51 protein-coding genes and 1 pseudogene (2 of these 52 cut by a window edge) are annotated in these 57,671 nt (G+C 41.0%); 28 read left to right on the top strand and 24 right to left on the bottom strand.

The window, feature by feature from the left end; all coding sequences use genetic code 11:
- Positions 1-1,071 carry the 3' portion of a dicarboxylate/amino acid:cation symporter gene (locus CWC14_RS08360; protein WP_013464802.1) on the top strand. 261 nt of this gene lie to the left of the window's left edge, so 1,071 of the gene's 1,332 nt are visible here — the last part of the coding sequence; its start codon lies off the left edge, out of view; the stop codon is at positions 1,069-1,071.
- An 83-nt stretch (positions 1,072-1,154) separates the two neighbouring features.
- Here CWC14_RS08360 and sohB read toward each other — a convergent pair whose 3' ends face one another.
- Complete coding sequence (sohB, locus tag CWC14_RS08365) at positions 1,155-2,171, bottom strand: protease SohB (protein WP_138562322.1); 1,017 nt, start codon at positions 2,169-2,171, stop codon at positions 1,155-1,157.
- A gap of 100 nt (positions 2,172-2,271) precedes the next feature.
- Positions 2,272-4,707 carry a VolA/Pla-1 family phospholipase gene (locus tag CWC14_RS08370; RefSeq protein ID WP_076920986.1) on the bottom strand — a complete coding sequence of 812 codons (2,436 nt, stop codon included), beginning with the start codon at positions 4,705-4,707 and terminating at the stop codon, positions 2,272-2,274.
- A 207-nt stretch (positions 4,708-4,914) separates the two neighbouring features.
- Here CWC14_RS08370 and CWC14_RS08375 point away from each other — a divergent pair, with 207 nt between their 5' ends.
- On the top strand, positions 4,915-5,661 hold the full coding sequence (locus tag CWC14_RS08375) for a YciK family oxidoreductase (RefSeq protein WP_010389778.1): 747 nt from the start codon (positions 4,915-4,917) through the stop codon (positions 5,659-5,661).
- Positions 5,662-5,721: 60 nt separating this feature from the next.
- On the opposite strand, the gene rluB is transcribed toward CWC14_RS08375, so the two are convergent.
- The 4 genes from rluB to CWC14_RS08395 all read right to left on the bottom strand — a co-directional run bounded on the left by rluB (position 5,722) and on the right by CWC14_RS08395 (position 8,486).
- Positions 5,722-6,591: a 23S rRNA pseudouridine(2605) synthase RluB gene (gene rluB / locus CWC14_RS08380; RefSeq protein ID WP_076920984.1), complete on the bottom strand. Its 870-nt coding sequence runs from the start codon at positions 6,589-6,591 to the stop codon at positions 5,722-5,724.
- Positions 6,588-7,178 carry an SMC-Scp complex subunit ScpB gene (scpB, locus tag CWC14_RS08385; RefSeq protein WP_138562324.1) on the bottom strand — a complete coding sequence of 197 codons (591 nt, stop codon included), beginning with the start codon at positions 7,176-7,178 and terminating at the stop codon, positions 6,588-6,590. Before scpB ends, rluB begins: the two co-directional genes overlap by 4 nt.
- 151 nt (positions 7,179-7,329) lie before the next feature.
- Positions 7,330-7,851, bottom strand: a complete 522-nt coding sequence (locus CWC14_RS08390; protein ID WP_055011864.1) for a calcium-binding protein — start codon at positions 7,849-7,851, stop codon at positions 7,330-7,332.
- Positions 7,852-8,054: 203 nt separating this feature from the next.
- Positions 8,055-8,486 (bottom strand): hypothetical protein, encoded by a 432-nt coding sequence (locus CWC14_RS08395; RefSeq protein ID WP_010389773.1) that lies wholly within the window; start codon positions 8,484-8,486, stop codon positions 8,055-8,057.
- 240 nt (positions 8,487-8,726) lie between these two features.
- Between CWC14_RS08395 and xthA the strand changes: the two genes are divergently transcribed.
- The 3 genes from xthA to rlmA are packed head-to-tail and all read left to right on the top strand — an operon-like array spanning position 8,727 to position 10,986.
- Entirely contained in the window at positions 8,727-9,533 is an 807-nt protein-coding gene (gene xthA / locus CWC14_RS08400) for an exodeoxyribonuclease III (RefSeq protein ID WP_028835842.1), read from the top strand.
- 5 nt (positions 9,534-9,538) lie between these two features.
- Complete coding sequence (locus CWC14_RS08405; RefSeq protein ID WP_138562326.1) at positions 9,539-10,186, top strand: energy-coupling factor ABC transporter permease; 648 nt, start codon at positions 9,539-9,541, stop codon at positions 10,184-10,186.
- Complete coding sequence (gene rlmA / locus CWC14_RS08410; protein WP_138562328.1) at positions 10,183-10,986, top strand: 23S rRNA (guanine(745)-N(1))-methyltransferase; 804 nt, start codon at positions 10,183-10,185, stop codon at positions 10,984-10,986. Before CWC14_RS08405 ends, rlmA begins: the two co-directional genes overlap by 4 nt.
- On the opposite strand, the gene yfbV is transcribed toward rlmA, so the two are convergent.
- The gene (gene yfbV / locus CWC14_RS08415; protein ID WP_138562330.1) at positions 10,970-11,416 is read right to left on the bottom strand and encodes a terminus macrodomain insulation protein YfbV; all 447 of its coding nucleotides are present in this window, start codon (positions 11,414-11,416) and stop codon (positions 10,970-10,972) included. The genes rlmA and yfbV overlap by 17 nt on opposite strands.
- Before the next feature lie 253 nt (positions 11,417-11,669).
- Here yfbV and CWC14_RS08420 point away from each other — a divergent pair, with 253 nt between their 5' ends.
- The 7 genes from CWC14_RS08420 (at position 11,670) to CWC14_RS08450 (ending at position 18,322) form a co-directional block, all read left to right on the top strand.
- Positions 11,670-12,884: an acetate kinase gene (locus tag CWC14_RS08420; protein WP_138562332.1), complete on the top strand. Its 1,215-nt coding sequence runs from the start codon at positions 11,670-11,672 to the stop codon at positions 12,882-12,884.
- A gap of 1 nt (position 12,885) precedes the next feature.
- A complete protein-coding gene (gene pta / locus CWC14_RS08425) occupies positions 12,886-15,039 on the top strand; it encodes a phosphate acetyltransferase (protein ID WP_138562334.1) in 2,154 nt (717 codons plus the stop codon).
- A 221-nt stretch (positions 15,040-15,260) separates the two neighbouring features.
- Positions 15,261-15,647: an ACT domain-containing protein gene (locus CWC14_RS08430; RefSeq protein WP_029609972.1), complete on the top strand. Its 387-nt coding sequence runs from the start codon at positions 15,261-15,263 to the stop codon at positions 15,645-15,647.
- Positions 15,648-15,650: 3 nt separating this feature from the next.
- A complete protein-coding gene (locus tag CWC14_RS08435) occupies positions 15,651-16,148 on the top strand; it encodes a PTS glucose transporter subunit IIA (protein WP_138562336.1) in 498 nt (165 codons plus the stop codon).
- Between the two features lie 4 nt (positions 16,149-16,152).
- On the top strand, positions 16,153-16,497 hold the full coding sequence (locus CWC14_RS08440; RefSeq protein WP_076920970.1) for an ArsC family reductase: 345 nt from the start codon (positions 16,153-16,155) through the stop codon (positions 16,495-16,497).
- Complete coding sequence (dapE, locus tag CWC14_RS08445) at positions 16,497-17,627, top strand: succinyl-diaminopimelate desuccinylase (protein WP_138562338.1); 1,131 nt, start codon at positions 16,497-16,499, stop codon at positions 17,625-17,627. Before CWC14_RS08440 ends, dapE begins: the two co-directional genes overlap by 1 nt.
- Positions 17,627-18,322, top strand: coding sequence for a M15 family metallopeptidase (locus CWC14_RS08450; RefSeq protein WP_138562340.1), 696 nt, complete (start codon positions 17,627-17,629; stop codon positions 18,320-18,322). The genes dapE and CWC14_RS08450 overlap by 1 nt, the downstream gene beginning before the upstream one ends.
- On the opposite strand, the gene CWC14_RS08455 is transcribed toward CWC14_RS08450, so the two are convergent.
- On the bottom strand, positions 18,309-19,184 hold the full coding sequence (locus CWC14_RS08455) for a DMT family transporter (protein ID WP_076920967.1): 876 nt from the start codon (positions 19,182-19,184) through the stop codon (positions 18,309-18,311). The genes CWC14_RS08450 and CWC14_RS08455 overlap by 14 nt on opposite strands.
- A gap of 216 nt (positions 19,185-19,400) precedes the next feature.
- On the opposite strand from CWC14_RS08455, the gene CWC14_RS08460 reads away from it, so the two are divergent.
- From CWC14_RS08460 to CWC14_RS08475, 4 genes are read left to right on the top strand one after another with little or no spacing between them, the layout of a single operon-like run.
- Positions 19,401-20,765: a COG3014 family protein gene (locus CWC14_RS08460; protein WP_138562342.1), complete on the top strand. Its 1,365-nt coding sequence runs from the start codon at positions 19,401-19,403 to the stop codon at positions 20,763-20,765.
- A gap of 8 nt (positions 20,766-20,773) precedes the next feature.
- Positions 20,774-21,199: a YcfL family putative periplasmic lipoprotein gene (locus CWC14_RS08465; protein ID WP_016899910.1), complete on the top strand. Its 426-nt coding sequence runs from the start codon at positions 20,774-20,776 to the stop codon at positions 21,197-21,199.
- Between the two features lie 10 nt (positions 21,200-21,209).
- A complete protein-coding gene (lpoB, locus tag CWC14_RS08470) occupies positions 21,210-21,827 on the top strand; it encodes a penicillin-binding protein activator LpoB (protein ID WP_051894383.1) in 618 nt (205 codons plus the stop codon).
- A gap of 14 nt (positions 21,828-21,841) precedes the next feature.
- Positions 21,842-22,309 carry an outer membrane lipoprotein gene (locus CWC14_RS08475; protein ID WP_069439376.1) on the top strand — a complete coding sequence of 156 codons (468 nt, stop codon included), beginning with the start codon at positions 21,842-21,844 and terminating at the stop codon, positions 22,307-22,309.
- Positions 22,310-22,407: 98 nt separating this feature from the next.
- Here CWC14_RS08475 and CWC14_RS08480 read toward each other — a convergent pair whose 3' ends face one another.
- Both CWC14_RS08480 and CWC14_RS08485 read right to left on the bottom strand, forming a co-directional pair.
- Complete coding sequence (locus CWC14_RS08480) at positions 22,408-22,854, bottom strand: DUF4826 family protein (RefSeq protein WP_008110031.1); 447 nt, start codon at positions 22,852-22,854, stop codon at positions 22,408-22,410.
- A gap of 119 nt (positions 22,855-22,973) precedes the next feature.
- Positions 22,974-24,368, bottom strand: coding sequence for a M28 family metallopeptidase (locus CWC14_RS08485; protein WP_138562344.1), 1,395 nt, complete (start codon positions 24,366-24,368; stop codon positions 22,974-22,976).
- 280 nt (positions 24,369-24,648) lie between these two features.
- On the opposite strand from CWC14_RS08485, the gene CWC14_RS08490 reads away from it, so the two are divergent.
- The 3 genes from CWC14_RS08490 (at position 24,649) to yddG (ending at position 28,147) form a co-directional block, all read left to right on the top strand.
- Positions 24,649-25,104 (top strand): phosphate-starvation-inducible PsiE family protein, encoded by a 456-nt coding sequence (locus CWC14_RS08490; protein WP_138562346.1) that lies wholly within the window; start codon positions 24,649-24,651, stop codon positions 25,102-25,104.
- 110 nt (positions 25,105-25,214) lie between these two features.
- Positions 25,215-27,062, top strand: coding sequence for an ABC transporter ATP-binding protein (locus tag CWC14_RS08495; protein WP_138562348.1), 1,848 nt, complete (start codon positions 25,215-25,217; stop codon positions 27,060-27,062).
- Between the two features lie 182 nt (positions 27,063-27,244).
- On the top strand, positions 27,245-28,147 hold the full coding sequence (yddG, locus tag CWC14_RS08500; RefSeq protein WP_138562350.1) for an aromatic amino acid DMT transporter YddG: 903 nt from the start codon (positions 27,245-27,247) through the stop codon (positions 28,145-28,147).
- Positions 28,148-28,199: 52 nt separating this feature from the next.
- On the opposite strand, the gene CWC14_RS08505 is transcribed toward yddG, so the two are convergent.
- Positions 28,200-28,619, bottom strand: a complete 420-nt coding sequence (locus tag CWC14_RS08505) for an MAPEG family protein (protein WP_138562352.1) — start codon at positions 28,617-28,619, stop codon at positions 28,200-28,202.
- 304 nt (positions 28,620-28,923) lie between these two features.
- On the opposite strand from CWC14_RS08505, the pseudogene CWC14_RS08510 reads away from it, so the two are divergent.
- Positions 28,924-30,032 (top strand): annotated as a pseudogene (locus CWC14_RS08510) (DUF3103 family protein).
- A gap of 300 nt (positions 30,033-30,332) precedes the next feature.
- Here the strand turns inward: CWC14_RS08510 and CWC14_RS08515 are convergent.
- The 4 genes from CWC14_RS08515 to CWC14_RS08530 form a co-directional block, all read right to left on the bottom strand.
- The gene (locus CWC14_RS08515) at positions 30,333-31,454 is read right to left on the bottom strand and encodes an ABC transporter permease (RefSeq protein ID WP_138562354.1); all 1,122 of its coding nucleotides are present in this window, start codon (positions 31,452-31,454) and stop codon (positions 30,333-30,335) included.
- 2 nt (positions 31,455-31,456) lie between these two features.
- On the bottom strand, positions 31,457-34,246 hold the full coding sequence (gene rbbA / locus CWC14_RS08520; protein WP_138562356.1) for a ribosome-associated ATPase/putative transporter RbbA: 2,790 nt from the start codon (positions 34,244-34,246) through the stop codon (positions 31,457-31,459).
- Positions 34,246-35,250, bottom strand: a complete 1,005-nt coding sequence (locus CWC14_RS08525) for an HlyD family secretion protein (RefSeq protein WP_076920950.1) — start codon at positions 35,248-35,250, stop codon at positions 34,246-34,248. Before CWC14_RS08525 ends, rbbA begins: the two co-directional genes overlap by 1 nt.
- A 355-nt stretch (positions 35,251-35,605) precedes the next feature.
- Entirely contained in the window at positions 35,606-36,619 is a 1,014-nt protein-coding gene (locus CWC14_RS08530) for an endonuclease/exonuclease/phosphatase family protein (RefSeq protein WP_138562358.1), read from the bottom strand.
- 234 nt (positions 36,620-36,853) lie between these two features.
- On the opposite strand from CWC14_RS08530, the gene CWC14_RS08535 reads away from it, so the two are divergent.
- Both CWC14_RS08535 and CWC14_RS08540 read left to right on the top strand, forming a co-directional pair.
- Positions 36,854-38,116 (top strand): valine--pyruvate transaminase, encoded by a 1,263-nt coding sequence (locus CWC14_RS08535; protein ID WP_138562360.1) that lies wholly within the window; start codon positions 36,854-36,856, stop codon positions 38,114-38,116.
- Between the two features lie 404 nt (positions 38,117-38,520).
- Complete coding sequence (locus CWC14_RS08540; RefSeq protein ID WP_013464769.1) at positions 38,521-39,720, top strand: Nramp family divalent metal transporter; 1,200 nt, start codon at positions 38,521-38,523, stop codon at positions 39,718-39,720.
- 74 nt (positions 39,721-39,794) lie between these two features.
- Here the strand turns inward: CWC14_RS08540 and CWC14_RS08545 are convergent, their stop codons facing one another.
- Positions 39,795-40,256, bottom strand: coding sequence for a hypothetical protein (locus tag CWC14_RS08545; RefSeq protein ID WP_138562362.1), 462 nt, complete (start codon positions 40,254-40,256; stop codon positions 39,795-39,797).
- Between CWC14_RS08545 and CWC14_RS08550 the strand changes: the two genes are divergently transcribed.
- A complete protein-coding gene (locus CWC14_RS08550) occupies positions 40,241-41,422 on the top strand; it encodes a PQQ-dependent sugar dehydrogenase (RefSeq protein ID WP_138562364.1) in 1,182 nt (393 codons plus the stop codon). The genes CWC14_RS08545 and CWC14_RS08550 overlap by 16 nt on opposite strands.
- Positions 41,423-41,612: 190 nt before the next feature.
- On the opposite strand, the gene CWC14_RS08555 is transcribed toward CWC14_RS08550, so the two are convergent.
- The 7 genes from CWC14_RS08555 to lrp all read right to left on the bottom strand — a co-directional run bounded on the left by CWC14_RS08555 (position 41,613) and on the right by lrp (position 49,164).
- Complete coding sequence (locus CWC14_RS08555) at positions 41,613-41,978, bottom strand: hypothetical protein (protein ID WP_138562366.1); 366 nt, start codon at positions 41,976-41,978, stop codon at positions 41,613-41,615.
- 371 nt (positions 41,979-42,349) lie between these two features.
- Positions 42,350-43,654 carry a serine--tRNA ligase gene (gene serS / locus CWC14_RS08560; RefSeq protein ID WP_138562368.1) on the bottom strand — a complete coding sequence of 435 codons (1,305 nt, stop codon included), beginning with the start codon at positions 43,652-43,654 and terminating at the stop codon, positions 42,350-42,352.
- 9 nt (positions 43,655-43,663) lie between these two features.
- On the bottom strand, positions 43,664-44,044 hold the full coding sequence (gene crcB / locus CWC14_RS08565) for a fluoride efflux transporter CrcB (RefSeq protein WP_010389726.1): 381 nt from the start codon (positions 44,042-44,044) through the stop codon (positions 43,664-43,666).
- Complete coding sequence (locus CWC14_RS08570) at positions 44,037-45,380, bottom strand: replication-associated recombination protein A (RefSeq protein ID WP_138562370.1); 1,344 nt, start codon at positions 45,378-45,380, stop codon at positions 44,037-44,039. Before CWC14_RS08570 ends, crcB begins: the two co-directional genes overlap by 8 nt.
- Positions 45,373-45,999 carry an outer membrane lipoprotein periplasmic chaperone LolA gene (gene lolA, locus CWC14_RS08575; RefSeq protein WP_138562372.1) on the bottom strand — a complete coding sequence of 209 codons (627 nt, stop codon included), beginning with the start codon at positions 45,997-45,999 and terminating at the stop codon, positions 45,373-45,375. The genes CWC14_RS08570 and lolA overlap by 8 nt, the downstream gene beginning before the upstream one ends.
- Complete coding sequence (locus tag CWC14_RS08580) at positions 45,999-48,488, bottom strand: DNA translocase FtsK (protein WP_138562374.1); 2,490 nt, start codon at positions 48,486-48,488, stop codon at positions 45,999-46,001. Before CWC14_RS08580 ends, lolA begins: the two co-directional genes overlap by 1 nt.
- A 196-nt stretch (positions 48,489-48,684) precedes the next feature.
- Entirely contained in the window at positions 48,685-49,164 is a 480-nt protein-coding gene (lrp, locus tag CWC14_RS08585; protein ID WP_036982893.1) for a leucine-responsive transcriptional regulator Lrp, read from the bottom strand.
- Between the two features lie 139 nt (positions 49,165-49,303).
- Between lrp and ald the strand changes: the two genes are divergently transcribed.
- On the top strand, positions 49,304-50,425 hold the full coding sequence (gene ald, locus CWC14_RS08590; RefSeq protein WP_008110075.1) for an alanine dehydrogenase: 1,122 nt from the start codon (positions 49,304-49,306) through the stop codon (positions 50,423-50,425).
- A 118-nt stretch (positions 50,426-50,543) separates the two neighbouring features.
- On the opposite strand, the gene pssA is transcribed toward ald, so the two are convergent.
- A complete protein-coding gene (pssA, locus tag CWC14_RS08595) occupies positions 50,544-51,869 on the bottom strand; it encodes a CDP-diacylglycerol--serine O-phosphatidyltransferase (protein ID WP_138562376.1) in 1,326 nt (441 codons plus the stop codon).
- 288 nt (positions 51,870-52,157) lie between these two features.
- On the opposite strand from pssA, the gene trxB reads away from it, so the two are divergent.
- From trxB to CWC14_RS08615, 4 genes are all read left to right on the top strand, one after another.
- Complete coding sequence (gene trxB, locus CWC14_RS08600; RefSeq protein ID WP_138562378.1) at positions 52,158-53,108, top strand: thioredoxin-disulfide reductase; 951 nt, start codon at positions 52,158-52,160, stop codon at positions 53,106-53,108.
- Positions 53,109-53,435: 327 nt separating this feature from the next.
- Entirely contained in the window at positions 53,436-56,249 is a 2,814-nt protein-coding gene (locus tag CWC14_RS08605; protein WP_138562380.1) for a bifunctional aconitate hydratase 2/2-methylisocitrate dehydratase, read from the top strand.
- A 180-nt stretch (positions 56,250-56,429) separates the two neighbouring features.
- Positions 56,430-57,146: a leucyl/phenylalanyl-tRNA--protein transferase gene (aat, locus tag CWC14_RS08610; RefSeq protein ID WP_138562382.1), complete on the top strand. Its 717-nt coding sequence runs from the start codon at positions 56,430-56,432 to the stop codon at positions 57,144-57,146.
- Positions 57,139-57,671, top strand: the 5' portion of a protein-coding gene (locus CWC14_RS08615) for an arginyltransferase (protein ID WP_036982898.1). 172 nt of this gene lie beyond the right edge of the window; the window shows 533 of its 705 coding nt (coding positions 1-533); its start codon is at positions 57,139-57,141; its stop codon lies off the right edge, out of view. Before aat ends, CWC14_RS08615 begins: the two co-directional genes overlap by 8 nt.

The following is a 57,671-nucleotide window of genomic DNA, read 5'->3' on the forward strand; positions in this document are numbered from 1 at the left end:
AGCGATCCGAAGAAATTAGGCCGTTTAGGCGGTAAATCAATTGGTTTATACTTAGTTACAACGGCAATAGCAATTACAGTCGCGATTACTTTAGCGCTACTATTTAACCCGGGTGAAGGCATTGGGTTACCCTCTCAAGCAAGTTATGATGCCAAAGAAGCGCCTACTTTAGCTCGCGTAATTATTGATATGTTCCCTACCAACCCTTTTGAAGCAATGGCAAAAGGAAACATGTTACAAGTAATTGTGTTTGCTCTATTATTCGGTATTGCAATGGCACTTAGCGGAAAGGCAGGTAAACGTGTCGCTACTGTATTTGAAGACTTAAACACCGTTATCTTAAAACTGGTTACTTTGCTAATGAACATTGCCCCTTACGGCGTATTTTTCTTAATGGCTAAATTGTTCACTACCATTGAACTAAACTTAATTGTGAGTTTAGCTAAGTACTTTGGCGTGGTTGTATTAGCCTTATTACTACACGCATTTGTAAACTACACCCTACTGCTAAAAATACTCACGGGTCTAAACCCGCTCACTTTCTTGGCTAAAATGAAGCACACTTGTTTATTTGCTTTTAGTACCTCAAGTTCAAGCGCGACTATGCCTATTACACTTGAAACGGCAACTAAAAAGCTTGGCGCTAATAATTCGGTCGCTTCGTTTACTATTCCGCTTGGTGCAACCATTAACATGGATGGCACCGCAATTATGCAAGGTGTGGCTACGGTATTTATCGCTCAGGTATTTAGTGTTGACTTAACTATTTCTGATTACTTAATGGTGATACTAACTGCAACGCTTGCCTCTGTTGGTACGGCGGGTGTACCTGGTGTTGGTTTAATTATGCTAGCCATGGTACTTAACCAAGTTGGCTTACCTGTTGAGGGCATCGCCATTATTATTGGTGTAGACAGATTGCTTGATATGACCCGTACTGCGGTAAACGTAACGGGTGACTGTATGGTTACGTGTGTCGTCGCTAAAAGCGAAGGTGAACTAGATGAAAGTATCTTTAACGACCCAAATGCAGCAAAAGATTTAGAGGACTACCACAAATCTATTGATTAGTGTTTCTGACAATAGTCATAAAAAAAGCCTTGCTACTTCGTTAAGTAACAAGGCTTTTTTGTTGGGTTTAAGTGATTAAATTATTAAGGGTTTAACGCCTTAAATTTTGACATCAAACTAACACCCGCCTTATTCACACCATGGCTTAGGCCCATTGCCAGCTTGTCACTTAATCCTTTTTTAATCTTGTATTGCACCTTGTATATTTGATGTTGCTGTTGTTGCTCTAACAACGCATCATCGCTGGTTTTAATGGTATCGACTAACCCTTTTTCAATTGCTTGGGTTGCAAACCAATGTTCACCCGTTGCCACTAAATCCATATTTAAACTTGGACGCTGAGTGCTCACAAAAGTTTTAAACAATACATGAGTTTGCTCTATCTCTTCATGGAACTTTTCGCGGGCTTTATCGGTATTTTCACCAAATAAAGTTAACGTGCGTTTAAATTCACCCGCCGTAATTTGCTCAAACTCGACATCATTTTTCTTTAAAATTTTATTAAAATTTGGAATTTGTGCAATAACACCAATAGAGCCAACAATTGCAAACGGTGCTGCAATAATATGATCAGCCACACAAGCCATCATGTAACCACCACTGGCGGCGACTTTATCTATTGATACAGTCAACTCAATACCGGCTGACTTTAAACGTTGTAATTGTGATGCGGCTAAACCATAGCCATGTACCACGCCACCACCACTTTCAAGGCGAACTAACACTTTATCTTTTTTTGCATCCGCTATCGAAATTATCGCGGTCACTTCTTCGCGCAAGCTTTCTACTTCATGTGCGTCCATACTGCCATTAAAGTCAATAACATAGAGTCGTGATTTAGGCGCTTCTTTGTCCGCTTTTTTTTGCTCTATTTTTTGTTGCTTTTGATAGGCTTTTAGCTCTTTTTTACCTAGCGTATTATTTAAAAAGCTTTCTTTTATATTAGTAAGCTGCTCTGATAAGTCATCTATTTCTATCTCACCTTTTTTTGCTTTTGGCTTAACAGCCGAGCTTACAATTAAGGTCAAAATGACAGCGATAGCAAAAACAAAGGTAATGGTTTTAGCAAAAAACAAACCGTACTCGTATAAAAATTCCAACTGTGTTCTCCGTTTATAAATTTCAGTCAATTTAGCATGCTTTAAAATAAAAAAAAGCCACTATACAGTGGCTTTTAGTACTTAATTGAGTGGTTGATTATTAATTCGTCACAACCTCAGTGTTTTGCACCATTAAAAGGCGCCCTCTTGAAGCTAGGTAAGTAGCAACCTGCAATTGCATTTCAGCATTCGCAGCTGCACTACCCGCAACTGTAGACGACTCACCTTCATCCTGTGCAGGTGTTAATATTGACCCATGATGGCCGGTATTAAATTTAACTAAATAGCTAGAGCCCATCTCTGTTGGCGCTTGCGATGTACTCACTGTTTCTAACCCCATAAAGTTAGCTAGAGGCAGTGTACCTGCAATTGGATTGTTAGCAGTCATCGGCGGAATAACTTGGTCTGGCTTGTTACTATCAGTGCCATCACCAACAACAACATTCATATACACAGGTGTTTCTAGTGCTTTAACCGTTGCTGCGTAGTTAGTCGGATCGCCGCTATCTAATGCTGTTTGTGCTGCAAATACAAACTGCGTCATCACGCCCTTTATGTTAGCCAGTTTATCAGCTTCTCCCGCCATAGTTAGCGATGCTGCAAATTCATTAAAGCCACAGCTTAAGAAGTCCTGCATGTCTGGTAACAAGGCGCCACAGTTTGATAACGCACCAGCATTTAAGAATGCATTAAACTCGTCAGCTTCAGCAGTACCTGCTTGAGAAAGTACAGAGCCTTGAATAAATGGACCAAACGCGGCTGACTCTAATAAGAAGCTAGCAATACCGCCACCGCCACTTGCCAATGCAACAGCATTAACTTTAAAGAATGGGTCTACTTGATCAGCCAATGGACTATTAGCTTGTGCAATAAACGCAGGCGCTACAATTGATCCCAGAGAATGGCCAATGTAAGACACATCTTGTGAATTCATTGCGCTATCACCGCTGAAGTTTAGACCTAAACGTAAACCAAGTAAGTCAGCACTTGACTGGCGTAGGCTATCTCTAGCTACTAATAATGAGCTCAAGTTCATGTAACTAAGTACAGAGCCTGTCGTTGCGTTAAAGTCATCATTACCGTCTAAATCAACGTCTACACCACGCTCGCCATGACGAGGATGGTCAATTGCAACTGTGGCAAAGCCTTGCAGTGAAAGCTGCGCTGTTAGTGTTAACATGCTTTCTTTTTGTGTGGTTATACCGTGTTGCATAATCACTACTGGCCAACCACCTGCTGGCATAGCAGTAAATGGCTCTAAACCTAAACCTGTACGGTATGCATTAACAACCGGTAAAATCGGCTTAGTAATTTGCACTGGCACATTAGCCATGCTCTGCACTTTAGGAAGTGAGTTATATTTAGTTAAGTGTTTAGTGCTATCAAGCCCTAAATCACGAAGCTGTCCATCACTCAAAGCAGCACACATTGCATCGTTAGTGCTAATAGGATCGGTTGGGAACGCTTCACCAGCTTGCGCTTTATAGCCTAAAATAGCGACAGCACTATCACACATACCTTGCCAGTAAGTATCGTTTAAATCACTGATCTCTTTACCTTCAGGCGTGCCTAAATACATAGGTAATTGAATGCTGCCTTTTTGATATTGCGCAGCTTGGAACACATCAGGTACAGTCACCCCCTGCAATGCAAAAGCTTGTTGTACGTTAGCCATAGGCTGAGTTGGAATTTGCAACGCAGGCGTTGGAATTGTTGGCTCTGTTAAGCTTGCTGCTAAAACCTTTTTAATCGTGCCAAGCACTGGTCCTGCTGATTGCATTGTCATAGCAGCAGAAAAAATAATATCGTCTTTTGTAATATCACCAGAGCTTACTACTACGTTTTCATAACTATTCACAGCTCCTTGCAGCGCAAGTTGTGATGGCGTTACCAAAGGCGCTTCTTGTTTAACAGTGGCATATGTTGAAGATGGTTCAATTGAGCGACCTTGTGAATCTTTCAGTCCAGTCGTTAGCACATTAATGTATGAACTACCGGCTTTAAAAGGCTTAAGTGGGACAATAGCTACTGCATCACCAGAAGCCTGGGTTACAAAATCCACGCCAAAGGTCAATTCGCCTACTAATTTACATGCTGCACCGGCTGGTGCTTGCGAACATTCGGCATCAGTTAAGCTTGCACCCATGATCACTTCAAAAATACGTACAGAGCCTGGTGAAGCTGCAGACGTTTGATCAAGGCTAATGCCCGGTGGAAAGGTTAGATCAATTTTGAATGGCACTTGAGTAGACCAGCCATCAAGTGCGCCTATTGCTAGTTGCGGATCTGCATATTCAGCTCGAGAGATAGAAACATTCTCGTCATTTAATTCCCCAGGAATATTGAGTGTGCCATCAAGCGTACCACTCATCAATAAATCATTAGGAACCGAAATTACACCATTTGCAGGGTCAAATTTTACCGTAGCTTTTGGAATAACTGTAACTGAATCGTTTTTAACATCTTCTAACGTTTCTCCGCCGCCACAGCCTGCTAATGCAGCTGCAACTGAGAGCGAGAGTAGCATTTTTTTCATAGTGTTCTCCGCACAAATCTTATTTTTATAGTGTGTTTATAGTCAGTGTAATTAAGTTAAAATAATGTAGCTAGTATATTAATGAGACATTAGACCAGTTAAACTTAACGTAAACTTTCTAGTTTCGCCACCTAAATTTGTAATAAATTCGATTACTTGTCGATTTGCTATGTTAAAATCAAAAAAAATTTAAACATTGGTACTTTTATGCATACCTATCAAGCAACTGAAAACGCACTTAAAGACAAAGTAATTTTGATAACAGGCGCAGGTGATGGTATCGGCCGTGTTGCAGCAATTACTTATGCTAAACATGGTGCAACCGTTATTTTATTAGGAAAAACAACTAATAAACTAGAATGTGTGTATGACGAAATCGTCAATGCAGGCTACCCACAGCCAGCGATTGTGCCTATGGACTTAAAAGGTGCAACTAAACAAAACTACCGCGATCTTGCTGCAACTATCGAGAGCCAATTTGGCCGCCTAGATGGGCTATTAAATAACGCTGGTATTTTAGGTACTTTAGGGCCGTTGGAGCACTTTTGTTCATCAACATTCGAAAATGTAATGAAAGTAAACGTAACCGCACAAGCGATGATCACCAAAGCGTTGTTCCCTGTAATGCGTAAGTCAAAAAGTGCTTCAGTGGTATTTACCTCATCGGGTGTAGGTCGTAAAGGAAGAGAATTTTGGGGACCTTACGCTATTTCTAAGTTTGCGGTAGAGGGTATGATGCAAACATGGGCGTGTGAAGTTGAAAAAACGCCAATCCGTGTTAACTGCATCAATCCAGGCGCAACACGTACATCAATGCGTGCAAGTGCATTTCCAGGTGAAGATCGTGATCTACTCGCAACACCTGAAGATTTAATGCCAACTTACCTGTATTTAATGAGCGATGACTCAAAAGATATCAATGGCCAATCGTTAGACGCACAAGCTAAAAAATAATATTTAGTTTTAAACGTAAAAAGCCGCTATAAAAAGCGGCTTTGTTGTTTTATGCTTTAATTACTTACGTTTAGTCGGTTTTACACGTTGATTGTGCTTTTTAACCGCCTTGCGAATTTGGTTTATTTTAGCGCGCTTGTCTTTACGCTTTTCAGGAATAACAGACAGCTTAGTTTGTGTTTCTTTGCCAAGCTTTACTGTTTTACGTAAATAGTTAACTGTATCTAAATCATACTCAATCCAGCCACCTTGCGGTACGCGCTTATCAAGCTCTAATTTACCGTAACGAATACGAATAAGACGTGATACTTCCACATCTTGTGATTGCCATAAACGACGCACTTCACGGTTACGACCTTCGTTAAGCGTTACATTATACCAACGATTAATACCTTCACCGCCCATAGGCTTGATACCAGTGAACTTTGCGGGGCCATCTTCAAGTTCTACGCCACGCAGTAAGTTTTTCATTGTTTCGTCAGTCACTTCACCAAATACACGAGCTGAATATTCGCGTTCAACTTCGTAGCTCGGGTGCATTAAGCGATTTGCTAATTCACCGTCATTGGTAAAAAGCATCAATCCTGACGTATTCACATCTAATCGCCCTACTGCTATCCAACGTTCGCCATCTATACGAGGTAAGCGGTCAAAAACGGTTCTACGGCCTTCAGGGTCTTTACGCGTACTTAACTCACCCTCTGGCTTGTTGTACATAATTACGCGACAAATTCTGTCAGCTTTTTCTTCAATTTTAACAGTGTGGCCGTCAACACGAATTAAATCGGTTTCTTCAACCCTGTCGCCTAACTTAGCTACTTTACCATTTACACTCACACGATTAGCGTCAATGTATTTTTCCATTTCGCGGCGTGAGCCTACGCCTGCACGGGCTAGGACTTTTTGTAACTTTTCACCTTGTATACTCATTTGGATGGTTCTCTCACAGAAGGATCACTTAATAACTGGGTAATTTTACTTTGCTGTTGCTCTGGCAATGCAGGTAAATCATGAAGTCCCGTTATCGAAAAATAATCTAAAAATTGTTTAGTCGTTGCATAAAGTGCCGGTTTACCAGGTACTTCTTTATGCCCAACTACTTTTACCCACTCTCTTTCAAGCAGAGTTTTAATAATATTTGAGCCTGTTGCTACGCCCCGTACTTGCTCAATTTCACCACGGGTAATAGGTTGTTTATATGCAATTAGCGACAAGGTTTCGAGTAAAGCTCTCGAGTACTTAGGGGCGCGTTCTTGCCATAAATTATTCAACCATGGGCTTAAACTGCTACACGCTTGAAAACGATAGCCACTGCCTACCTCAACCAAACGTATTCCACGCGTCTGATAGTGAACTTGAATGGCCTCTACAGCATCATTAATGCGCGCCATAGAAATTGCTAAATCGTTTAAAACCGTGTCCTTAAGATGACGTTTTGATACGGGCTTATCTGCCACAAAAATCGCCGCTTCAATGATTTCAATTAATTGTTCATCACTAATTCGCCGACCTACCATAATCACTCTTAAGTTAATAAAAACACACAGCCATCTATTATGACAGAACAATCACAAACTAGGAAAATATATTAACAAAATAACGTTTCATAGGCATAAAAAAGCCAGTGAAAAACACTGGCTTGATATCAAGTACATTCAGTAACGTAATTTAACTGTTTTTAAATTGCTCAAGTGCATCATCTTCTGCAACAGAATCACCATGCTTTTGAATATAGCTGTTGAACTCTTTTTTGCTTATTTGTTTATCTTTATTACGATCCATGTAACCAAAATGATTTGATATATCATCGTCATCAGCTTCAGTAACTGAAATAAAACCATTGCTATCATTATCTAAGCTTTTAAAATCATTTTCTATTTTATCAAACTTAGCAATATCAGCTTTAAATGCAGACTCACTCACTTCACTGTCTGTAGCAACTTTTCCAGCATTTAGCTGCATATAAGCATCATATTCATTACGGCTTATTTGATTATCCATATTTGTATCTATGTTTGAAAAGTGCTGCCAAATACTATCATCGTCGGCTTCTGTTTTAGAAATAAAGCCATCGCTGTCGTTATCTAAGCTTGCAAAATCACTGTCGATTTTTTCTAAACCTTGATTTGAAGAACAAGCTGCTAAACTCAATGCGGCTAAAACAGTAGAAGCTATCGTTAATTTTTTCATCAGACGTATCCTTGTATTAATAAATTTCAATTTTAGTGATACAAATACGGTGCCAAAAAAAATAAACCATTAAAATCAGACGGTTAAACAAAAACAACTTCTATTGCGATATTCAATAATGCAATTTTTCCAAACTACATAGGTAATTTTTACAAAAAAAAGCTCGGTAAAAACCGAGCTTTTTATATATTAAATACAGTAATTTAGATTGCAGCGTTTTGGTAACGCTTCACAAAATCAGTTACGTTTTGGCCATTACACTTTAATGTGTTTAAGTTACCAATTTGCTTACGCACTGGTTGTAAGCCTTGCTTTAATGCAGTTATACATAACTGTGTTTCTTGATGTGAATCTTTTGCAAATACTTCAACTTTTGATGCTGCAGGCTGTGCTGCAGTTTGTTGTTTTGCAATATCGCGAATGTCTTGACCGTTACATAGGATACTTTTTGAATAACGAGATAAGTATATACCATGCTTTGCTGCCATTTTACGTGCAGCTGAAAAACCTTCATTGGCGCTTACTACGCACAAGTTTGACTCTAATTTATTGTCTTTGCTGTAATACGCATTGCTTTGTGCAGAAGCGGTAACAGAAACAAAAAGAGAGGCAGCTAAAAGTAATTGAGTTTTCATCAGGTAGTCCTATTTGAACGAGTTAAACAAACGATTTTTGCGCATTATATAGACAACTTTTAACATATCAATTGAATATTTTATTTATTTTATTATTTAATAATGCATTTACAATGTTTAAACATTAAACAGTAATTGATCAACAATTGTGCAGTTATTTTCTCATTTCAGTCATGTTATGTCGCTCTAAATGCTGATACAATTTGACGAATAGAAAAAATAAATTTGAAGGTTAACTTTATGAAAGTGATTTCTTTTAATATCAATGGTCTGCGTGCTCGACTACACCAGTTACAAGCTATTATTGATAAACACCAGCCAGATATTATTGGTCTTCAAGAGATCAAAGTGCACGATGAAGCGTTTCCGCTAGACGATGTACAAAAGATGGGTTACCACGTTTATTTTCATGGGCAAAAAGCGCATTACGGCGTGGCAATGTTATGCAAAAAAGAGCCTAAGTCGGTATTAAAAGGCTTTACCACCGACACAGATGAGTCGCAAAAGCGAATGATCAGCGTTACCGTAGAGCAAGAAAATGGTCGTGACCTGCATGTCATGAATGGCTACTTCCCGCAAGGCGATAATATCAACCACGAAACTAAATTCCCTTATAAACGTCAATTTTATCAAGACTTAATGACTCACCTAAATAGTCATTACACGCCTGATCAAGATGTAATTGTAATGGGCGATATTAATATCTCTCCAACCGATTTAGATATTGGTATTGGTGAGGTAAACGCAAAACGCTGGTTAAAAACCGGAAAATGTTCATTTCAACCCGTTGAGCGTGAATGGCTAGCAACGTTATTAAACTGGGGCTTTAAAGACACCTTTAGAGAGCAAAACCCAGAAACTAACGATCAATACTCGTGGTTTGACTACCGCTCTAAGGGTTTTGTTGATAATCGTGGACTAAGGATTGATGTGGTTTTGGCAACGCATGACTTAGCAGCTCGCTGTATCGACACCGGTATAGATTACGAATTACGTGCTATCGACAAGCCTTCAGATCATGCGCCTATTTGGTCTGAGTTTAATTAACGATTATGCTAAGCGTACAATTACAGGCATTACTGTGGATTGGTGTTATTGCTATTGGCTTTTTAAGTGTTAATAAATCAACATACGCCAATTTATTTAATACGCCAGCTAGGCAAACCGGCGTTTTTGCCTGCGCGCTGGTGCTCGCTTTACTATGGCGTATAAAAGCCGGTATTTTACCTGGTCTTGATCTTCATATATTGGGCATTACTGCTGTGACGCTGATTTTAGGCTGGCGTCTGGCTATTTTAAGTTGTGTATTAGCAACAGCCCTGCTAACTGCTTTTGGACAAGTAGCATTCGAGCTGATTGCGGTAAAATTACTAATAAGTGCGTTTATTCCAGTATTATTAAGCTACTTTGTATTTATGCTTTGTTACCACTACTTAGCGCGGCACTTTTTTATCTATATATTTGTTTGTAGCTTTTTAACGGCTGCTGTCGTTGCTTGCGTTAACATTATACTCGGGGGTGTTTTTTATTACGCAATTGGCGAATATAATTGGCATCAGCTAACAGAAAACTACATTTATCTCAGTCCTATTTTAGCGTTTCCTGAAGCAATGCTAAACGGTATGGCAATAACTGTTATGATCACCTATCGTCCGCACTGGGTAAAAACTTTTTTTGATAAGGACTATTTAGGCTCATGAGTCTTCATTACCATTGCCCTATTTGCAAACTTCCATTGGCACTTAACGAAAAAACATTACGCTGTGATAATAACCACAGCTTTGATTTTGCCAAAGAAGGCTATGTAAACTTACTCCCCGTGCAAAATAAAAACTCTAAACAGCCCGGTGACTCTTTAGAAATGGTACAAGCAAGGCGTTCTTTTTTAGAGCAAGGCCATTATGCATTTTTACAGACGGCCTTAGCTAATTTAGTCAAACCGCTCAATGCAAATATAGTGATTGATTTAGGGTGTGGCGAGGGGTTTTACACCCATGCTATAGCAAATAACACGCAAGCTACTGTGTATGGTGTTGATATATCTAAGTCGGCGGTAAAATACGCAGCAAAACGATACAAACAATGTCAATTTAGCGTGGCATCAATAAGCCACGCGCCCTTTAATGATCACCTTGCTGATGTGTTAATTAGCGTGTTTGCCCCTTTGTTTGACGATGAACTTTCTCGCCTTGTTAAAGAGGATGGCTGTTTAGTGGTGGCAAGCCCTGGGCCTATGCACCTCAAAGAGTTGAAAAAATATATCTATAATACGGTAAATGAACATACTGAAGTTGCTACGCCAACAGGCTTTAAACAATCATCGCAACAGCTCATTACAGAGCAAGTGTCACTCACATTTAGCGACGTAAGAAATTTAATAATGATGACACCCTTTGCATGGAAGTTTAGACCCGAGCATTGGCAGGCACTTGAACAAAAACAGCATCATAAGGTTTCCTTGTCATTTTATATTAGCCAGTTTGTTAAAACTGCTCTTTAGTAAAGGTTTTATCCATTTTATCAAACATGTCTTTTAACAATTCAGCAAGCTCCAAATAGCGGGGCTTGTTTTTCCCCATTTGTGCGTCGTAACCGTTGGCGACCATTTTTGCAAACAACTCGTTGTACCATTGCAGCATAGCGGGTTCTAATTCTGTTTGCGCACGTTTACCTAGCCATAAAAGCCCTTGTAACGGCAAGGAGATAAAAAATAGACTACTGGCAATAGCTTGAGGTAAAAAATCAGGGCCTAAATAATTAAGCTGAAAAAACAAAGTTAGCATGGCTAAAATAGGCATTACTGTAATCGCAAGCTCGGTTGCTCTGATCACTTTAAACTCGGCAAATAATGGCGCGACCTCTTTACGCATAGGCCATGTTTTAGCATAAGCGCGCCCTAATTGAACTTGTGACATCACACTTTTTTGCATTATAAATCCTCACAATCACGGCATTTAACACTTGTAAAAGCATCTTGCTTATAAAAGTGTAACACAACTCTCACTTTATCGGTAAAAATGCTTAATTTCATTAGTAAAACTCACAAAAAGCATAAATTATAGAAAGAATTCCACAAAGCCCTTTTAATAAAGTCAACTACACTTTAGTCTATACCCATTTAAGCCTACAATGCTTATATATCAACCAAGTGTACTGATTAATACTTAAATGGAAAATGAATCTATGCCAACACTCCCAAATAATCCAAACCACGTTTTGGTACTCAATTGTGGAAGCTCAAGTCTAAAGTTTGCGATTATTGATGTAAACACAGGAAACGACATCATATCAGGTTTAGCTGAGCGCCTAGGTGCAGATGCTCCCTCAATAAAATATAAATTTAAGGGAGAAAAGACCACCATTAAACTTGCTGCTAACCAGGCACATGCCCATGCGATTGATACGCTGGTTGATTTGATAAAAGATCACAACCTCGATGAGCAACTAGTTGCTGTTGGTCATCGTGTTGTACATGGCGGTGAGCATTTTACCCAATCAGTATTAATTGACGAGCACGTTATTGCAGGTATCAAGCAAGCAGCCACGCTAGCGCCTTTGCATGGCCACGCTAACTTACTGGGTATTTCATCAGCGCAAGCATCATTTAAAAATTTACCGCAAGTAGCCGTGTTCGACACGGCATTTCATCAAACGATGGATGAAGTCGCTTATCTTTATGCCCTTCCTTATCAGCTTTATAAAGACTTTGGTGTTAGGCGCTATGGTTTTCATGGCACCAGCCATTTTTATGTGGCAGGACAAACTGCGAAGTTGTTGGCACTTCCTATTGAAAACAGTAACTTTATTAGCGCCCACTTAGGAAACGGCTGTTCAGTGTGTGCGATTAAAAATGGCAAAAGTGTCGATACCAGCATGGGCTTAACCCCGCTTGAAGGACTTGTTATGGGTACTCGTTGTGGTGACATTGACCCAGGGCTATTTAACTTTTTAACGACCCAACTTGATTACACCGCACAGCAAATTGATGACCTGCTAAATCAAAAAAGTGGCTTATTAGGAATAAGCGAGCTATCAAACGATTGCCGTACTATTGAAGAGGCTGCCATTGCTGGCAACTCGCAAGCCATGCTGGCACTTAATATGTTTTGCTACCGCTTAGCAAAACAAATAGCCGCCTACATGGTACCGCTGCAAAAATTAGATGCGCTTATTTTTACTGGTGGGATTGGCGAGAATTCCGATATTATTCGCGGAAAAGTACTTACACAGTTAGCCTTTTTAGGTATCAATTTAGACCCTCAAGCAAACCTTGATGCACGGTTTGGCCAAGCTGGATTAATTAGCGCTGCAAATTCAACAAGCAAAGCGGTTGTTATGCCCACTAACGAAGAATGGGTTATTGCACTCGACGCCGCAAACATCACCAAGGAGTTATAATATGGCTCGTCGTATTATGTTGGTTCCTATCTCTACAGGGGTAGGTTTAACCTCAGTATCAGTTGGTTTAGTAAGAGCGCTGGAACAAAAGACAGTTAAGGTTAACTTTTTCAAACCTATCGCCCAGCCGCGTGCAGGTGAAACTGGCCCTGAAAAATCGACCCAAATTGTCACTCAAGGCTCACCAATTAAGCCGCCAACACCGTTTGCGCTCGATTACGCAGAGCAAATGATCGGTGATGGTAAAGGTGATGACTTATTAGAGGAAATTGTTGAGCGTTTTCAAAGTAAGATCAACGATGACGAAGTGGCCATAATAGAAGGCATGGTGCCTACTCGTCGCCAACCTTATGCGGGACGCATAAACCGCGAAATCGCACAAACTTTAGGGGCGGATATCGTTTTTATACTTACCCCTGGCAATTACAACATTACTCAAATTGAAGACCGACTAGAAATAGCCGCTGGTAACTATGGTGGCATTGACCACCCTCGCGTGCTTGGCTGTATTTTTAATAAAGTAAACGCCCCCCTTGATGAGGAAGGTCGAGCTCGCGCCGATTTAGTCGATACCTATAAGCCAGAAGCACTTGATAACGAATTAAACCGCTTAGCTTCTTTACCTATTTTTAGAAAAAACCCGTTTATGTTACTCGGCGTTATTCCGTGGGATTTTGAACTGGTTGCCCCACGTGTTAAAGATTTAAGTGCCTATTTAAAAGCCACTATTATTAACGAAGGCGATATGGTGCACCGCCGACTCAGACGCATTACTTTTTGTGCCCGCACGGTATCCAATATTTTAAATTATTTTACGCCAGGTGCGTTATTGGTAACCCCAGGCGATCGCTCAGATATACTCGTTGCAGCTTGCTTATCGGCCATGAATGGCACAAAACTAGGTGCAATTTTACTTACCGGTGGTTTTGAACCTGAGCCGCGCATTATGGCGCTATGCGAACAAGCTATGCAAACTGGTCTGCCAATTTTGGCAACCGAGGGCGATACTTGGCGCACTTCTTTATTGCTGCATAACTTTAACCTAGAAGTGCCTAGCGACGATGAACAACGCATAGAAAAAGTAAAAGATCATAACGCTGCACATATCGATTCTGATTGGTTAGATACCTTAGCTAAAAGTGTGGGAAAAACCCGAAAACTATCCCCTCCTGCCTTTAGGTATTTATTAACTGAAAAAGCTCGTGAAGCCGAAAAAACAATTGTACTGCCTGAAGGTAACGAACCTCGTACCATTAAAGCAGCCGCTATTTGTGGCCAGCGCGGCATTGCTAAAACAATTTTATTAGGTGATCGTGATGAAATATTACGTATAGCTGAGCAACAAGGCATTGAGCTTAACGAGCATGTAACTGTAATAGAGCCAAACAGTATTATAAATGACTACGTAGCACCTATGGTGGAAATTCGTAAAAACAAAGGCTTAACTGACGTTATTGCAAAGGAACAATTGCAAGATAACGTGGTACTGGGCACCATGATGCTAGAACAAGGGAAAGTCGATGGCCTGGTATCGGGTGCAGTAAACACCACTGCCAATACCATTCGCCCACCGTTACAGTTGATTAAAACCGCACCGGGTTCATCATTAGTCTCATCAGTGTTTTTTATGCTATTGCCTGATCAAGTGCTTGTTTATGGTGATTGCGCTATTAATCCCGATCCTAATGCTGAACAACTAGCCGACATTGCAATTCAATCTGCCGATTCTGCTGCCGCATTTGGCATAGAACCTCGTGTAGCAATGATAAGTTACAGCACGGGTAATTCGGGCAGTGGCGCTGATGTAGAAAAAGTCCGCGAAGCAACAAAAATTGCCCAACAAAAGCGTCCTGATCTCATTATCGATGGGCCATTGCAATACGATGCAGCCATTATGGAAAGTGTAGCTATTAAAAAAGCGCCAGATAGCCCGGTTGCCGGTAAAGCAACCGTGTTTATTTTCCCTGATTTAAATACGGGTAATACCACCTACAAAGCAGTGCAACGAAGTGCCGATTTGATCAGTATTGGTCCTATGTTACAAGGGATGCGCAAACCTGTTAACGACTTAAGCCGTGGCGCATTAGTTGACGATATTGTGTATACCATTGCTTTAACAGCCATTCAGGCGGCGCAAGTAGAAGCGCTTAATTAAGGCCTATAATTAACTTGCCCTTTTTATAGCCTAGCCATTTTTTATTTAATAATTAACTGGTTAGGCTATTTATACCTCACAACCCCCAAGCTTATCCACAGAAATTGTGGACAATTATTTTTTAGCTAATAAAAATATAGCACTGCCTAAATTTGAGCCTTTAATTTAGCTTCAATACTCTATACTATAAAGCTATTATTTTGCTGCTGGCGATACGTTTAATGTCAAAACAAACATTACAATTACACAGCACCGTGTTATCTATTCATAGTTTAGCCCTTGATGCTGACATACCGCCTGCGCTGTTAAAGCAACCGTTATTTTTTATCTCAAAAACGCATGATGAACTGTCAGTTGTTTGCCCTGTCGACTTTATTATTGATAGCCAAGACACTGAATCTAATTGGCAAGCACTGGAAGTAATAGGCCCTTTAGGATTTTCGTTAACTGGCATTATGGCAAATCTCTCAGGCGTATTAGCCAGAGCCGGCGTGTCCATTTTTTCGATATCGACCTACGATACCGACTATATTTTAGTAAAAAAACAAACGGTCACCAAAGCAATTACAGCCCTTAAAGCCGATGGCTACAACGTGGTAACTCAATAAATTATGAAATCTGAAGACGTTAGCTATTTAACTAAAAATAAAATTGGCCGAAACGCGATACAAATCACGAGCCCGTTCAGTGGTAAAGTGATGCCAATGGAAGAGCATCCACAACCCTTTTTTCGTTTTGGTACACTCGGCCCGGGTATTGTTGTTAGCTTATCGAGTCATAAAGTGTTATCACCCTTTAATGGCACCTTACTGCAAGTAAAAAGTGCCGGTTGTGAATTTATTTTAAAAGCCAACAACGGCTTAAAAGTATTAATAAACCTAGCGGTGCCCGATTCACAAACACTTACGCATACTCATATTGCTCAGCTTAACGGCAGCAAAATAACCAAAGGCCAACGCCTTGCCTATTTTGATTTACGTGAGCTCGAGTCGCCTATTTTAGCCAGCCTCATAATTCTCAATGGCCATAATTTAGGCACTTTTCATTATTCTCACCCGCAAGTTAATGCCGGTGTAGATACCTTATTAACTATTATTAAAAAGAAGTAGATTTATGATCACTCTCTATGGCATTAGCAACTGCGATACAATTAAAAAAGCAAAAAAATACCTAAGCGATAATGACATCGCGTTCACTTTCCATGACTATCGTAAAGATGGCGTTAATCATAAAATGGTTAGCGATTTTGCAGAGCATATTGACTGGGAACAACTTGTTAATAAACGTGGCACAACATACAGAGCGCTGTCGGATGAGCAAAAGCAAAGCTTAACTAAGCAAACTGCTATCGATATATTGGTTGAACAACCTGCAATGATTAAACGCCCTGTTCTTATTAATAATGGGCAATATCACTTAGGTTTTAAAGCAGCCCAATACGATGAGATCTTTAAATAATGACCCATCCAGTAATTACCCTAGCCCAAGCTTTAATTCAGCGAGAGTCGGTTACCCCTGAAGATGCAGGCTGCCAACACATGGTGAATGAGCGTCTAAGTGCAATTGGCTTTGACATCGAATCGCTATTTTTTACCGATACCCTAAACACATGGGCACGAAAAGGCATGCAATCACCTCATTTTTGTTTTGCCGGTCATACTGATGTGGTGCCCACTGGGCCTGAAAAAAACTGGCAGCACCCGCCTTTTGCAGGCTTAATTGAAGACGGCTTATTACATGGCCGTGGCGCTGCCGACATGAAAGGCTCATTAGCAGCGATGATTGTGGCAACCGAACGCTTTGTGACTAAGCACCCTGATCATAAAGGCTCTATCTCGTTTTTAATTACCTCAGATGAAGAAGGCCCTTTTATCAACGGCACTACCCGCGTAATAGATACTTTAGAAGAGCGCGGTGAAAAAATTGATATGTGCCTTGTTGGTGAACCCTCTTCTCGCGATGTACTCGGTGATGTGGTTAAAAATGGTCGTCGTGGTTCACTCACGGGGTTTTTAACTATAAAAGGCGTGCAAGGTCATGTGGCCTATCCACATTTAGCACAAAACCCGATTCACTTAGCCACGCCAGCTTTAACCGAGTTAAGCCAAACTGTGTGGGATATGGGTAATGATTTTTTTCCAGCCACCAGCTTTCAAATTTCTAATATTAATGGCGGTACGGGCGCAGGCAATGTGATCCCTGGGGAGCTAGAGGTACAATTTAATTTTAGATTTAGTACCGAAGTTACTCATCAACAACTGCAACAAAAAGTAAATTCCATTTTACAAAAACACAATTTAAATTATGAACTCAATTGGATTGTGAATGGCTTGCCGTTTTTAACCGATCACGGCCCATTGGTTGATGCCACCGTAGCCGCGATTAAATCGGTAACGGGGTTAACCACTAACTTAGAAACAACAGGTGGCACCTCAGATGGTCGTTTTATCGCACAAACGGGTGCTAAAGTTATTGAATTAGGGCCACGTAATGCCACTATTCATAAAGTGGACGAGTGTGTTAGCACCGACGACCTAATCGCGCTCGCCGATATTTACGAACAAATATTAAAGCACCTGTTAACTTAATGACTGCAAATAAAGAACTCATACAATGCATCACTGGCCAAAGTGATGCACATTTAGTTGCCATACAAAATCACTCTTTGCATGCCGATATTGTAAATGACTTTATTGCACTGCAAACTGCAGCTGCATCAGCAGGCTTTGATTTATGTATTGCATCAAGTTTTCGGGATTTTAATCGTCAATCGGCTATTTGGAACGCTAAATTTTCCGCTAAGCGGCCGGTATTAAACAAAGCGCAGCAACACGTTGATATTAATTCGCTCAGTGATATTGATAAATGCATTGCCATTATGCTTTATTCTGCGCTACCTGGGGCGAGTCGCCATCATTTAGGGACTGATTTAGATATTTACGATAAAGGCGCAGTGAGTGACGATTATGTTTTGCAATTGAGCCCTAATGAATATCAGCACGGTGGGCCTTTTGCTAAACTAAGCCAATGGCTAGACACTCATCTAGCAGAATTTGGGTTTTATCGACCTTACCAGTATGACTTGGGTGGTGTTGCCCCAGAACTTTGGCATATTAGCCACATAGCGCAATCAGCGCAGCTTATTCGTCACCTTACGCCAGAAGTGTTGCACGACTGCATTAAACACAGTGATTTATTAGGTAAAGACGCTATTTTAACCCACTTACCTGCATTGTATGAACGCTTTGTGATCAATGTAAGTCCACCAGCTAAGCAGTTTTAGTCTTTTTATTTAACGTAAAAACCAATACCGCTAGTAAAATGATACTGCTGGGGAGCATAAATTGTACAGTTAATGTCTCTGATAGAAACACTGCCCCTGCAATAGCCGCCAAAACGGGTACGCATAACTGCACTATGGCTGCATGCGTGCTCTTTAATAGTGGCATAGCCACATACCAAATACTGTACCCTACGCCAGATGCGATGGCACCTGAGGCTATTGCAAGTAACGCCCCTTCGATACGTATATTTTTAAGCTGGCTCATTCCCACCACAATTAAAATAGGTAGCACTAATAAACTACGAATAAAATTAAAGGTAGTGGCTCTTAGCGGCGACACACACGCCTTGCCACGAATACTGTAAATTCCCCACGCAATGCCACTTATACTCATTAATAATGCAGCCATCAGCGGTGGTGCTGTCTGTGAGGGCAGCATTAAGTAAACAAATGCCGCAAACGCCACTATAAATGCAAGCCATTGCACAGCACTTAAACGCTCTTGTTTATATATGCCCCAGCCAATCATTGTAAATTGCACCGCCGAGAATAAAATAAGCGCGCCCATACCGGTATCAAGCTCCATATAAGCTATAGAAAAACACAGCGCGTATATCAGCAAGCTCACACTGCTTCGCCAACTGCCGGTATCTTTAATAACAGAACTACTTAATTGTGCATTTTTATTTAACTGCCTAGTATAGAGCAGCATAATAATGGTCAAACACACTGCCCCGCTCAGTAACCTAATAACGGTAAAATTCCACGCATCAATGTAGCCCTGCGCCAACGCTAACCGACATAATAACGAATTTGCAGCAAAGGCAACTAACGCGATAATAGTAAACAGTGTTGCTTTCAAATTAATTCCTAACGTATTGATAAATATGTACCGTATTTATATACCGATTAAATTAACGTCCAATGTTGTAAACGTTACCATGGTTATTTTTTAAATGATAAAGTTTTTATTAAGGGTTTTTGTTCTATGTTTATACATTACGCTTTTTTACAATCTTTCACACTTGTATTTATTGGCAGTATGTTAACCTTACAGAATAAATAAGAAGGAGTGCGCGTGCGTCACATTTTAATTTTTAGTCTTTGCTTTATTGTAAGTGGTTGCAGCACCATTGGCTTTGACGATCTCTTTAATGATTACGCCACTAATACCATCCCTATTAGACAAGCCATTACGAATAATAATATTGAGAGTGCACGCTCCTTAATAAGCAAAAACAGCAAAACACACAGTAATTATTTATTGAGCCAATTAGAACAAGGCCGTATCGCGGATTTAGCCAATAACCCCGATAACGCACAAGTTCATTTTGAAACTGTCTATCAACAAATGCAATCTAAGCGCCAAGCTGCAAAAATACAAGTAAGTGCTGGGCTTGAGCAAAGTAATGCGCTGTTAACCAACGACTCAGCTATTAGTTATACACCGCCCGCCTACGAAATGAGTATGTTGCATAGCTACAAAGCGCTCAATTATGTCTATAAACATGATATTGAAAGCGCCTTAGTTGAAATACGCCGTGCTAATAAAGTACAAGTTGATGAACTATTAAATAATCAAAGCGAATTTGATAATGCAGTTGCCCAAGCACAGCAACACTATCCCGATATGGATAACTTAATTCGCTCGGTCAAAAATGGCTTTCAAAATGCGTACACGTTTTACTTATCTGGGTTGCTATATGAAACGGCAAAGCAAGGTGATGATGCCTACATAGACTATAAAAAAGCACTCGAAATACAACCTAACAATCCGTATTTACAACACGATGTACTGCGTCTTGCTAAGCAGCAAGGTTTTGCTGATGACTATAACCAATTTAAACGCCAGTTTGGTGAAGTTAATACCTTAGAAAAAAACCAAGGCGAAGTGGTTATATTATTCGAACAAGGCCTGATACCAAAACAACACGAATTTAAATTACGATTACCCATTTATACTTCACAGGGAGACGCCCGCTTTTATAGCCTCGCAATGCCCATTTATATAAATAATGCTTATGTAAGCACCGTTAACAACGTCAAAATTAATGACCATGTATTATCACTAAGCCCGCTAGTGCACTTAGAGGCACTGGCCGCTAAAACGTTAGAGCAGCAAGTTGCTGGGCGTGTATCGAGGCAAATATTGCGCTTAGTGGCGAAAGAAAAGCTGCGCGCTGAGCTTGCCCGCAGTGGCGGTGATGTGGGGAATATTTTAGCAAACTTATATAATCTTGCATCTGAGCAAGCCGATACCCGCAGCTGGCTTACCTTACCCAATCAAATTAGTCTTGCCCGCAGTGTAGTGACTGCAGGCGAAAATACCTTAAATGTTGGCTCACAACCGCCAATAAATTTTACCGTTAGTAAGCAAAGGTTAACGTTAATCTACCTAACCTCTGTTAATAACTATTTTAACTCCCATGTAGTGCAACTTTAGGAGCCATCATGAAATACATACTCCCCATTATTGCGTTGTTTATGCTTAGTGCATGTAGCAGCCGACCTGTAACCTCAGGCATTGGAGTTGAACAAACTACCAACGCCTACAAAGAGCAGCTCAATGTTAACAATCCACAGTTAGCAAAAAAGCTATTAATTAGTGATGTAAAAACTCGTCAAACAAATAACCTAACCGACGTGGTAGTCACCTTGGCAAGTACCTATAAAAAGTCACAATATTTACAGTATCAATTTAACTGGTTTGATAAAGATGGCTTTGTAATTAAAGGCAACCACTCGCCGTGGCAAGCCCTCACATTATTTGGCTTTGCTAAAACTCAGCTTGCAGGGCTCGCGCCTAGCCCTAATGCCGTTACTTTCTCTTTAGCTGTAAGAGAAGTGTCTACTGAAGCACAAGAATTTAAAGATTAAGGAAACCATGATGATCAATAAACAATTTAAATCACTCTCTGGCTATGCAATTTTAGGCTTAGCCGCACTCACACTAACCGGCTGTGCTAATAAAGCAGTCGTTAGTTATGGTGATGCCCAAGCCGTAGAAACCACAGATATAAACTTTGGCTCTACCGACCTACAAAAAGTAGCCTCGCAAATGACCGACTCTCTGCTTAGTTCGCCTGTGGTTGGTACTATGACCGCCAATACACGCCCTGTGGTATTTGTAGAGCGTATTAAAAATAAAACCAGTGAACACATAGATACAGAATCAATCACCGACTCAATCTCTACTCAATTACTGCGTAGCGGCAAATTTAGATTTGTTGATATGACTCGTGTAGAAGCGGTTCGTGAACAACTTACCTTTCAAAATGAAGATGCACTGATCAATCCAAGCACTGCGGTGGCCTTTGGTAAACAAATTGGTGCGCAATATATGCTGTACGGTAACCTATCAAGCATTGTTAAATCTAATGCAGATAAAGCCGATGTGTACTACAAATTTACAATGCGTTTAATGGATATGCAAAGCGGCCTTGTTGAATGGGCTGACGAAACTGAAATTCGTAAGACGCGTGAAAAATCTACCTTTGGTTGGTAACTTAGGAGCGAACCATGAAAACGCTTAGCTTAATTTTATGCGCTTTATTAGTAGTGAGTGCCCCCACTTTTGCCAAGTACGAACGCAATAAAGCTGTTCCTGTGCAGCAAGTACTATTTGGTAAAGTAAAGTCGGTGCGCAACATTTCAGAGCAACAATTAGTACAAGACAAAAGTAACGGCTGGAAAACCTTTGGCGGAGCCTTATTAGGGGGTGTTATTGGTAACCAGTTTGGCGGCGGCAGTGGTCGTACTGTAGCGACTATTTTAGGATCGGTGATTGGTGGTAACGTTGCCCATAATCAGCAGCAAACACAACGCTATGAACACACTCAGCTCGTTGAATTACTGATACAAGTAGAAAGTGGTGAACAATTTATGGTGGTACAAGATAGCGATCCCGCTATGCGTTTTCACCAAGGTGATAATGTACGCCTTATTTATTTAACCAACAACACAGTGCGCGTAGATAGCGCTTATTAGAGTCTATTTATGTTTCGAGCTTAATTCTGAAAGTTCCAACAAAAAACCTAACTTAGGTCACTAAGTTAGGTTTTTTTAAATGTATTCACTTTTATTTATTAAGCGGGTTCTTTTGCCCACAGCTGCTCGTTTTCATGCATTTCATATAAACCATGTGCACGATTAATCAGTAAATTTGCAAAATCAGCTTGGGTTTTATCTCGCGCACCCGCGGTAATAATTTGATCGGCCTTTAACTGCCACTGCAGTGAAAAATAACGCATAGCATCGCGTGCATCTTTTGCTGCAGATGCTTCAGCGTGATCGGTTGGTAAACGACCGGTGATCACCCAGTAGCTTTTACCGTTTTGCGCTTTAAATTTCCAAAGCGCGCATAAAGGCGCTAAAAAACGGCTTTCTTTTTCAAGCAATGTTTTGGGCATAATGCCTTTTTCAGCTAAATGTTTTTGCGCATTTTGAAAACATTCGCGCTGCCATTGAATTTCTTGTTGCTGAAGTTCAGCTTGCTGCTCTGGTGTTAATGGTTTTTGTTCTTGTTGCTGCATTTTAATAACCTTTTTACTTCTTTGTTTACACTTTAAGGGCATAACAAATAAGGCGCAAGCATAAATAGCGTGCTTAACACCTTATTCGCAGCTGTTTGCTGGGTTTTTAAGCAAACCGATTATTTTATGTTGTGATCAAACGACCCCACATCACCGGGGAACACCACTGGCGATTCAACACCCTGTTTATTCACGCTAGCAACGCCAAAATAGTAGTTATCAATAACCACATTTTTAAGCGTAAACTCGCTAACATTATCAACCCATTGGCTGTATTGCCATTGTGGCTCACTCGTATAGCGCCAGTAAATTTTGTAACCGGCAATATTTTTATCTTCCGATGGTTGCCAAGAAAGTGTGGTACTGGCGCGTACGGCACCACTAATTTTCACTTCTTTCGGTGGCGCTGGTGCCCATGCCATTGACGCTAGGCTCACCGCATTCAATGACGTGAGTTTTGCGGCGTAATCAAAATCAACCCCATCAATGGTATCACCGTACACTATGCCATTTTCGGTGCGGAGGTCTTGATGTTGGCGATCGTAATGCTCGTTAGTTTCCATTATACGTACAGCCGCAAAGCCCGCATCATTAAATGGGCGATGATGCCCTCCTCGAGCAAATCGGTCGAGTCTGTACACCAGCATAGTGTCTAAATTTTCAATGTATTTATCGGCAATGGCGTCTATGTAACGCGCTAAATTACGACTCGCTGAGTCAACTTCGCCACCTGTAAAACGACGAGTACGCGCTTGCTCTTTGGTTTCAACCACTCGCGTCCCTTCTGAAAAAATGCGTGCAGTGGTGTTATCGGTTACGCCATTAATACCGGTAATATTACCAATCATGTCGTTATTTAAAACACCATGAACCTGCCAATTATTTCTTTGCGCATAAGCGGTTAAAATTTTACCGCCAAATAAACCTTGCTCTTCACCTGAGAGCGCCGCGTAAACAACCGAGCCATTAAATGTATATTTCGATAAAACACGCGCTGCCTCAATAACACCGGCAACCCCTGAAGCGTTATCATTTGCCCCTGGCGCATCGCTGGTAAAATCCATAACATTACTAACGCGCGAGTCTATATCACCCGACATTATCACCATACGATCAGGCTCAGTACTGCCGCGCTGAATCGCAATTATGTTAACCACTTCTACAGGGTTAGGAATACGCTTTTCTCCCGAAATGGTTTGTTTTACTTCTATTATTTCTAAGCAGCCGCCACATTGTGCCGAAATCGCTTCAAATTCTTTTTTAATCCAACGCCTTGCCGCGCCAATACCACGTGTATCAGACTTAGTCTCTGATAGCGTATGTCGCGTACCAAAACCCACCAGCGTTTGAATATCACTCTCAATACGCTGCGCCGAAATTTCTTGTGCAATTTTATGCAATGATGCTTGTTGTGTAGACTCGCCAGCAAAGCTTGTAAGCGTTACAGAACTTAATGATGCCAACACACCATACTTTATAAGTCGATTAACTAACTTTAAACCTAAATTAGACATAGCATTGTTATCCTCATAATGAATGCCACCAACATGACAGCAGAAACCAATAACCGCAAACCTTTTGAGATAGACACTAAAAATCACACGCTTAATTACATATTATTAACACCTTGAATTTTACTTAGAATTTAACCCACACCAAACAAGTCCCCTGTTCAAGCACACTACTTTAATAAAAATAATCACTTATATTGTTTTGACCGTATATAGTGCTAAACATAATTAATCAGCTATCATTTTATAAAGGCTAATTTAATCAATAAGGTGCTGAAATAACATGAAGAAACACGAAGAATTACCAGAGGATCATGTTGATCCCCTGATGCAGTATTTACATCATGCTATTCGCTTTGCAATTAAAATACTGGCAGTGCCCATGGTGCTGGTTATTTTTTGGAGTATTGCTGATGTAGTGTATGTTTTATACATGCGGTTAAGTTCTCCGCCTTATTTTTTATTAAATATTGAAGACATTCTACAAACCTTTGGTGCCTTTATGGTGGTGCTAATTGCGGTAGAAATATTTACTAACATTCGGTTATATTTGGGCTCAAGCTCGCTGCCTGTTGAACTGGTTATTGCTACCGCATTGATGGCTGTGGCGCGTAAAATTATTGTCCTCGATTTAAAATTAGTGACCTCAGAGCAAATTGTTGGCCTGGCGTTAGTTACCTTAGCACTGGGTATATCGTATTGGCTGGTAAAAAATAAAACCGGCCACACCAAGCTATAAACGGTTAACTCAACTTGAGTTAACCGACGCACACCTCATTCCCACTGCGCCTTTGTGTTTTACAATGGTATAATGGGACATCTTTATAAATATTTAATTAAGCAGTTAATATGTATCGACTATTTGAACGGATGACTAAACCGTTCCCAGAGCGTTCTCCATCTCAGCCTCCTAAAACCCTTTTTGCATTTTGTCGTCACTACACCAAAGGCATGGAATTGTCGTTAGTGCTTATGTCGCTCAGTGCCGCGTTACTCGCTATTTTAGAGGTGTCTTTATTTAGTTATATGGGCCAACTGGTTGACTGGCTTGGCGAATACACACCTGAAGAGCTGTTTTCGCAGCAACAATCCGCGTTAATAAAAATGTGGTTAATGCTTTTAGTCGTCATGCCTGTAGTGGTGTTTTTTAGATCAGCTATTTTACATCAATCGCTATTGGGCAATTACCCTATGTCGATTCGTTGGTTGGCACACCGTTATTTATTGCGTCAAAGTGTCAGCTTTTATCAAAACGAATTTGCTGGGCGTATCGCTACAAAAGTATTACAAACCTCATTAGCAGTACGTGAGTCAGTCACTAAGTTACTTGATGTACTTATGTACATTGCTGTTTATTTTGGCTCAATGGTGTTTTTAGTGGCCGCCTCAGACTGGCGTTTAATGTTGCCATTATTAGTGTGGTTAGCATTGTATATTTGCGTGCAAATTTACTTTGTACCCCGATTAAAAAGTATTGCCAGTTCACAAGCTGATGCACGCTCAGAAATGACCGGCCGTATCGTCGACAGCTACACAAATATTTCAACCATTAAGCTGTTTTCTTACACCCAACGCGAAGAACAATACGCTAAACAAAGTATGGATGTATTTTTACAGCCTGTTTATAAACAAATGCGCTTGGTCACCAGCTTAAACGTGGTTATTCAAAGCTTAAACTATTTGTTAGTGTTTTCGGTAGCAGCAGTGTCTTTGTATTTATGGTCGTTAAGCGCCATTAGTGCAGGAGCGATTGCCGTGGCATTGAGTTTATCGTTAAGGCTTAATGGTATGGCCCAATGGATCATGTGGGAAATTAGCAGCTTGTTTGAAAACATTGGCACCGTGGCTGATGGCATGCGCACCCTTTCTAATCCTATTGCGGTTGATGACAAACCAGAAGCCGAAACGTTAAAGGTCACCCAAGGGGCAATCGACTTTAGTAATGTACATTTTAACTACGGTAAAGCCGCGAATGAAAATAACCGAGGCCCAGTAATAAACGGATTAAACTTAAACATTAAACCCGGTGAAAAAATCGGCTTAGTGGGTCGCTCTGGTGCGGGTAAATCCACCTTAGTTAACTTGTTGCTGCGCTTTTACGACACCGACAAAGGCAGCATTAGTATTGATGGCCAAAATATCACGGATGTAAGCCAAGAAAGCCTGCGCCGCTATATTGCTATGGTTACCCAAGATACCTCATTACTGCATCGTTCAGTAAAAGATAACATTTTATACGGCAGGCCTGATGCAACCGAAGCCGAAATGCTCGATGCGACTAAGCAAGCCAAAGCCCTTGATTTTATAACCGATTTAGAAGACAGCAAAGGCAATAAAGGTTTTGATGCGCAAGTAGGCGAACGAGGGGTCACCCTGTCAGGCGGTCAACGCCAACGTATTGCCATTGCACGCGTACTACTTAAAAACGCACCAATCCTCATACTTGATGAAGCCACCAGCGCTTTAGACTCAGAAGTCGAAGCGGCTATTCAAGCAAGCTTAGATGATTTAATGACAGGTAAAACAGTAATCGCCATTGCCCATCGATTATCGACCATTGCACAAATGGACAGACTCATCGTGCTTGATGAAGGCGGCGTTGTAGAGCAAGGCAGTCACGATGAATTAATTGCCCAAGGCGGCATTTATGCTGCTCTTTGGGCACATCAAACCGGCGGCTTTATTGGCGTTGAGTAATTCAACTAATTGAGGGCGGGCTATTATTATATCCCGCTCTTGTTTACTAAAATTAAACTTATTCTTTGATTTTAAAGCTATTTATAGTTATTTAGTCGAATTTTATAGTCTACCTCTTGCCCCACTGTTTTTAAAATGTCACATTCGCGACTGACTTTTTACCATTCATCAAGCAATTCACCATGTCATTTTTAAGCAAACATAAATACACCCTTTATGGGGTGCTCGCTATTTTACTTTGGAGCAGTTTAACCGCCTTTATTCGTGACTTATCAGAGTTATTTAGCCCTATTGGCGGTGCCGCTTTAATTTATAGCGTCAGTGCGATTTTTTTAATGTTTGTCATGGGTGTACCAAGACTAAGCAATTACCCAAAACGCTATTTAGTCTTTGGTGGCAGCTTATTTGTAATTTACGAAATGTGTTTAGCGTTATCCCTCGGCTTTGCAAATAGTCGCCAGCAAGCGTTAGAAATGGCAATTATTAACTACCTTTGGCCAGCGTTAACCATATTATTATCGATTATTGTTAACCGCACTAAGGTAAGCGTATTAGTCTACCCGAGCATACTGATTGCATTTTTAGGCGTTGCATGGTGTATTGCAGGCAACAGTGGTTTATCTATGGCTGTATTAACCGCTAATATTAGCGACAACCCATTGCCCTACTCTATGGCGTTTGCAGCAGCGTTTATTTGGGCTGTGTATTGCAGTGTAACGGTTAAGCTTAGCGAGGGTAAAAATGCCATTAGTGTATTTTTTGCAGCCACGGCAATTTCTTTATGGATAAGTTACGGACTGAGTAATGAACCCAGCTTTGGGTTTAACGTATATTCTAGTTTTACTTTATTGCTGGCAGGGGTGGTTATTGGTGGAGGTTACGCACTATGGAACCAAGCAATCATTGGCGGTAATCTAGTGTTGTTAGGCACCTTGTCTTACTTTATTCCTGTATTGTCTACGCTATTTGCCTCCATTTACTTATCACTATCGCTCACCAACGCATTTTGGCAAGGCGTAGTATTAGTTACATTAGGATCATTAATGTGTTTTATGGTGACCCGAAAAACAAATCCAGCCAAATAAAATAAATAAGCGAAAAGCTAGAGGCTGTCTGCTTTTCGCTTTAATCATTTAATTAGCTTGCTAATCGCAGTCCTAACAGCACTAACATCACAATGTTTGCAATCACACCGATTAAAAAGAAATAACTACGCGGGCTGGGGTTTTTCTCGGTGGCAATGGCGTAATACAGTGCCATATGAATTAAACGTGCAATCACATATACCCAAATACAGATTGCAAAAACCGAACTGTGGTAATTAATCACAAAGGCAAATAAAACCGTTCCTATAAATAACGCACTGTTTTCTAATGTGTTATGAAAGGTGCGATGCGCTCTAAATATAAAACTCTCATGAGATAGGTCTTTATCAATTTTTCCTGGTACAGCCCCAGGCTGTTTGGCTTTACTAAACGTCGCCACTGCCCACTGAACTAACATCATAATTAAATATATATAAAATGCTATAAACGCTGAATGTGCTATATCGGTCATTGTTTAATCCTTTGTGTTGTTATTAGAGTAGTAGTTACAGCAACTATCAAGCCAAAGATAAGCCACTGATGTATATAGTAATTACTTTTTAGTAAAATAATTTTTTGTAATAGATTCATTCTTTATATAAAACTTACTCTATCACAGCGTCTTGGTATTTTTTTAGAGTCTGAGCGGCAACTTAAAACCAGTACCAATTGCGTATTTTATAATTTTTATTTGAGCATTTATTCTAAGTGTTGTTTTATAGTGTTACTGATAACGGAACGGTAAAATAAATATGATGAATAAAATAACCAAATGATTGGCAACCTTAGCGCTGTTGAACTGTGTATCAGCGCCCGCTTTTTCAGCTCAATATGAAATCGAAAAAGGTGAAAACTTGTCTAAGTTGGCGCAATACAAAGACGTAACCACCATTAAACGCAATTTCGCAAAACAAATAGCGCTTAATTACAGTGTATTAAACGCTGATCTAATGCGGATCAGCTACCGTCTTTAGGCATGCACACACAACAAAATACTCGTTTAGCGAACAGCGCGTTACAACAACTGAAAGGTTTACCACAAAACACCGGTAGTTTGTTACAAGTGCTTTTGGCAAGCGATAAAATGCTTAGCGCTTGGCAGCAAGGCGAACGCCCTTTATTTGCATTTGCACCCGCTGGTGACGATACGCAATGGAGCGAGATTGAAGCGTTCGATCAGTATGGTGACATTCATTATCTTAGTGTTGACCAAATGCCGACCCAACCTGTCTTTATTGTCGAATTAGATCAACAAAAAGTACAAGATGCGGGTATTGCAGTAATGAGAGGAATTTTATCTACTAACAAATTCAGTAAAACCACGGTTAGTCCAAAAAACCAGTTAAGCAATGAACAACCCCTGCAAACCAGTGTATTGAAAAAAATACGCTTAGAAGATGACAAAGAACCTTGGATCTCAGGTGGTGCTGAAATTTATGTCATTGTAACGGGTATCGACCCCACCCGAGATGAACCAATATTAGATATCGTTGATTTACCGTATTTAGATCATGATCAAACCGATTACAGCCCTAATCAGGTGCTCATTCATTGGCAGCGTTATCGTTGGCAGGCGGTTGATTTACTCTTAATGGAACAAGATGACAACACCAACTATAAAACTCTAGCAATAAAATTATTAGAAATATCAGAGCAAGTAATGGCGAGCATTCCTGATTTACAAGCGCAAGGTTATGCCATTATTCCTAAGCTGACCAATGAACTACTTAAAGCAATGCCGGATGAGTGGTTTACTAATAATGACGATTATGTTGATGTTTTTTACACGCTGTTTGAAAACAAAGACTATCAAGAATATAAAGGAGCAAGCAGTAATGCGACCATTACACTGTCTCCTTTAGAAATTAACCCAAGACTAAACTAAGTCAAACCCATTCGCTTAATTATTATTGCGGATGGTATCACTCCCCCATACTTCAATAGCCACCCATTAGCGCTTTAACGTTAACGGGTGGCTTTATCACAGCCACTTTTTTGAAAACACGCGTTATATTTAATACCAATCTGCTTGGATATGGGATCTATTTTAACGATAAGAAAATTGCTCTATAACTAGGCAAAATTTTTGATATCTAGTTGTTCTAAATGAAAAATTTTTAACAACGTTATAGGGTGATTTAATTCGTTAAATTGTTCAAATATTTATGCAGGTTGGTATATTACCCTAACCTTGCGCCACTGATTTACGAAAGCGCATTAATGCAACAGTAAAAAACACACTGCCAATAACAGTTAATGCTAAAAAGTAAGGCCAAACTACATCCCACCCTGCTCCTCGGTATAAAATTGCTTGAGCAAATTTTACAAAATGCGTTGTTGGCGCCAATAACATAATATTTTGCACTACCTCAGGCATACTTTCACGCGGCGTAACACCGCCAGAGAGCATTTGTAATGGTAATAAAATTAAGATCATCAATAACCCGAGTTGCGGCATGGTGCGCGCCTGTGTGCCTAACAATATGCCCAGTGATGTGGTCGCAAATAAATGAATAGCAACGCCAAATAAAAATAAGCCTGGCGAGCCATGAATAGGCACTTGTAACAAACCTTCGATCACAATAAATAATGAAAACGCAGTCAGTAATAAAATCACTAACCCATTGGCCCAAATTTTCGCCATCACTATTTCAAAGGGGCTTAATGGCATCACTAATAAATGCTCTAATGTGCCGTGTTCGCGTTCACGGATCACCGCGGCGCCAGTTAAAATAATCGAAATCATTGTGATCACGTTCATCAATTCCATCACGCTACCAAACCATACACTTGTCATGTTTGGATTAAACATAATGTGCGCCGATTGCATTATTGGCAGTGAATAAACGGTTCGATAACCTTGCACAAATTCATTTACTTCGCCGTTAATAATGGTTTGAATATAGTTATCACCAATAAATGCTTGCGACATACGCGTAGCATCTATATTTACTTGAATCGTAGGTTGCTTAGCTGCAAGTACATCACGCTCAAAATAAGGCGGTATATTAAGCACAAAAGTATAACGGCCATTATCCATAGCTGAGTCAATATCGCTTAATGAAATACTGTCTGGTGTTTTAAAGTAAGGCTCATAAAAGGCATTAATAATACGCTTAGATAATTGCGATTGGTCGTGATCAACAATAGCAATCGGCGCATTATTTAACTCTATCGACGTGGCTGAAGCCACTACATAAATCAGCCCAGTAAAAGCAAAAAAAACGAATAGCAGCAAAACCTTATCACGCCATAAACTACGCAACTCTTTAATACCTAAATTAATAATGTTTCCGCGACGTTGCATGGCTATTTGTCCTGCTTTGGAAGTAAAAATACACTGGCCAGAGTCAGCACGGGTATAAAAGCGAATAAAGGCAGTATCTGGGCTGATAAATCAGAAAAATTAAGCGCTTTATTAAAGACCCCTCGACACGCCTCTAAAAAGTAGGTGGTTGGAAACAGTTTGCCAATAATCGCCCCAAACCCTTCCAAGGAAGAAACGGGGTCAATTAGCCCACAAAAGTTAACGGCAATCATCAACACCACCACCGTAGTGGCTGCCAGTGCTGAAATTTGTGTTTTTGTAAAAGCCGAAATTAACAGCCCCACCCCCGTAGTCGCTGTAACGTATAATAATGCAGCCAAACTAAGCGCCCAAAAGCTGCCTTTTAGCGCCACACCAAACACGGTAATAGCAAGTGCAACTAAGCCAAAAAAGCTGATCATACTCACTAAAATGTAAGGCAGCTGTTTGCCAATAATAAATTCCAGCCGATTAACCGGTGTTACATATAAGTTTATGATTGAACCCAACTCTTTTTCGCGCACTACGCCAAGCGCCATCAATATTGCAGGAATAAATACCAATAGTAGTGGAATAACCGCCGGCACCATGGCCTCAATGCTTTTAAAATCTTGGTTATAACGATAGCGAGATTCAATATTAGCTGGCACTAAGTTTGGTACTTGTGCATAAGTGCGCAAAGATAAGTTGGTTAAATAGCTGTAATACACGCCGCTCATATAACCATTAATCGTTTCTGCCCTAAACGGCATAGAACCATCAATCCACACTACAATTTCAGGTTTACGGCCGCGTTTAAATTGCTGAGCAAAGTTAGGTGGAATTTCAACGGCCACGCTTAACTCACCACTGCGCATTCGTTTATCAAGTTCTTGCGGACTTTTAATATCTGCTTTTTGAATAAAGTAACGCGAACCTGCCATATTTTGAATGTAGTTGCGGCTCTCGGGTGATTGGTCTTGATCTAGTACCGCAAAGCTTAAATCTTCAACATCAAATGTAATGCCGTAACCTAAAATAAACAGCAAAATTATCGAGCCCATTAAAGCAAACGTTAGGCGAATAGGATCGCGCCACAACTCTAGCGTTTCGCGATGCGCATAACCAAATAACCGCAACAAACTAAATGTGGGGTTAGTGTTATTTTTACGAGTAGCGGGCGCTGTAGCCAATGCTTTGGGTTTATCCGTTATCGATGCTTGTATCGCCGAGCTTGCTCCCGCTGCATTTACCGCCTCTTCTAAATATTCAATAAAGGCAGCTTCTAGTGTGTCGGTATTACGCGCTTGGCACAGTGCAGCTGGCGTATCGCTGGCAAGTATTTTACCTGCATGCATTAACGAAATTCTATCGCAACGTGCCGCTTCATCCATAAAGTGAGTCGAAATAAAAATAGTCACGCCTTGTTCGCGCGAAAGCTCAATGAGTAGCTGCCAAAAGTCATCCCTTGCAACGGGGTCTACCCCCGATGTGGGCTCATCAAGTATGAGCATTTCAGGGCTATGTACTACCGCAACAGCAAGCGATAAACGCTGGCGAATACCTAGGGGCAAATCGGTAGGAAAATCGTCACTGTATTTTTTAAGGTTAAACCGAGTAATTAAATCTTTAACGCGCGGCTCTATTTTCTCTGCAGGTAAGTGAAATAAACGTGCATGCAATACCAAGTTTTGCTTCACTGTAAGCTCGTTATAAAGCGAAAATGCTTGCGACATAAAACCAACGCGTTTGCGGCTTTCGATGTTATTGGCATCGACCTTTTCACCAAACAATTTTGCTTCGCCACTGGTTGCCGGTTGTAACCCGGTAAGCATTTTCATTGTGGTAGTTTTTCCACAGCCATTTGAGCCTAAAAAGCCAAAAATTTCACCTTGTTCAATACTCAAGCTCACCTTGTTAACGGCGGTAAAATCGCCAAATGTTTTACATAATCCATTTGCTTCTATAGCGAACTGAGTTGTGTTTAAGTCTTGTTTACGAGGTGGCACAACTAACCGCTGATGATCATGGCGCTTTTCTTCAGGAAGTAATGCTATAAAGGCTTCATCAAGCGATTCTTTATTAGTTTGCGCTTTCAGGTTTTGTGGGCTGCCCGTACCGATTACTTTTCCATCGTCCATGGCAACTAGCCAATCAAAATCATCGGCTTCTTCCATGTAGGCGGTCGCAACCAGTACGCTCATTTGTGTATTTTCAGCGCGAATACTGTTTATTAATTGCCAAAATTGACGACGCGATAGCGGATCAACTCCGGTAGTTGGCTCATCTAAAATTAATAATTGAGGGTCATGGATCAGTGCGCAGCACAAACCGAGTTTTTGTTTCATCCCACCAGAGAGCTTTTCTGCGGGGCGATCGGCAAATGCCTCTAAGCCTGTACTTTTTAAAAGGTTATTAATTCGTTGTTTTCGCTCGGCTTTATTTTGAGAAAATAGACGACCAAAAAAATCTATATTTTCAAACACAGAAAGTGTTGGATACACATTTTTGCCAAGCCCTTGAGGCATGTAAGCAATGCGTGGCGACACCGTATTACGAAAACCACTGCTGCGCATATTGCCGTTTAATACCTCAACCTCCCCCTCTTGAATCGCCCTTGCCCCCGCTATAAGTGCCAGCAAGCTTGATTTTCCTACGCCATCAGGGCCTATAAACCCGACCATTTTCCCGGCAGGTAATGAAATACTAATGTTGTCCAGCACGCGATTATTAGCATAGCGATGGCTCACCTTAGTAAGCGTAACCACACTTTCACTTGGTGGCTTTTGAATGTTTTTATCGTCGTTATCCATTATTCAGGCACTCGTACCTGTAATGACGTAGGCCAATTTTTTTCAGGCGCTAACAACACATAAGCAAGCCCTGGCACCCCTGTTTTTACTTGTTTGATATGATCTTTTAATAACTGCGAATCGAGCTTTACCTTAACTCTAAACATCAGTTTATCGCGCTCGTTTCGGGTTTCTACCGATTTAGGGGTAAATTGCGCCTGTGCAGATACAAACGTCACTTTAGCCGGCAATGTATACTCGGCAACAGCATCAATAACAATGCGCGCTTGTGAGCCTATTGTTACCTTGCCCGCTTGCGCTGTTGGTAAATATATACTCATATAAACATCGGTTAAATCCAATAACGATAAAACCTTGCCACCACCGCCAAGCACTTCGCCAGGCTCAGCTAATCGATACAATATGCGTCCATTGATTGGTGCTGTTAACGTGCTGTCGGCTATGTTGCTTTGTAATCGCTCAATACGTGCCTGCGCTGCTTCTATTTCAGCATCCGACTGCACAACTTTTACGTTTGCCGCGGTTAAAGCAGCTTGGGCAATAGCAGAGGTGGTTCGTTGTTGATCAACCACTTCTTTTGAAATATGGCCTTTTTCTAATAATTTTGCAGAGCGGCGCAATTCAGTTTGTGCAAAATTAAGCTCACTTTTATGCTGCTCTACAATCGCTAATGCGTATTTACGAGACTCATTGGCAACACGAAGCCCCGCCTCAGCTTCACGTAACTGTGCGTTTAAATCATCAGTATCAATAACCGCTAACGTTTGACCCGCTTTGACCATATCGCCTTCTTGCACCATAACGTCAACTAAGCGGCCCGGTAATTTTGTAGCAATATCGTACTCAGTCGCTTCAATTCGCCCATTTCCATAGGCAACGCTGTCAGGGAGTTGATCAGCAACTGATGTAGGCTGCAAGGTTTGCCAAGCATACCAGCCAGCCCCCCCCACAATGACCAATACAGCGAGCTTACTCAAAGATTTGAACGTTGATTTAATTGTCATGTGCTAAAACTCCATGTATGTATAAAGTAATGTAAGTGAGGATAGTCAAGGTAAAAATTTTTAGGATACAGCACGCTATTTGTTATATGAAAGCAACCCTGCTTTGTAAGTACAACAAGTGTAGTTGTTATAAGCGATTTAAACGAACTTAAAAATCTAGCGTCACTAATTTACCACTCTCACCGTTAATAAAGATGATGTGGATCAATATAAATTAGAGTTAATGCACTATTTATTAGTGATTTTTTAAAACAGCAGGATAAAAGAAAGGGATAACATCAAGGCACCTACTGAGCGCCTTAATATTAATTATGTCAGCGGCAGATTAGCTTGTAATTTTTAGTAACAAAACCCGTTACGACCTTAATGCTAAGCTAATCAATACCACGCCATGATCGGTGCTTAAATCATCACGCTCAAATTCAGGGTTAATTAAATGACGATCGTAAGTATGGTACTGGCTCACCTCAAAAAAGCTGTCGTCGTAACTTGAGTCAAACTCGCAAGATAGCAAAATGTAGTCAAGCACTGAGCTGCTCGCGCCAATATAATGGGTAGGCTTTCGCTTTAAATCTACTGTATTTTCATTATTTTGATTAGCCGAATTTAATTGCGACCTTGTAAATAACTGCCATGCGTCGTTAAGGCAATATTTTGCAAGGTAAGTTTTACTGTCAAACGTCGGGGCAAAACGCAGCGTATTAGTTAACAAATGGCTTAATACACCATCGGCTAAGTTGTTATTAAAATCGCCCATTAAAACCATTGGGTTTTGTGCAGATTCGCGGCGTGCAATGATGTCTATCATCAGCAATGTAGCCTCACTGCCGCGCTGAATTGTTGAGCCCCAACTCCCTGCTATATCGGCTTTTAATAGCTCGATAATGTTTTTTTCGGGTGTTAGATCTTGGTTTTGCTCATCGAGCTCTATCATTGAGCGCTTAGACTTAAAATGCACCACATAGCAATCGGTATTGCCGATATGCGGTAAGGTTATTGTAGCTCTAAGCACCTTTCGGCTAAATGTAAAATCCTCAGTTAAGCCAAGGGTTTTAGCAAGCTCATGGTCGTGCTCAACAGTTGCCACTTCAACGATGGGGTATTTAGCAGCAAGCGCTACTACAGGGCGTTTGTAAATAAAGTCGTCGATTACCTGGGGCTCATCTACCACGCCAAAGTACGTATAGCCTTGATCTTTAACTAATTCTTTAAGCGACTTAATACTAAATACTTCCTGAAAACCAATCACATCAGGCTGATGTTCGGTTAAGTAATTTACAAGCCAACGCTGCTTTTTAGCCCACTGCTCTGCGGTGTATATGCGTTCAAATTCATAATAGGCATTAGGCGGCTCAAGGTAATTAAACAAGTTAAAAGTGGCAATTTTAAGAATCGTATCAGTAATAACCGAATCATCTGCTTTGGTGTTTAAAGGTGTTTTAGTGTGTGATTCAAGGTTGCTGATAAGGCTGCCCTACTTAAAATATGAAAAACGATCATAGCGGGTTATCGCTATAGTAATCTAATCGGTGAAAATTTTTCAATATCAAATTCATAGTGTTAATTTACACTAACTTATCATTTTTTAAGGCACACGGTCATTATGGATTACTCAAACTTCGGCACTAAATTTACTCAACCTAATGGTATTACTCAGTTAATGGAAGATTTAGGCGATGCTAAAAACAGTAACAATCCAAATATTGTTATGCTCGGTGGTGGTAATCCGGCCTTAGTGCCTGAGGTTAATAATATTTTTATCAATGAGTTACAAAAGCTTGTTGCTAATAATACACTTTCCAACGTATTTGGACTTTACGATGGCCCAACAGGTAATGATGCATTTCGTGCAGCTCTGGCCAAGCAACTAAAAAGTGAATACTCATGGGATTTAACCGCAAATAATATAGCGCTTGGTAATGGCAGCCAAGCCAATTTTTTTGTGTTATTTAATCTGTTAGCTGGCAGTATGCCGGATGGAAGCCATAAAAAGGTTTTATTTCCGCTGGCTCCTGAATATGTAGGCTATGCAGATCAAGGCTTAACTGACGATATGTTTGTGGCAATAAAGCCCGATATCGAAATTTTAAATACTGAAAGTGGCTCAAACCAATTTAAATATATCATTAATTTTAAAGCTGTTGAGCAAGTATTAGCAAGCGACAGCAGCATTAGCGCACTGTGTGTATCGCGCCCGACTAACCCAACAGGCAATGTCATTACTGATGAAGAAGTACAGCATCTCGATTTATTGGCTAAGCAATATAATATCCCACTGATCATTGATAACGCCTACGGCGACCCATTCCCCGGGTGTATTTATACCGACGCAAACTTAATCTGGAACTCAAACATTATTTTATGCATGTCGCTTTCCAAGCTTGGCCTACCGGGTTTGCGAACCGGTATTGTAGTAGCTAACAATGACATAATTAAAGCCATTGGCCGTGTAAATGGCAGTATGGTTTTATCGCCAAACAGTTTTGGCCCAAGTTTAGTAACGCGCCTAATTAATGAGGATGAACTCCTCCCGCTGTGTAAAAATTCAGTGCTGCCTTTTTATCGACAAAGAGCACAAACAGCAATGAACTTGTTTGATGAAATATTTGCCCACCTCCCCGTTTACTTACACAAAGTAGAAGGCGCATTTTTTATGTGGCTGTGGTTTAAAGAGGCAAAAATAACCAGCGAACAACTTTACCAAAAGCTCAAAGAACAGGATGTTTATATTATTCCCGGGCATAATTTTTTTATTGGTATTGATGATGCTTGGGCACACAAACACCAGTGTATTCGCATTAATTATGCAACCGATGCCAGCACTTTGCGAAAAGGCTTAGAGGCCATTAAAGCCGTGATGGCATAAATGGGTTGATATTTAGGCATTCAAACCCTTTGCTTGAATACAGTGCGTGCAAAGCGCTTATAGTGCCTATAGTTATTGGCATAAACCTGTGAACAATTTAAGGTTATTCAGTCATCCTCTAAGCCGTTAAATAAGCCCTAAACTGAGGTAAGCGGTTATTACTGTTATTTATTAATTGTATTAATTTTGTGCAAACGCGCCACCCCCCCTTTAAATTTATATATAAGTTGGTATGCTACGCGACCTTTTTTAACATATGATTATCATCAAAAAAGGGTTTGCCAAGGGGCGGCTATCGCTGCAAGGCACTTAATATAAGTGGCAGCAATAATACAGGCATCGCGTTATAAAACGTTAGATGTAACTTTAAATAGCAATATACAAAAGTACTATTAAGGTCAATTATGCGATTAGGACCAGGACTACTCGTCACCGCTGCCTTCATTGGACCAGGGACTATTACGACTGCCAGCGTGGCAGGTGCAAACTTTGGTTTTGCACTAATATGGACATTACTGTTTTCAGTTATTGCCACCATATTATTACAATCTATGGCGGCGCGCCTTGGCGTAGCCACCGGGCAAGATTTAGCGCAAGCGCTAAGAGCTCATATTGAAACGCCCCTATTTAAATCTCTCGCTATATTTTTAGTGATCAGCGCCATTGGAGTAGGTAGTGCCGCCTATGAAGCTGGCAACCTTAGCGGTGCCAGCATGGGATTAATTGAAATATTTCCTCATGTTAATGCCCAGCTTTGGACGCCACTCATTGCATTTTTAAGTGCGGTGTTACTTTACAGCGGTAAACACAAAGTCGTTGAAAACGCGCTTATTTTATTAGTGATTTTAATGAGCCTAGTGTTTATCTCTACACTTGTTATGGCTGCTCCCTCGCTGAGTGATGTGTTAGCAGGGTTTATTCCTAGTATGCCTGAGGGTTCAATTACCACCGTATTGGCATTAGTGGGCACCACCATAGTGCCGTATAACTTATTTTTACACTCAGGTGTTTTAGCTGCAAGACACGACAGCAAAAGTGATAAGCAAAAAGTTATTAAGCAAACTAATGTAGATACGGGTGTGTCTATTACCTTAGGTGGCGTGATCACGCTGGCAATTTTATCAACCGCGTCAGTGGCATTTTATGGCACAGATGCAGGGCAAATTAGCGCTGCCAACATGGCGGTACAACTTGAGCCATTACTTGGCGATGCTGCCCATTACTTTTTTGCTATTGGCTTATTTGCAGCAGGTTTAACCAGCGCAATAACAGCTCCCCTTGCCGGTGCATATGCAGTATGTGGCATGTTAGGTTGGTCAAATAAAATGGATAACACCCGCTTTAAAAGTGTCGCCATTGTTATTTTATTATTTGGTGCAGCCGTGGCGTCTCTGGGTTTAGACCCTGTTGCCGTGATAATTTTTGCTCAAGCCGCAAATGGCTTATTACTGCCTATTGTCACCACTTACCTAGTGTGGCTGGTTAACCAAAAAACAGTAATGGGCAAATACACCAACTCAATGTTGGTAAACTTACTTACTTTACCGGTGTTAGTACTTATTTTTGGCTTAAGTGGTTACAAGCTGTTTAGTTTGATTTTTTAATACCACTAGGTAATTTATACACACAAAAGCCGCTATATTAATAGCGGCTTTTTACATTGCAGACCAATACTGACTTAAAAGCCGTGATGCGCTGCCTTGTGCTTATTTTCCTTAATGAGTTTTGCAAAAACATAACCCCCTACTGCACCTGCAAACAATTGCGCATAAAAACCCCAACCTCTTGCGCCTGCAATAATAGTAATATTCATAATAGATTCAATCGCAATTAACGCCGTTGCAAACGCTACCACACCGGCAATAACAAATAGCTGTGTACCTTGCTTGTTCATTTTTTTAGCAATAAACCAAGTAACCAAAAACACGATAGCAAGTGCAACAGCAATAATAGCGCCATAGGTCGGTAGTAAGCCAAGCCAATCTTCAAGGATTAAGTTAACACGGTCATTAAAGCCCACTACAACACCTACATTAACTAATTGATTGACAACGTATTGACTATGAAACAAGCTAGCAAGAGTGAATGTAAGTAACCAAGAAACTAAAAATGACGGGAGTATACGTGTTAAAAACTGCATGGTTATCTCAACTTAAAATGAAACTTTTTCCTTACACTAGCAAAGGCTTGCAGGGTAAACAATCTCTATATTGTATTACGCTACTGTCACTTTTAGCGTTTTCTTGTCACGCCAGTGCAAAGTTACCAACACAGCAATACACAGCTAGTACTTTAGCAACAGGGCTTAATTCACCATGGAGTATGGTTAAACTCCCAAACAATACCTGGTTAATCACCGAGCGTGATGGCCATGTTGTTATCATTAAAAACAACCAACAAACCCGAGTTAAAATAAACTTCGAGGGCTTATACGTTGCAGGGCAAGGTGGTTTACTTGATGTAGTGCTTTCGCCAAATTACAGTGAATCAAAAGAAATTATATTCACTTACGCCCAAGGTGAGCTTGATGCAAACAGGCTAGTAATAGCCAAAGCCACGTTTGATGGTGCGCAATTTTCAACGCCAAAAATTATTTATAAAGTCGCCACCGATAAAGGCACACCGCAGCATTATTCTGGCCGCGCGCTTGTGCTGCCTGATAATACCTTATTATTTTCAAGTGGTGATGGTTTTGACTACCGCGAGCAAGCACAGGTTATTACCAGTCAACTTGGCAAAACATTACGCATAAACTTAAACGGCACAATACCAAGCGATAACCCGTTTCTTAGTCACAAAAACGCTAACGCGCATGCCATTTATTCACTCGGGCACCGTAACTTGCAAGGCTTGGTTTATGATCACGATACACAGCAAATTATCAGCCACGAACACGGCCCCGCAGGCGGTGACGAGCTCAACTATTTAACAGCTGGCACCAATTACGGGTGGCCAGTAATAACCAACGGCGACGATTATTCACAAGCACGTATTTCCCCCTTTAGAGATTACCCTGGAATGGCTAAACCAGCCGTAGATTGGACGCCCTCAATCGCCCCATCAGGCATGGCATATTATGGTTCTAACCATGCAGCCTTCCCTTCACTGCAACGCCACGTGCTTATTACTACATTGGTCGATAAAAAGCTCTACAGTGTTAATTTAGCGAATGGTGAATACACCCAGACTCATATTTTTCCAGAAGCCACAGGCAGGCTCAGAGATGTGTTTGTCACTGCTGAAGATAATGTAGCGATATTAACGGATGGAAAAGAGGCAAAGTTAATGTTGTTTAAAGCAAATTAATTTACAAAGAGGATAAGAGACGCTGCGCTTTTGTGAATTTAAGTTCTGATGTCTGAAGTCAAGATTTGATACTTTGGTTTTATTTTTGCGCCGTGTGTTTTGCAAAAAGTTGGCCTGCTTGCGGAGTCAGGTTTGATGCGTTTGTTAGGCATTTTTCAACAAGTCGTAGAATTGCTCATAGAATTGATATTTAAGGGCAATTCTTAGGCGTAATATCTTCAATGTACCCTAAGTCTTGCATATATAGAATCGCAGCGTTTAATTCTGGATGTATATCAGTGTGGTATTCGAAACTTGGCTCAGATTTATTCACTGAAGTCCGGCTACATTTAATAAAAAAAGTGCGGACACCAGCGAAATCAGGATTCTTTACGTCCTCAATCATCTCTTCAATGATTGTTGGAAATTTTAGTTTGAGAGATTCCCATTGGTTGAACTCCGCTTTTGTGTTTTCCTTTCTGCGTCGTTGATCTGTAAATTTATTACCATAAAAAGTGCCCGCTGCACCGGTAAAACCGCCAACGACAAATCCAACAGCTAGGGAAAAAATGTCCATATACTCTCCTAATGCCTAACAACTCTGTATCCGACATTTGTCGCTTTATAAACCAACAAATGTCAAAATATAATAACTAGTCTAATGTAACCAGCGAATAAGCACATGTAAACAATTAGTTAGCTCTCATCTAAATTTACTGGATGCAGAAAAACACCAAAATGGTGGAGATCAGTAATATTGGACAAAAAGTGTTGTGCAAATAAACAATAAAGGCAGGTTTATTACTTTTACTGACAAATAGCGTAAATTAGACTTTTACTTTCGCCTTGAACCTTTTCCCTTTCACCTTTTCCTGAACCCACAAAAAAAGCCGCTGTTCGTTAAAACAGCGGCTTTCTTTCTAAAGCTTTTAGCTTAAAGCTAGTATTTTACGCTTTACCAATCACTTCAAGTCCACTCATGTATGGGCGTAATACTTCTGGCACGACTACTGAACCGTCAGCTTGTTGGTAGTTTTCTAGTATGGCTACAAGTGTACGCCCTACCGCTAAACCTGAGCCGTTTAGTGTGTGTAAAAGCTCTGGTTTTTTAGCGCCTTCACGACGAAAACGAGCTTGCATACGGCGTGCTTGGAAATCAACCATGTTTGAACAAGACGAAATTTCGCGGTACGTGTCTTGCGCTGGTAACCATACTTCTAAATCGTATGTTTTTGCTGCGCCAAAGCCCATGTCGCCCATGCATAAAATCACTTTACGGTATGGCAATTCTAGCGCTTGTAAAATTTGCTCAGCATGGCCTGTTAGCTCTTCGAGTGCTTGCATTGAATCTTCTGGTTTTACAAGCTGTACAAGCTCTACTTTATCAAATTGGTGCTGACGGATTAAACCGCGTGTATCGCGGCCGTAGCTGCCTGCTTCACTTCTAAAACACGGTGTGTGTGCTGTTAAGCGAATAGGTAAATCGCTTTCTTCGTAAATTTCATCACGGGCACTGTTTGTAAGCGGTACTTCTGCCGTCGGAATTAAGCTAAAGCCAGCTTGTTGCTCGCCATCATCGTTCACTAGGCCTAATGTGTGGAATAAATCGCCGGCAAACTTAGGTAATTGGCTTGTGCCGTAAAGGCTTGCGCTATTAACTAAGTACGGTACATACATTTCTGTGTAGCCGTTTGTGTCTGTGTGGGTGTCTAGCATGTATTGGGTAAGTGCACGGTGCATACGTGCTACTTGGCCGCGCATTACGGTAAAACGTGCGCCACTAATTTTAACGCCCATTTCAAAGTCTAGGCCGTTTAGGTCTTGCCCTACGTCAACGTGATCTTTTACCTCAAAATCGTACTTTTTTGGTGTACCCCACGTTAAAATTTCTACGTTGTCGTCTTCGTCAGCGCCTTCTGGTACCGACTCGTCCGGTAAGTTTGGTATAGCAAGCGCGATTTGTTTAATTGCTTCTAACACTCCGTCTTGCTCAGCTTTAGCTGCGTCTAACTCGCTGCCTAAGTTAGCAACTGCGTCTAGCAATGGCTGTGCATCTTCGCCTTTTGCTTTTGCTTGACCAATGGCTTTAGCACTGGCATTACGTTGACTTTGAAGTTCTTGCGTTTTTACTTGTAATGTTTTGCGTTTTTCTTCAAGTTCAGTCACTACCGCTACATCTAGTTTATAACCACGTGCGGCTAAACGTGCTGCAGTTTGTTCGACATCTTGACGTAAATATTTAGAATCTAACATGTTAGTTTTTTAACCTTTTTGCATTACTAGCTGAAGGCCCAGCCAAGCCATAAAAATACACACCATCACGTTTAAGATGATATTGAGGGCCATTTTAATAAAGTGACCTTGTTGTAATAACAACAACGAATCCATTGAGAATGTTGAAAAGGTGGTTAACGCACCTAAAAAGCCAATTCCGATGAGGGTTTTAGCGGGACTCACGGCAATAACCTGCTTATCGATTAAACCGTACAAAATGCCCATCAACAATGAACCCAGAATATTAACCGTCAACGTGCCAAAAGGGAATCCCCTACCGAGGAGTTTTAGCATGGTTTCGCTAATAAAAAACCGTAAACAGGCTCCTGACGCTCCGCCAAGGGCTATCATCATGTAAAGTTTAATCATGCTCATAACGTTTTACTGGGCTTTGTGCGTCGCGCTCTTTTAAATAATCGAGCTTTTGTTTAATTTTTTGTTCAAGTCCACGATCACTTGGCTGGTAGTATTGTTTGCCATCCATTTCTGGCGGTAGGTATTTTTCGCCAGCAGCAAATGCGCCTTCTTCGTTATGCGCGTAACGATACTCTGCGCCATAGCCTAAGTCTTTCATTAAATTGGTGGGGGCGTTGCGTAAATGCTCTGGTACTGGGTAGCTTGGCTCGTTTTTAGCGTCTTGTTTGGCTTGATTAAACGCCATATAAACCGCATTACTTTTAGGTGCACTAGCCAAGTACAAAGTGGCCTGTGCAATGGCGCGCTCACCTTCGCTTGGGCCAACACGCTGAAAAATATCCCATGCGTTTAAAGCCACTTCCATCGCGCGCGGATCGGCGTTGCCGATGTCCTCTGTAGCAATCGCTAATAAGCGCCTTGCAACGTAAAGCGGGTCGCCGCCACCGGCTAAAATACGGCAGTACCAGTAAAGCGCACCATCTGGCGAACTGCCTCGCACCGATTTATGAAACGCCGAAATTAAATCGTAAAATTCATCGCCGCCTTTATCGTATTTGGCTAAATGGGTGGGCAGTACTTGGCTCAGTACCTGTTCGTCTACGTTGTACTTGCCGTTTTGCTCAGTGGTTAAATCGACTGCTTGCTCGAGTAAATTAAGCACTTTACGTGCATCGCCACCGCTTGCTTGGCACAGCGCTTGTTTGGCGTTATCTGCAATCACGATTTGCTTTTGGCTAAGTTGTTCGTCTTGTTTGAGTGCGCGCTCTATTACTGTGTATAAATCGCTTTCCTGCAAGGATTTTAATACATACACCCTTGCGCGAGATAAAATCGCATTATTAAGCGCAAACGAGGGGTTTTCGGTGGTGGCGCCTACAAATATAAAAGTGCCATCTTCAATATGCGGTAAAAACGCGTCTTGCTGAGATTTATTAAAGCGGTGTACCTCGTCAACAAACATCAAAGTGCGCTGACCACGACTTTGTAAGTTATCGCGCGCTTGGGTTACGCTATCGCGAATATCTTTTACGCCAGCGGTTACTGCCGACATTTGAATTAGTTCAGCGTCTGCATGGTTGGCAATAATTTGCGCCAGCGTAGTTTTACCTACCCCCGGCGGCCCCCATAAAATTAAACTATGGCAGCGCCCTGCTACTATCGCTTGATGAAGCGGTTTATCAGCGCTGAGTAAATGTTGCTGCCCTATGTAATCGTTAAGCGATAAAGGACGCATACGCGCAGCGAGTGGGCGCACATCGGGCCCAAAGTTAAATCCTAAATTACTCACCGTTACTCTGATCGTCTATTTCTACACCCGCTGGCGGGGTAAATTCAAAAGTTGTTTTATCAAGCTCAGTATTAACCTGTGCATTGCTAAATGTAAACGCAGATAGCTGGCCTGAGCTATCTTTAACCACCAGTTTTGCAAGCCCTTTCTCGTTATCAGCAAAAGTAATATCAAGCTGCTCTACTTGGCTTTCTACGCCTTTATTTGGGGTAATGCTAAAGCCTAAATCGGTGGCAAGCACGCTGTATTTTTCCCATTGCGCAGGGTCTTTAGAGGTGAGCAATATAAACGGTGTAGAGTCAATTAAACCGCTGGTTTTCATAATGGTTACTTGCTCAGCAAAGCTATCAAAGTAATAGGTTTTATCACCGTTTGATACAAATAAAGTGTCGTCTGGGTTAGTTTGCTGCCAGCGGATCATTAATGGCTGTTGCAACGCAATATTACCTTGGCCTTGCATTACCAGTTGGCCTTCACCGTCGGTTACGTTTTGTTTAAATTGTGCTTTAAAGCTTTTTAAAGTCGATAACTTATCTTGTAATGCTTGGCTGTCGTCAGCAAAGCTTGGCATCGCCACTAAACTACCAAGCACTAATAATAAACTACTTAATTTTTTCATTAATTTGCTCCATTAGGTACTAATACATCGCGCGCGCCGTTATGTCCTGGTGCACTCACGATACCTGATGTTTCCATTTGTTCTACTAATCGTGCAGCACGGTTATAGCCTACACGTAATTTACGTTGTACTGACGATACCGATACTTTACCGGTTTCTATTACAAAGGCGACCGCTTCGTCGTATAACGGATCTGACTCTTCATCGCCATTTTCGCTTGCTTCCCCTGGTAATAAAATATCTTCAGTGGCATCGCCATTTAAAATTTCATCTATGTAATTTGGTTTAGCACGAGCTTTCCAATCGTTTACCACGGCATGTACTTCATGGTCGTCTACAAACGCGCCATGCACACGCTCTGGCACACTGGTGCCTGGCGGTAAATAAAGCATGTCACCCATGCCTAATAAATTCTCTGCGCCTTGTTGATCCAGTATGGTGCGCGAATCTATTTTACTTGATACCTGAAACGCCATACGTGTAGGTATATTCGCTTTAATTAAACCGGTTATTACATCAACCGACGGACGCTGCGTTGCCAATATTAAGTGAATACCCGCAGCACGCGCTTTTTGCGCAATACGAGCAATTAACTCTTCAACTTTTTTACCTACAATCATCATCATGTCGGCAAATTCGTCAATAACCACCACTATGCTAGGTAATTTATCTAGCTCATCTGGGCCGTCTTTCATGCCATCGGTATCTTTAAATAATGGGTCCATAATTGGGTAGCCCGCTTCTTTGGCTTCCATTACTTTTTGATTGTAACCTTTTAAGTTACGTACCCCTAAAGCCGACATCAGCTTATAGCGGCGTTCCATTTCACCTACACACCAACGCAGTGCGTTAGCCGCTTCTTTCATGTCGGTCACAACTTCACATAATAAATGCGGAATGCCTTCGTAAACAGAAAGTTCAAGCATTTTCGGGTCAATCATGATCATGCGAACATCTTCAGGGCCCGATTTATACAGTAAGCTTAATATCATTACATTAACGCCCACTGACTTACCTGAACCGGTTGTACCGGCCACTAATAAATGTGGCATTTTACCTAAGTCGGCACACACAGGTTGCCCTGCAATGTCTTTACCTAGCACCATGGTTAATGGCGATGGATTTTGCTCAAACTTAGGCGCGTTTATGACTTCTGATAAACGCACAATTTCACGGTATTTATTAGGCAGCTCAATACCTATATAGGTTTTACCCGGAATAACTTCTACCACGCGCACACTAATTGCCGAAAGTGAGCGCGCTAAATCTTTTGACAGCCCAGTAATTTTAGACACCTTAATACCCGGTGCTAAATCAAGCTCAAAACGAGTAACAACAGGGCCTGGATATACTCCAACCACGGTTGCTTGTACGTTAAAATCAAGTAATTTTGTTTCTACAAGGCGTGATACGCTATCAAGCTCTTCTTGCGAAATGGGGTTTTTAGCTTTGTCGGGTCTGTCGAGTAAATCAAGTGATGGCAATGGCCCCGGAGGTGGCTCTTGCTCTAATAATTGCTCAAACTTTTCTTTTGCAGTTGGCGGCGGTTGAAACCCTTGTTTTGGCTTGTTAATTGGCCTTGCTGGTGAAACCACGGTTGTTGCTGGTTTTTCAGGTTCAACCACAGGGCTTTGATCCAGCGCGTTAAGTGCTGCTTCTGTGTCCATCGGTTCATCGTCTATGGCGCTAAAGCTAATTTCTTGATCGAGTATTTGGTCAAGTTCGTCAAACGGCATAAATTCGTCGTCTTGAGGGGCATTAACCTTAGTTGCTGGTTTATCAATTGCTTTTGGTTTGTCTGCTACTTTATTAGCAAGCTCAGGTTCTTGTTGGCGTGTATCGTTTTCAAAATAGGCATCAGGTTGCTCGTCTTGTACTTTACCTGCAGTGCGTTCGCGTTGCATCCAGCCCCGGGCATAGGTCACCAAAAAGCGGTATAATCGAACAATTAAATCACCTAAGTAATCAACAAATTGTACCCACGACACACCCGTTAATAACGTTAGCCCTGCAAAAAAGAAACACAGTAGTAAAATAGAGGTACCGGTAAAATTAAACGCTGGCATCATGGCTGATGCAATCACATCGCCCACTACCCCACCGGATGAAAAATTATAAATATCATCAAAATTAATACTGCTAATAGCAGTTGCTGAGGTAATAAACAGCGCAAAACCAATAATGCGTAATCCAAGTGTGGTGTAATCGAGTTGTAAAATACGGTGTGGCTGCTTAAACACCAAGTAACCTAGCAGCTGAATAGCCGCTGGCACAAAATAGGCAAGCCAGCCAAAGGTAAGTAATAGTATGTCGGCCACCCACGCGCCCGCTGTACCCGTTATATTTTGTACGTTGGTAAATTCACCCGTTTGCGACCAAGCAGGATCGGCAGGATGAAAACTAATTAAAGCACATAAAATAAATACCGCTGCAAAGGTGCTGACGATCAGCCCCGTTTCTAATAGTCTTTGCACACCGTTTAGGCGCATAATTACCTATCCCTCATTATTATTTTTTACACTCACTTGGCAATAGAATACCTTAGCAGGAAATGTATTTTGATGCACTCTATCTTAACCATGATGGCCTGATTATGAACAAGTTTTTATTATTTAATCGGCTTTTTCCAAGCCAAGCAAAATTGACTGCAACAATAAAAGTATTTTAAAGGCTGTTACTCTATCATTAAGCAACAAAAGGACGGATCACCACACCCTCTTCACCCTTTACTTCTTCCATGACTACATAGGTGCGGCTTTCACTCACATTGGGCAGCTTTAATAGTATATCACCGAGCACGCCGCGATATTCTGACATATCGTTAACTCGGGTTTTTAATAAAAAGTCGAAATTACCCGAAACCAAATGACATTCTATAATTTCTTTGTGCTTTCTAACAGCAGCACTAAACTCTTCAAATACGTCGGGCGATGTTTTGGTAATGGTTACTTCTACATACACAGAAAGCCCTTGACCAAGCTTGGCGGGATCAACCACTGCTTTGTAGCCTAAAATATACCCTTCTCGTTCGAGCTTTTTCACTCGCTCTAAACAGGGCGTGGCGCTTAGGCCAACTCGTCGGGCCAGTTCAACATTTGACAGGCGGCCATCAAGTTGTAATTCGACTAAAATTTTGCGATCAATACGGTCTAATAAGTTATGCATGGCTTTTTAGTTTTTTATTCTAATAAAATTAATTTTACAGATACTAACACTACAAAGAGCTTAAAAAAAGGTGAGACACACTACCCTAGCATGAATATAATAGTGAAAAATTTTTATCCCGTTCTAACAAGGCAAAATTATGATTATTGGTGTACCTAAAGAAATTAAAAACCATGAGTACCGTGTAGGTATGGTTCCTGCGAGTGTTCGCGAACTTGTAAATCACGGCCACCAAGTGATTGTTGAAACTAACGCTGGTATGGGCATTGGTTTTACAAATGATGATTATGTTCAAGCAGGCGCTGAAATTTTAGAAACAGCTGCTGATGTTTTTGCAAAAGCAGAAATGATCATCAAGGTAAAAGAGCCACAAGCTGTTGAGCGTGCAATGTTACGTGAAGACCAAATTCTTTTCACTTACCTTCATCTTGCACCGGATCTTCCACAAACTGAAGACCTTGTTAAAAGTAAAGCAATCTGTATTGCTTATGAAACTGTGACTGATTCACGCGGTGGTTTACCACTTCTAGCGCCAATGAGTGAAGTTGCTGGCCGTATGTCTATTCAAGCAGGTGCACAAGCGCTAGAAAAAGCAAACCACGGTCGTGGTATGTTGCTAGGTGGTGTACCAGGTGTTGAGCCAGCTAAAGTAGTTGTTATTGGCGGCGGCATGGTTGGTCGAAGCGCTGCACAAATGGCCGTTGGCCTAGGTGCTGAGGTTGTTGTACTTGACCGTAACATCGACGTATTACGTGCACTAGACGCACAGTTTGGTAATAAAGTTAAAGCTATTTATTCAACAGCTGACGCGCTTGAAAAGCACGTACTTGAAGCTGATTTAGTAATTGGTGGCGTACTTATCCCGGGTGCTGCTGCACCTAAGCTAGTGACTGCTGAACACATTAAAGCAATGAAGCCAGGTGCTGCAATTGTTGATGTTGCCATTGACCAAGGTGGTTGTATTGCTACGTCTAAAGCAACTACGCACGCTGATCCTACTTTCATCGTTGATGAAGTTGTTCACTACTGTGTTGCTAACATGCCAGGTGCTGTTCCACGTACATCTACGTTTGCACTTAACAATGCAACATTGCCGTTCATTATTAACCTTGCAAACAAAGGTTACAAAAAGGCACTACTAGATGACGCTCACTTCTTAAAAGGCTTAAACGTAATTAAAGGCCAAGTAACTTACAAAGAAGTAGCTGAAGCGTTCAATATGGAATATGTTGACCCACGCACTGCAGTAGAAAACGCGTAACTATTATTGTTACCGCTTATACCTAAGCCATAATTTAGGTATAAGCATTAAAAAAGCAGCTAATTAGCTGCTTTTTTTGTATCTAAATTTTAGGGTCTGTGGTTAACAGACCTTAATGTTATATAAATCGTTTAATAATAAAGTCGACTTTTACGCGCTTAGCTTGACCAAGCAGTTTTTTCACTGGCTGTGGGTAATCGTCCATGGTTTCTAGATCATCTGGGCCGGTTAAACGACGACAATGCTTTAAAATTTCTTGGCGTTCATTATCAATATCGCGCATGATAGATTGTTCAGGATCTTCTATCAGAATGCCATTTTCGATATCCAGCCCCCACGCGCGCGGATTTAGGTTATGCCCACTAAGTAAATGCATTTTACGGTCGCAGCAAATCCCTTTTAGATGGAACGAGTTACTCTCGTGTTTCCAAAGGTATACGTTTAGGTTGCCATTATCTATGTGGCGTTTTTGCGATTTTACAAACTTGTGCAAAATAGTTTCGTATAAATACGGCAGTGCACCAATTTTACTAAATGGCTCGCTAGGTGGCAGATAAAAATCGTTTGCGGTTTTATCACCCACCACAATAGTAACTTGTTTACCTTGCTTTAATAACCTGCGTAAAGAGCGCATTAATGGCGCCGGAAAATTAAAATACGGCGTGTATAACACCAGCTCTTGCTCGGTGGTATCAAATAACGCTTTAATTAAGCGATTAAGCTCATTATTACGACGGCCTAATCCTAAAAATAAACGAATACCCATTGCATGAGTATTCAAGTGCTGCGCACTTTTATAGCTTGCCGATTTAAGCTCACGCATAAGTTGCTTTTGTTCAAGTTTAAAGTCAGCCATGCGTTTAAGCGGTCGTTGATCTATTCTTGGTACCGCTTCAGAGCTTAATAAAGTTGATTCAATAAAATCGACTACTGAGTCACATAATTCGCTTTGCAAGACTAAAAAGTAGCGATCGAGTCGGTATCGGTCGCTATATTGCAAATACACATTATTTAAACTGGCACCGCTGTAAAGCAATGTATCGTCTATAACAAAGCCTTTTAAATGCAATACCCCAAACAGTTCTTTTGCCTTTACGGGAACACCATACACTTGAACGTTTGAATTAAACTTCTCTAAGCTGTCGCAATATAAGCTTGCATTGCCCTCAGACTTTTCTGCACCAATTAAACCGCGTTGGGCACGATGAAAGTCAACCAACACTTTTACATCTAATGCGGGGTTTGCTAATGAAGCCTGATGTAACGCTGCTAACACTTCACGCCCTGCTTCATCATCTTGCAGATAAAGTGTCGTAATATAAATACGTGTTTTTGCCTGCGCAATCAGTGCTAGTAAATGCGTGCGATATTCTTGTGCATTGGTTAAGACGTTAACGTCTTTTGAAGTCAACCCGTACGCGGGTTTTTCCTGCCAAAATAACATAATTGCCTATTCACTTAGGTCACCCTTAATCAGGGTCACAAATCAAAATTAGTTAAAACATATCAAAAAAACACAGCTTGGTCATGAATTAACGTCGCATGCTGAGTTAATACTGAATTAATAGCTCAGATATCATACAAATCGTACACTTATCATGATTCTAGTACACAATATTTGACAGCTTTGTGATTTAGAAAAAAAAATAATCGCCGCTTTTATTTACTTCCCTCTTGTTTCTCTTAAAATCGAGCGCATTAATACGCTATTAAACGTTTAGGATATAAAAACATGAGTGAAGTAAAACATTGTAAGTTGCTAATTTTAGGATCTGGACCTGCGGGTTACACTGCAGCAGTTTACGCAGCACGCGCAAATTTAAACCCGGTATTGATCACCGGTATGCAACAAGGCGGTCAACTTACAACAACGACTGAAGTTGAAAACTGGCCGGGCGATGCTCACGGTTTAACAGGTCCAGCATTAATGGATCGTATGAAAGAGCATGCCGAGCGTTTTGAAACTGAAATTGTCTTTGATCACATACACACTGTTGATGTATCTAAGCGCCCTTTCACGCTAACTGGCGACCAAGGTACTTACACGTGTGATGCGCTGATCATTGCAACGGGTGCATCTGCTAAGTACTTGGGCCTAGAGTCTGAAACTAACTTCCAAGGCCGTGGTGTGTCAGCATGTGCAACCTGTGATGGTTTTTTCTATAAAGGTCAAAAAGTTGCGGTTGTTGGCGGTGGTAATACCGCGGTTGAAGAAGCGCTTTATTTATCGAACATTGCTGATGAAGTACATGTAATTCACCGTCGTGATAGCTTCCGCAGTGAAAAAATCTTAGCCGATCGCCTCGCTGAAAAAGCAGCAAACGGTAACGTAGTCATGCATTATAACCGTACGCTTGATGAAGTACTGGGCGACCAAATGGGTGTTACCGGTGTTCGTATCAAGGATGCAAACTCAGAAGCCACTGAAGAAATTGATTTAGCGGGCGTATTTATTGCAATTGGTCATAAACCAAATACTGATATGTTTGTTGGCCAACTTGAAATGAAAGACGGCTACTTAGTGGTTGAGTCAGGCCTAAACGGCAATGCAACACAAACAAGTGTACCAGGTGTTTTTGCTGCAGGTGATGTGTCTGATCATATCTACCGTCAAGCAATCACTTCTGCTGGTACTGGCTGTATGGCAGCACTTGATGCTGAGCGTTTCTTAGATAACCTATAAGTTTACACAACATATAGTAAGGGCTGAATTTTCAGCCCTTTTTTTGTGGCCCAAAATTATAAAGGCTCATCCAACACCGAAAAGTACTCATTGCAGTCGCATCAACATTCACCACACTTATACTCGGAATCAATCATATTTATACAATTAATGGCTTAGGTGCGATAGGATCTAAGTTCGAGCAATGAATATCGTCAAAGTATAGTAAGTAAAACTAGCTATAATTATAGTTAGGCAGAAAAGCTTTATTCATTTAGGCATTACTAGAGACTGTAAAATCAGTTAAAATGCTTAACTTCATATCAAGTAAAATACCGAGAGTTTTCTATGAGTTTGTATACAAAATATATGGAAGAAATCCAAACCCGTAAAACGGAGCTTGGATTAAACCCACAACCAATCGATAGCGCTGAACTAGTATCAGAAATCATTAATCAAATTAAAGATACTAATAACGAGCACCGTAAAGATTCACTGCATTTCTTTATCTTTAATACATTACCAGGAACAACCAGTGCTGCGGGCGTTAAAGCACAGTTTCTAAAAGAAATTATTTTGGGTGAAGAGCAAGTTGCAGAGATCACTCCAGAATTCGCATTTGAACTGCTTTCACACATGAAAGGCGGCCCGTCAATTGAAATGCTAATTGATTTAGTATTTGCTGATGACGCAACAATCGCAGCACAAGCGGCTGAAGTACTTAAGACTCAAGTATTCTTATACGATGCAGATATGGCGCGCATAAAAGCGGCATACGAAGCAGGCAATGCTATTGCTAAAGAGTTACTAGAGAGTTTCGCACAAGCTGAATTCTTCACAAAATTACCTGACATCGAAGAAAAAATCGATGTAGTAACCTATATTGCCGGTGAAGGCGACATCTCAACTGATTTACTATCTCCAGGTAACCAAGCACATTCACGTGCTGACCGTGAATTACACGGTAAATGCATGATCACTGAAGAAGCACAACAAGAAATTGTTGCACTTCAAAAGAAACACCCTAACGCTAAAGTAATGCTTATTGCTGAAAAAGGCACGATGGGCGTTGGTTCATCTCGTATGTCTGGTGTGAATAACGTAGCACTTTGGGCGGGTAAACAAGCAAGCCCATACGTTCCTTTCATCAATATTGCACCTGTTGTTGCAGGTACCAATGGTATTGCGCCAATCTTCCTAACAACCGTTGATGTAACTGGCGGTATTGGTCTTGACCTTAAAAACTGGGTTAAAAAAGTAGACGCAAACGGCAATACAGTGACTGATGACAATGGTGATGCAGTGCTTGAAGAAGCGTACTCTGTTGCTACCGGTACTGTGTTAACAATCAATACTAAAGAGAAAAAGCTTTATAACGGTGATAAAGAACTTGTTGATATTTCGTCAGCATTCACACCGCAAAAAGTTGAATTCATGAGAGCCGGTGGTTCTTACGCTGTTGTATTCGGTAAAAAACTACAAACGTTTGCTGCTGAAACACTCGGCATTGAAACCCCACTTGTGTATGCACCTTCAAAAGAAATTTCACATGAAGGCCAAGGCTTAACAGCGGTTGAAAAAATCTTTAACCGTAATGCAGTAGGTGTACTATCAGATACGCCACTTCACGCAGGCTCAAATGTTCGCGTTAAAGTGAACATCGTTGGTTCGCAAGATACAACCGGTCCAATGACAGCACAAGAATTAGAAGCGATGGCTGCTTCAACGATTTCACCACTTGTTGATGGTGCTTATCAGTCTGGTTGTCACACTGCATCAGTATGGGATAGCAAAGCACAAGCTAACATTCCTAAACTAATGGCGTTTATGAATAAGTTTGGTTTGATCACTGCACGTGACCCGAAAGGCGTTTATCATGCAATGACTGACGTTATTCACAAAGTATTGAACGACATTACCATTGATGATCGCGCTATCATCATCGGTGGTGACTCGCATACACGTATGTCTAAAGGCGTTGCCTTTGGTGCCGATTCAGGCACCGTTGCTGTTGCACTTGCAACCGGTGAATCAGCGATGCCGATTCCTGATTCAGTTAAAGTGACGTTTAAAGGCAAAATGGCTAAGCACATGGATTTCCGCGATGTTGTTCATGCAACGCAAGCGCAAATGCTTAAGCAATTTGGCGGCGAAAACGTGTTCCAAGGTCGTATCATTGAAGTTCATATTGGTACCCTAATGGCTGACCAAGCGTTTACTTTCACTGACTGGACTGCAGAAATGAAAGCGAAAGCGTCAATCTGTATTTCAAATGATGAAACGCTAATTAAGTCAATTGAACTTGCTAAATCACGTATCCAAATCATGATCAACAAAGGTATGGATAACGAAGCGCAAACGCTACAAGGTCTAATCGACTTAGCTGACAAGCGTATTGCAGGTATTCAATCTGGTGAAGAGCCAGCACTTTCTCCAGACGACAACGCTAAATACCACGCAGAAGTTGTGGTTGATTTGGACCAAATCGTTGAGCCAATGATTGCCGATCCAGACGTGAACAACGATGATGTTTCTAAACGTTATACTCACGATGTGATCCGCCCTGTTTCTTTTTACAACGACAAACCTGTTGATTTAGGTTTCGTTGGTTCGTGTATGGTTCACAAAGGCGATATGAAAATTATTGCTCACATGCTACGTAACCTAGAAAAGAAAAACGGTTCTATCTCATTCAAAGCACCATTAGTTGTTGCGCCACCAACATACAACATTGTTGATGAGCTTAAAGCGGAAGGCGACTGGGATATTCTTGCTAAATACGCAGGTTTTGAATTTGACGATGAAAAACCAAAAACAGCGGCACGTACTAAGTATGAAAATATCCTATACCTAGAACGCCCTGGTTGTAACTTATGTATGGGTAACCAAGAAAAAGCTGAACCTGGTGACACTGTTATCGCAACATCAACTCGTCTGTTCCAAGGCCGTGTAGTAGCCGATACATCTGAGAAAAAAGGTGAGTCACTACTAGGTTCTACGCCGGTTGTAGTACTTTCTACTGTACTTGGTCGTTTCCCGACTATCGAAGAGTATAAGTCTGCGGTTGAAGGTATTGACCTTACCTCGTTTACACCTGTTGAAGAAGCAATGACAACTAAGTTTAACGCTGGACAAGCAGTACCTGTAAAAGTGGTTAGCTAATTCGATTAGTTTACTATTTAATTAAGCGCGTTTTTTAACGCGCTTTTTTTATGTCTAAAATTTACCTAACAGGAATGTAAGCCCTGCTCAACCCTTTGGACAACACAATAATTTGTGGTTTGTGATTTTAAAGCAACAGGTTACACTTTACCTTGACCATGCAGTTATTCAATCGGTGTTATGACTAAACAACTCTATCAACTCGCTCAAAGCCACTTTGCTTTTCCTGATCCCAACCATGCATTAGATGATCCCGATGGTTTACTTGCCATTGGTGGATGCTTATCGGTAACGCGATTAAAAAATGCCTACAGCCAAGGTATTTTTCCGTGGTTTAGTGAACACGAGCCAATTATGTGGTGGTCGCCTAGTGAACGCGGTATTGTTGAGCTCAATGACTTTCATGTTAGTAAAAGTCTACGTAAGCATTTAAAAAAACACCCGGTCACCGTAACCATAAACCATGCCTTTGAAGAAGTGATAGAAGCATGTCGCGATCAACGCATTGATACCGATGGCACCTGGATCACTTTGCAAATGCAACAGGCGTACATTAATGCCCATCACAATGGCCTAGCTCATAGTTTAGAGGTTTGGCGCGAGGGAGAGCTTGCAGGTGGCTTATATGGCATCATGCAAACAGGTGTTTTTTGTGGTGAATCAATGTTTCATCATCAAACAAATTGTTCCAAACTGGCTATGTGGGCGCTGGTTAATTGGCTTAAACGCCACAATGCGCATTTTATTGATTGCCAATTAGAAAATCCTTATTTAATGTCGTTAGGTGCCAGCGTGATTCCACGTGAAGAATTTTTAACTAAACTTAATAAAGCACAGTGTTACACCCCAGCTGCCAGTATGTGGCAGCCACAGGAGCTAATCGCGATATATGAATGAACAACTTCCGGCTCGTATTGGCCTAAGCCAACCATTTGAGTGCAGTTATTTACCTGATCGCCAAGAGCAATTGCTGGTGATACTCGATCCAAGTTGTTACAGCAGCAATAAGTTTGAGTCATTATTAGCATTAGGCTTTCGTCGCAGCGGTAACCAAATTTACCGTCCGCACTGCCCTATTTGCAGCGCGTGTAGTTCTGTGCGCGTTTTAGCTGATAAGTTTATACCGACAAAATCGCAAAAACGTAAACTTAACAAAGCAAAAAACCGCTTTGAGGTAAAATATTCTCAAGTTGAACGCGAACAATACTATCCACTTTACAGTAAATACATTAGCTTGCGCCACCAAGACGGTAGTATGTATCCGCCTGATAAATCACAATTTCAAAGCTTTTTGTTTTGTAGTTGGTTAACCATTACTTTTATTGAGCTTTGGGATCAAGAAAACTTAGTAGCTGTTGCTGTAACTGATTGTATGGACAACGCTATTTCGGCCATTTATACATTTTTTGACCCTGACTACGA

Origin of the sequence: Pseudoalteromonas sp. S3260 (assembly GCF_005886925.1) — a bacterium.
In the GTDB taxonomy this organism is placed as follows: Bacteria; Pseudomonadota; Gammaproteobacteria; order Enterobacterales; family Alteromonadaceae; genus Pseudoalteromonas; species Pseudoalteromonas tetraodonis.

What these genes read in the sequence shown, in the direction of transcription:
- CWC14_RS08370 (WP_076920986.1), bottom strand. Translation starts at nt 4,707, where the DNA reads ATGAAAAAAATGCTACTCTCGCTCTCAGTTGCAGCTGCATTAGCAGGC.
- CWC14_RS08375 (WP_010389778.1), top strand. Translation starts at nt 4,915, where the DNA reads ATGCATACCTATCAAGCAACTGAAAACGCACTTAAAGACAAAGTAATT.
- rluB (WP_076920984.1), bottom strand. Translation starts at nt 6,591, where the DNA reads ATGAGTATACAAGGTGAAAAGTTACAAAAAGTCCTAGCCCGTGCAGGC.
- scpB (WP_138562324.1), bottom strand. Translation starts at nt 7,178, where the DNA reads ATGGTAGGTCGGCGAATTAGTGATGAACAATTAATTGAAATCATTGAA.
- CWC14_RS08390 (WP_055011864.1), bottom strand. Translation starts at nt 7,851, where the DNA reads ATGAAAAAATTAACGATAGCTTCTACTGTTTTAGCCGCATTGAGTTTA.
- CWC14_RS08395 (WP_010389773.1), bottom strand. Translation starts at nt 8,486, where the DNA reads ATGAAAACTCAATTACTTTTAGCTGCCTCTCTTTTTGTTTCTGTTACC.
- xthA (WP_028835842.1), top strand. Translation starts at nt 8,727, where the DNA reads ATGAAAGTGATTTCTTTTAATATCAATGGTCTGCGTGCTCGACTACAC.
- CWC14_RS08405 (WP_138562326.1), top strand. Translation starts at nt 9,539, where the DNA reads ATGCTAAGCGTACAATTACAGGCATTACTGTGGATTGGTGTTATTGCT.
- rlmA (WP_138562328.1), top strand. Translation starts at nt 10,183, where the DNA reads ATGAGTCTTCATTACCATTGCCCTATTTGCAAACTTCCATTGGCACTT.
- yfbV (WP_138562330.1), bottom strand. Translation starts at nt 11,416, where the DNA reads ATGCAAAAAAGTGTGATGTCACAAGTTCAATTAGGGCGCGCTTATGCT.
- CWC14_RS08420 (WP_138562332.1), top strand. Translation starts at nt 11,670, where the DNA reads ATGCCAACACTCCCAAATAATCCAAACCACGTTTTGGTACTCAATTGT.
- pta (WP_138562334.1), top strand. Translation starts at nt 12,886, where the DNA reads ATGGCTCGTCGTATTATGTTGGTTCCTATCTCTACAGGGGTAGGTTTA.
- CWC14_RS08430 (WP_029609972.1), top strand. Translation starts at nt 15,261, where the DNA reads ATGTCAAAACAAACATTACAATTACACAGCACCGTGTTATCTATTCAT.
- CWC14_RS08435 (WP_138562336.1), top strand. Translation starts at nt 15,651, where the DNA reads ATGAAATCTGAAGACGTTAGCTATTTAACTAAAAATAAAATTGGCCGA.
- CWC14_RS08440 (WP_076920970.1), top strand. Translation starts at nt 16,153, where the DNA reads ATGATCACTCTCTATGGCATTAGCAACTGCGATACAATTAAAAAAGCA.
- dapE (WP_138562338.1), top strand. Translation starts at nt 16,497, where the DNA reads ATGACCCATCCAGTAATTACCCTAGCCCAAGCTTTAATTCAGCGAGAG.
- CWC14_RS08450 (WP_138562340.1), top strand. Translation starts at nt 17,627, where the DNA reads ATGACTGCAAATAAAGAACTCATACAATGCATCACTGGCCAAAGTGAT.
- CWC14_RS08465 (WP_016899910.1), top strand. Translation starts at nt 20,774, where the DNA reads ATGAAATACATACTCCCCATTATTGCGTTGTTTATGCTTAGTGCATGT.
- lpoB (WP_051894383.1), top strand. Translation starts at nt 21,210, where the DNA reads ATGATCAATAAACAATTTAAATCACTCTCTGGCTATGCAATTTTAGGC.
- CWC14_RS08475 (WP_069439376.1), top strand. Translation starts at nt 21,842, where the DNA reads ATGAAAACGCTTAGCTTAATTTTATGCGCTTTATTAGTAGTGAGTGCC.
- CWC14_RS08480 (WP_008110031.1), bottom strand. Translation starts at nt 22,854, where the DNA reads ATGCAGCAACAAGAACAAAAACCATTAACACCAGAGCAGCAAGCTGAA.
- CWC14_RS08485 (WP_138562344.1), bottom strand. Translation starts at nt 24,368, where the DNA reads ATGTCTAATTTAGGTTTAAAGTTAGTTAATCGACTTATAAAGTATGGT.
- CWC14_RS08490 (WP_138562346.1), top strand. Translation starts at nt 24,649, where the DNA reads ATGAAGAAACACGAAGAATTACCAGAGGATCATGTTGATCCCCTGATG.
- CWC14_RS08495 (WP_138562348.1), top strand. Translation starts at nt 25,215, where the DNA reads ATGTATCGACTATTTGAACGGATGACTAAACCGTTCCCAGAGCGTTCT.
- yddG (WP_138562350.1), top strand. Translation starts at nt 27,245, where the DNA reads ATGTCATTTTTAAGCAAACATAAATACACCCTTTATGGGGTGCTCGCT.
- CWC14_RS08505 (WP_138562352.1), bottom strand. Translation starts at nt 28,619, where the DNA reads ATGACCGATATAGCACATTCAGCGTTTATAGCATTTTATATATATTTA.
- CWC14_RS08515 (WP_138562354.1), bottom strand. Translation starts at nt 31,454, where the DNA reads ATGCAACGTCGCGGAAACATTATTAATTTAGGTATTAAAGAGTTGCGT.
- rbbA (WP_138562356.1), bottom strand. Translation starts at nt 34,246, where the DNA reads ATGGATAACGACGATAAAAACATTCAAAAGCCACCAAGTGAAAGTGTG.
- CWC14_RS08525 (WP_076920950.1), bottom strand. Translation starts at nt 35,250, where the DNA reads ATGACAATTAAATCAACGTTCAAATCTTTGAGTAAGCTCGCTGTATTG.
- CWC14_RS08535 (WP_138562360.1), top strand. Translation starts at nt 36,854, where the DNA reads ATGGATTACTCAAACTTCGGCACTAAATTTACTCAACCTAATGGTATT.
- CWC14_RS08540 (WP_013464769.1), top strand. Translation starts at nt 38,521, where the DNA reads ATGCGATTAGGACCAGGACTACTCGTCACCGCTGCCTTCATTGGACCA.
- CWC14_RS08545 (WP_138562362.1), bottom strand. Translation starts at nt 40,256, where the DNA reads ATGCAGTTTTTAACACGTATACTCCCGTCATTTTTAGTTTCTTGGTTA.
- CWC14_RS08555 (WP_138562366.1), bottom strand. Translation starts at nt 41,978, where the DNA reads ATGGACATTTTTTCCCTAGCTGTTGGATTTGTCGTTGGCGGTTTTACC.
- serS (WP_138562368.1), bottom strand. Translation starts at nt 43,654, where the DNA reads ATGTTAGATTCTAAATATTTACGTCAAGATGTCGAACAAACTGCAGCA.
- crcB (WP_010389726.1), bottom strand. Translation starts at nt 44,044, where the DNA reads ATGATTAAACTTTACATGATGATAGCCCTTGGCGGAGCGTCAGGAGCC.
- lolA (WP_138562372.1), bottom strand. Translation starts at nt 45,999, where the DNA reads ATGAAAAAATTAAGTAGTTTATTATTAGTGCTTGGTAGTTTAGTGGCG.
- CWC14_RS08580 (WP_138562374.1), bottom strand. Translation starts at nt 48,488, where the DNA reads ATGCGCCTAAACGGTGTGCAAAGACTATTAGAAACGGGGCTGATCGTC.
- lrp (WP_036982893.1), bottom strand. Translation starts at nt 49,164, where the DNA reads ATGCATAACTTATTAGACCGTATTGATCGCAAAATTTTAGTCGAATTA.
- ald (WP_008110075.1), top strand. Translation starts at nt 49,304, where the DNA reads ATGATTATTGGTGTACCTAAAGAAATTAAAAACCATGAGTACCGTGTA.
- pssA (WP_138562376.1), bottom strand. Translation starts at nt 51,869, where the DNA reads ATGTTATTTTGGCAGGAAAAACCCGCGTACGGGTTGACTTCAAAAGAC.
- trxB (WP_138562378.1), top strand. Translation starts at nt 52,158, where the DNA reads ATGAGTGAAGTAAAACATTGTAAGTTGCTAATTTTAGGATCTGGACCT.
- CWC14_RS08605 (WP_138562380.1), top strand. Translation starts at nt 53,436, where the DNA reads ATGAGTTTGTATACAAAATATATGGAAGAAATCCAAACCCGTAAAACG.
- aat (WP_138562382.1), top strand. Translation starts at nt 56,430, where the DNA reads ATGACTAAACAACTCTATCAACTCGCTCAAAGCCACTTTGCTTTTCCT.